The sequence below is a fragment of the Novosphingobium olei genome (genome assembly GCF_012927405.1).
Taxonomy (GTDB): Bacteria; Pseudomonadota; Alphaproteobacteria; order Sphingomonadales; family Sphingomonadaceae; genus Novosphingobium; species Novosphingobium olei.
In genome coordinates, this window is sequence record NZ_JABBGM010000007.1 from 1 (window position 1) to 55,445 (window position 55,445).

General features: G+C 63.5%; 59 protein-coding genes and 1 pseudogene (1 of these 60 running past the window's edge). 24 read left to right on the forward strand and 36 right to left on the reverse strand.

What is annotated here, in order from left to right; genetic code table 11:
- Positions 1-257 precede the first annotated feature (257 nt).
- Genes HHL27_RS14980 through HHL27_RS14990 form a run of 3 tightly spaced genes read left to right on the forward strand, consistent with a single transcriptional unit; the run spans position 258 to position 1,777 of the window.
- A complete protein-coding gene (locus tag HHL27_RS14980; protein WP_010890945.1) occupies positions 258-503 on the forward strand; it encodes an AbrB/MazE/SpoVT family DNA-binding domain-containing protein in 246 nt (81 codons plus the stop codon).
- A complete protein-coding gene (locus tag HHL27_RS14985) occupies positions 500-889 on the forward strand; it encodes a type II toxin-antitoxin system VapC family toxin (protein ID WP_010890946.1) in 390 nt (129 codons plus the stop codon). Before HHL27_RS14980 ends, HHL27_RS14985 begins: the two co-directional genes overlap by 4 nt.
- 15 nt (positions 890-904) lie before the next feature.
- On the forward strand, positions 905-1,777 hold the full coding sequence (locus HHL27_RS14990) for a hypothetical protein (protein WP_010890947.1): 873 nt from the start codon (positions 905-907) through the stop codon (positions 1,775-1,777).
- Between the two features lie 12 nt (positions 1,778-1,789).
- Here HHL27_RS14990 and HHL27_RS14995 read toward each other — a convergent pair whose 3' ends face one another.
- Together HHL27_RS14995 and HHL27_RS15000 are read right to left on the reverse strand one after the other, a co-directional pair.
- A complete protein-coding gene (locus HHL27_RS14995) occupies positions 1,790-2,065 on the reverse strand; it encodes a hypothetical protein (RefSeq protein ID WP_010890948.1) in 276 nt (91 codons plus the stop codon).
- A 19-nt stretch (positions 2,066-2,084) separates the two neighbouring features.
- A complete protein-coding gene (locus HHL27_RS15000) occupies positions 2,085-3,596 on the reverse strand; it encodes a Fic family protein (RefSeq protein ID WP_143004972.1) in 1,512 nt (503 codons plus the stop codon).
- Positions 3,597-4,555: 959 nt separating this feature from the next.
- On the opposite strand from HHL27_RS15000, the gene HHL27_RS15005 reads away from it, so the two are divergent.
- Positions 4,556-5,599: a DUF2493 domain-containing protein gene (locus tag HHL27_RS15005; RefSeq protein WP_206069646.1), complete on the forward strand. Its 1,044-nt coding sequence runs from the start codon at positions 4,556-4,558 to the stop codon at positions 5,597-5,599.
- A 433-nt stretch (positions 5,600-6,032) separates the two neighbouring features.
- Positions 6,033-6,344, forward strand: coding sequence for a hypothetical protein (locus HHL27_RS15010; protein ID WP_010890953.1), 312 nt, complete (start codon positions 6,033-6,035; stop codon positions 6,342-6,344).
- 128 nt (positions 6,345-6,472) lie between these two features.
- On the opposite strand, the gene HHL27_RS15015 is transcribed toward HHL27_RS15010, so the two are convergent.
- Positions 6,473-6,640, reverse strand: a complete 168-nt coding sequence (locus tag HHL27_RS15015) for a hypothetical protein (RefSeq protein WP_240959861.1) — start codon at positions 6,638-6,640, stop codon at positions 6,473-6,475.
- 514 nt (positions 6,641-7,154) lie between these two features.
- Between HHL27_RS15015 and HHL27_RS15020 the strand changes: the two genes are divergently transcribed.
- The 9 genes from HHL27_RS15020 to HHL27_RS15060 all read left to right on the forward strand — a co-directional run bounded on the left by HHL27_RS15020 (position 7,155) and on the right by HHL27_RS15060 (position 16,930).
- A complete protein-coding gene (locus tag HHL27_RS15020) occupies positions 7,155-7,445 on the forward strand; it encodes a ribbon-helix-helix protein, CopG family (RefSeq protein WP_010890955.1) in 291 nt (96 codons plus the stop codon).
- Complete coding sequence (locus HHL27_RS15025; protein WP_010890956.1) at positions 7,432-9,762, forward strand: type IV secretion system DNA-binding domain-containing protein; 2,331 nt, start codon at positions 7,432-7,434, stop codon at positions 9,760-9,762. The genes HHL27_RS15020 and HHL27_RS15025 overlap by 14 nt, the downstream gene beginning before the upstream one ends.
- Positions 9,763-9,765: 3 nt before the next feature.
- The gene (mobF, locus tag HHL27_RS15030) at positions 9,766-12,807 is read left to right on the forward strand and encodes a MobF family relaxase (protein ID WP_010890957.1); all 3,042 of its coding nucleotides are present in this window, start codon (positions 9,766-9,768) and stop codon (positions 12,805-12,807) included.
- A 38-nt stretch (positions 12,808-12,845) separates the two neighbouring features.
- The gene (locus HHL27_RS15035) at positions 12,846-13,046 is read left to right on the forward strand and encodes a hypothetical protein (RefSeq protein ID WP_234007470.1); all 201 of its coding nucleotides are present in this window, start codon (positions 12,846-12,848) and stop codon (positions 13,044-13,046) included.
- Positions 13,047-13,048: 2 nt separating this feature from the next.
- The gene (locus tag HHL27_RS15040; RefSeq protein ID WP_010890958.1) at positions 13,049-13,252 is read left to right on the forward strand and encodes a hypothetical protein; all 204 of its coding nucleotides are present in this window, start codon (positions 13,049-13,051) and stop codon (positions 13,250-13,252) included.
- A 19-nt stretch (positions 13,253-13,271) separates the two neighbouring features.
- Positions 13,272-13,628 carry a hypothetical protein gene (locus tag HHL27_RS15045; protein ID WP_010890959.1) on the forward strand — a complete coding sequence of 119 codons (357 nt, stop codon included), beginning with the start codon at positions 13,272-13,274 and terminating at the stop codon, positions 13,626-13,628.
- 108 nt (positions 13,629-13,736) lie between these two features.
- Complete coding sequence (locus tag HHL27_RS15050; protein ID WP_010890960.1) at positions 13,737-16,178, forward strand: DEAD/DEAH box helicase; 2,442 nt, start codon at positions 13,737-13,739, stop codon at positions 16,176-16,178.
- 105 nt (positions 16,179-16,283) lie between these two features.
- Positions 16,284-16,499: a DUF5818 domain-containing protein gene (locus tag HHL27_RS15055; protein WP_010890961.1), complete on the forward strand. Its 216-nt coding sequence runs from the start codon at positions 16,284-16,286 to the stop codon at positions 16,497-16,499.
- Positions 16,500-16,744: 245 nt separating this feature from the next.
- Positions 16,745-16,930: a hypothetical protein gene (locus tag HHL27_RS15060; protein WP_041551553.1), complete on the forward strand. Its 186-nt coding sequence runs from the start codon at positions 16,745-16,747 to the stop codon at positions 16,928-16,930.
- A gap of 2 nt (positions 16,931-16,932) precedes the next feature.
- Here HHL27_RS15060 and HHL27_RS15065 read toward each other — a convergent pair whose 3' ends face one another.
- Positions 16,933-17,733, reverse strand: a complete 801-nt coding sequence (locus HHL27_RS15065) for a GntR family transcriptional regulator (RefSeq protein ID WP_010890963.1) — start codon at positions 17,731-17,733, stop codon at positions 16,933-16,935.
- A 157-nt stretch (positions 17,734-17,890) separates the two neighbouring features.
- On the opposite strand from HHL27_RS15065, the gene HHL27_RS15070 reads away from it, so the two are divergent.
- Both HHL27_RS15070 and HHL27_RS15075 read left to right on the forward strand, forming a co-directional pair.
- The gene (locus HHL27_RS15070; protein WP_011906606.1) at positions 17,891-18,553 is read left to right on the forward strand and encodes an FCD domain-containing protein; all 663 of its coding nucleotides are present in this window, start codon (positions 17,891-17,893) and stop codon (positions 18,551-18,553) included.
- 128 nt (positions 18,554-18,681) lie between these two features.
- Positions 18,682-18,879 (forward strand): hypothetical protein, encoded by a 198-nt coding sequence (locus HHL27_RS15075; protein ID WP_122129310.1) that lies wholly within the window; start codon positions 18,682-18,684, stop codon positions 18,877-18,879.
- Between the two features lie 4 nt (positions 18,880-18,883).
- Here the strand turns inward: HHL27_RS15075 and HHL27_RS15080 are convergent, their stop codons facing one another.
- A complete protein-coding gene (locus HHL27_RS15080; protein ID WP_049759555.1) occupies positions 18,884-19,177 on the reverse strand; it encodes a hypothetical protein in 294 nt (97 codons plus the stop codon).
- A gap of 142 nt (positions 19,178-19,319) precedes the next feature.
- Between HHL27_RS15080 and HHL27_RS15085 the strand changes: the two genes are divergently transcribed.
- A protein-coding gene (locus HHL27_RS15085) for an IS630 family transposase (protein ID WP_086000218.1) occupies positions 19,320-20,266 on the forward strand; the annotation gives its coding sequence in 2 pieces (ribosomal slippage) (positions 19,320-19,656 and positions 19,656-20,266; 948 coding nt in all).
- Here HHL27_RS15085 and HHL27_RS15090 read toward each other — a convergent pair.
- The 20 genes from HHL27_RS15090 to HHL27_RS15185 all read right to left on the reverse strand — a co-directional run bounded on the left by HHL27_RS15090 (position 20,238) and on the right by HHL27_RS15185 (position 40,101).
- Positions 20,238-22,976 (reverse strand): conjugal transfer protein TraG N-terminal domain-containing protein, encoded by a 2,739-nt coding sequence (locus HHL27_RS15090; protein WP_010890969.1) that lies wholly within the window; start codon positions 22,974-22,976, stop codon positions 20,238-20,240. The genes HHL27_RS15085 and HHL27_RS15090 overlap by 29 nt on opposite strands.
- 12 nt (positions 22,977-22,988) lie before the next feature.
- On the reverse strand, positions 22,989-24,443 hold the full coding sequence (locus tag HHL27_RS15095; RefSeq protein ID WP_010890970.1) for a conjugal transfer protein TraH: 1,455 nt from the start codon (positions 24,441-24,443) through the stop codon (positions 22,989-22,991).
- Entirely contained in the window at positions 24,443-25,255 is an 813-nt protein-coding gene (locus tag HHL27_RS15100; RefSeq protein WP_010890971.1) for a thioredoxin family protein, read from the reverse strand. Before HHL27_RS15100 ends, HHL27_RS15095 begins: the two co-directional genes overlap by 1 nt.
- A complete protein-coding gene (locus HHL27_RS15105; protein WP_010890972.1) occupies positions 25,252-25,662 on the reverse strand; it encodes a hypothetical protein in 411 nt (136 codons plus the stop codon). Before HHL27_RS15105 ends, HHL27_RS15100 begins: the two co-directional genes overlap by 4 nt.
- Complete coding sequence (gene traN / locus HHL27_RS15110; RefSeq protein ID WP_010890973.1) at positions 25,643-27,757, reverse strand: conjugal transfer protein TraN; 2,115 nt, start codon at positions 27,755-27,757, stop codon at positions 25,643-25,645. Before traN ends, HHL27_RS15105 begins: the two co-directional genes overlap by 20 nt.
- Before the next feature lies 1 nt (position 27,758).
- On the reverse strand, positions 27,759-28,523 hold the full coding sequence (trbC, locus tag HHL27_RS15115; protein WP_010890974.1) for a type-F conjugative transfer system pilin assembly protein TrbC: 765 nt from the start codon (positions 28,521-28,523) through the stop codon (positions 27,759-27,761).
- Between the two features lie 8 nt (positions 28,524-28,531).
- On the reverse strand, positions 28,532-29,554 hold the full coding sequence (gene traU / locus HHL27_RS15120; protein WP_010890975.1) for a conjugal transfer pilus assembly protein TraU: 1,023 nt from the start codon (positions 29,552-29,554) through the stop codon (positions 28,532-28,534).
- A complete protein-coding gene (locus HHL27_RS15125; RefSeq protein WP_010890976.1) occupies positions 29,551-29,817 on the reverse strand; it encodes a hypothetical protein in 267 nt (88 codons plus the stop codon). The genes traU and HHL27_RS15125 overlap by 4 nt, the downstream gene beginning before the upstream one ends.
- Positions 29,814-30,509 (reverse strand): type-F conjugative transfer system protein TraW, encoded by a 696-nt coding sequence (gene traW, locus HHL27_RS15130; protein ID WP_010890977.1) that lies wholly within the window; start codon positions 30,507-30,509, stop codon positions 29,814-29,816. The genes HHL27_RS15125 and traW overlap by 4 nt, the downstream gene beginning before the upstream one ends.
- Entirely contained in the window at positions 30,506-31,048 is a 543-nt protein-coding gene (locus tag HHL27_RS15135) for a S26 family signal peptidase (RefSeq protein ID WP_011906604.1), read from the reverse strand. The genes traW and HHL27_RS15135 overlap by 4 nt, the downstream gene beginning before the upstream one ends.
- Complete coding sequence (locus tag HHL27_RS15140; protein ID WP_011906603.1) at positions 31,032-31,613, reverse strand: type-F conjugative transfer system protein TrbI; 582 nt, start codon at positions 31,611-31,613, stop codon at positions 31,032-31,034. The genes HHL27_RS15135 and HHL27_RS15140 overlap by 17 nt, the downstream gene beginning before the upstream one ends.
- Positions 31,603-31,965, reverse strand: coding sequence for a hypothetical protein (locus HHL27_RS15145; RefSeq protein WP_010890979.1), 363 nt, complete (start codon positions 31,963-31,965; stop codon positions 31,603-31,605). The genes HHL27_RS15140 and HHL27_RS15145 overlap by 11 nt, the downstream gene beginning before the upstream one ends.
- Positions 31,962-34,568 (reverse strand): type IV secretion system protein TraC, encoded by a 2,607-nt coding sequence (gene traC, locus HHL27_RS15150; RefSeq protein WP_011906602.1) that lies wholly within the window; start codon positions 34,566-34,568, stop codon positions 31,962-31,964. The genes HHL27_RS15145 and traC overlap by 4 nt, the downstream gene beginning before the upstream one ends.
- Positions 34,569-34,574: 6 nt before the next feature.
- The gene (locus tag HHL27_RS15155) at positions 34,575-35,726 is read right to left on the reverse strand and encodes a hypothetical protein (RefSeq protein WP_011906601.1); all 1,152 of its coding nucleotides are present in this window, start codon (positions 35,724-35,726) and stop codon (positions 34,575-34,577) included.
- Entirely contained in the window at positions 35,723-36,619 is an 897-nt protein-coding gene (locus HHL27_RS15160) for a DsbC family protein (RefSeq protein WP_010890982.1), read from the reverse strand. Before HHL27_RS15160 ends, HHL27_RS15155 begins: the two co-directional genes overlap by 4 nt.
- Positions 36,620-36,629: 10 nt before the next feature.
- Complete coding sequence (locus HHL27_RS15165; protein WP_010890983.1) at positions 36,630-38,006, reverse strand: TraB/VirB10 family protein; 1,377 nt, start codon at positions 38,004-38,006, stop codon at positions 36,630-36,632.
- On the reverse strand, positions 38,006-38,800 hold the full coding sequence (locus tag HHL27_RS15170; RefSeq protein WP_010890984.1) for a type-F conjugative transfer system secretin TraK: 795 nt from the start codon (positions 38,798-38,800) through the stop codon (positions 38,006-38,008). The genes HHL27_RS15165 and HHL27_RS15170 overlap by 1 nt, the downstream gene beginning before the upstream one ends.
- Positions 38,800-39,423: a type IV conjugative transfer system protein TraE gene (locus tag HHL27_RS15175; protein ID WP_010890985.1), complete on the reverse strand. Its 624-nt coding sequence runs from the start codon at positions 39,421-39,423 to the stop codon at positions 38,800-38,802. Before HHL27_RS15175 ends, HHL27_RS15170 begins: the two co-directional genes overlap by 1 nt.
- Positions 39,424-39,436: 13 nt before the next feature.
- Positions 39,437-39,721: a type IV conjugative transfer system protein TraL gene (gene traL, locus HHL27_RS15180; RefSeq protein ID WP_010890986.1), complete on the reverse strand. Its 285-nt coding sequence runs from the start codon at positions 39,719-39,721 to the stop codon at positions 39,437-39,439.
- Between the two features lie 65 nt (positions 39,722-39,786).
- The gene (locus tag HHL27_RS15185) at positions 39,787-40,101 is read right to left on the reverse strand and encodes a hypothetical protein (protein ID WP_010890987.1); all 315 of its coding nucleotides are present in this window, start codon (positions 40,099-40,101) and stop codon (positions 39,787-39,789) included.
- Between the two features lie 164 nt (positions 40,102-40,265).
- On the opposite strand from HHL27_RS15185, the gene HHL27_RS15190 reads away from it, so the two are divergent.
- The 3 genes from HHL27_RS15190 to HHL27_RS15200 all read left to right on the forward strand — a co-directional run bounded on the left by HHL27_RS15190 (position 40,266) and on the right by HHL27_RS15200 (position 41,696).
- Positions 40,266-40,799, forward strand: coding sequence for a hypothetical protein (locus HHL27_RS15190; RefSeq protein WP_010890989.1), 534 nt, complete (start codon positions 40,266-40,268; stop codon positions 40,797-40,799).
- Between the two features lie 104 nt (positions 40,800-40,903).
- Positions 40,904-41,410, forward strand: coding sequence for a hypothetical protein (locus HHL27_RS15195; RefSeq protein ID WP_232730282.1), 507 nt, complete (start codon positions 40,904-40,906; stop codon positions 41,408-41,410).
- Positions 41,411-41,420: 10 nt separating this feature from the next.
- Positions 41,421-41,696 carry a hypothetical protein gene (locus HHL27_RS15200; RefSeq protein ID WP_010890990.1) on the forward strand — a complete coding sequence of 92 codons (276 nt, stop codon included), beginning with the start codon at positions 41,421-41,423 and terminating at the stop codon, positions 41,694-41,696.
- Here the strand turns inward: HHL27_RS15200 and HHL27_RS15205 are convergent.
- The 8 genes from HHL27_RS15205 to HHL27_RS15240 all read right to left on the reverse strand — a co-directional run bounded on the left by HHL27_RS15205 (position 41,663) and on the right by HHL27_RS15240 (position 48,231).
- Positions 41,663-42,460, reverse strand: coding sequence for a lytic transglycosylase domain-containing protein (locus HHL27_RS15205; protein ID WP_010890991.1), 798 nt, complete (start codon positions 42,458-42,460; stop codon positions 41,663-41,665). The two genes, HHL27_RS15200 and HHL27_RS15205, sit on opposite strands and share 34 nt — an antisense overlap.
- A 180-nt stretch (positions 42,461-42,640) precedes the next feature.
- The gene (locus tag HHL27_RS15210) at positions 42,641-43,309 is read right to left on the reverse strand and encodes an RraA family protein (protein ID WP_010890992.1); all 669 of its coding nucleotides are present in this window, start codon (positions 43,307-43,309) and stop codon (positions 42,641-42,643) included.
- Positions 43,302-44,000 carry an RraA family protein gene (locus HHL27_RS15215; protein ID WP_010890993.1) on the reverse strand — a complete coding sequence of 233 codons (699 nt, stop codon included), beginning with the start codon at positions 43,998-44,000 and terminating at the stop codon, positions 43,302-43,304. The genes HHL27_RS15210 and HHL27_RS15215 overlap by 8 nt, the downstream gene beginning before the upstream one ends.
- Complete coding sequence (locus HHL27_RS15220; protein WP_169494267.1) at positions 43,993-44,385, reverse strand: Rid family hydrolase; 393 nt, start codon at positions 44,383-44,385, stop codon at positions 43,993-43,995. The genes HHL27_RS15215 and HHL27_RS15220 overlap by 8 nt, the downstream gene beginning before the upstream one ends.
- 77 nt (positions 44,386-44,462) lie before the next feature.
- On the reverse strand, positions 44,463-45,473 hold the full coding sequence (locus HHL27_RS15225; RefSeq protein WP_010890995.1) for an amidohydrolase family protein: 1,011 nt from the start codon (positions 45,471-45,473) through the stop codon (positions 44,463-44,465).
- Positions 45,474-45,532: 59 nt separating this feature from the next.
- Complete coding sequence (locus tag HHL27_RS15230; protein WP_010890996.1) at positions 45,533-46,030, reverse strand: aromatic-ring-hydroxylating dioxygenase subunit beta; 498 nt, start codon at positions 46,028-46,030, stop codon at positions 45,533-45,535.
- A complete protein-coding gene (locus tag HHL27_RS15235) occupies positions 46,027-47,202 on the reverse strand; it encodes an aromatic ring-hydroxylating oxygenase subunit alpha (protein WP_010890997.1) in 1,176 nt (391 codons plus the stop codon). Before HHL27_RS15235 ends, HHL27_RS15230 begins: the two co-directional genes overlap by 4 nt.
- Positions 47,203-47,244: 42 nt before the next feature.
- On the reverse strand, positions 47,245-48,231 hold the full coding sequence (locus HHL27_RS15240) for a dihydrodipicolinate synthase family protein (RefSeq protein WP_169494268.1): 987 nt from the start codon (positions 48,229-48,231) through the stop codon (positions 47,245-47,247).
- A gap of 150 nt (positions 48,232-48,381) precedes the next feature.
- On the opposite strand from HHL27_RS15240, the gene HHL27_RS15245 reads away from it, so the two are divergent.
- Entirely contained in the window at positions 48,382-49,170 is a 789-nt protein-coding gene (locus HHL27_RS15245; RefSeq protein WP_169494269.1) for a 1,6-dihydroxycyclohexa-2,4-diene-1-carboxylate dehydrogenase, read from the forward strand.
- Positions 49,171-49,188: 18 nt separating this feature from the next.
- On the opposite strand, the gene HHL27_RS22945 is transcribed toward HHL27_RS15245, so the two are convergent.
- The 3 genes and pseudogenes from HHL27_RS22945 to HHL27_RS15255 form a co-directional block, all read right to left on the reverse strand.
- Positions 49,189-49,494, reverse strand: coding sequence for an oxidoreductase C-terminal domain-containing protein (locus HHL27_RS22945; protein WP_420874071.1), 306 nt, complete (start codon positions 49,492-49,494; stop codon positions 49,189-49,191).
- 30 nt (positions 49,495-49,524) lie between these two features.
- Positions 49,525-50,415, reverse strand: a pseudogene (locus HHL27_RS15250) (NAD(P)/FAD-dependent oxidoreductase); the annotation flags it as partial.
- Positions 50,416-50,517: 102 nt separating this feature from the next.
- Positions 50,518-52,167, reverse strand: coding sequence for a sigma-54-dependent Fis family transcriptional regulator (locus HHL27_RS15255; protein WP_169494271.1), 1,650 nt, complete (start codon positions 52,165-52,167; stop codon positions 50,518-50,520).
- Between the two features lie 212 nt (positions 52,168-52,379).
- Between HHL27_RS15255 and HHL27_RS15260 the strand changes: the two genes are divergently transcribed.
- The 3 genes in view from HHL27_RS15260 to HHL27_RS15270 are tightly spaced (at most 25 nt apart) and all read left to right on the forward strand, a layout consistent with a single transcriptional unit that may run on beyond the window.
- On the forward strand, positions 52,380-53,732 hold the full coding sequence (locus HHL27_RS15260; RefSeq protein WP_010891002.1) for an aromatic ring-hydroxylating oxygenase subunit alpha: 1,353 nt from the start codon (positions 52,380-52,382) through the stop codon (positions 53,730-53,732).
- Positions 53,725-54,252, forward strand: coding sequence for an aromatic-ring-hydroxylating dioxygenase subunit beta (locus tag HHL27_RS15265; RefSeq protein ID WP_010891003.1), 528 nt, complete (start codon positions 53,725-53,727; stop codon positions 54,250-54,252). The genes HHL27_RS15260 and HHL27_RS15265 overlap by 8 nt, the downstream gene beginning before the upstream one ends.
- 25 nt (positions 54,253-54,277) lie before the next feature.
- Positions 54,278-55,445 carry the 5' portion of an aromatic ring-hydroxylating dioxygenase subunit alpha gene (locus tag HHL27_RS15270; RefSeq protein WP_010891004.1) on the forward strand. The gene runs 200 nt beyond the window's last position, so only the first 1,168 of its 1,368 coding nucleotides appear in the window; it begins with the start codon at positions 54,278-54,280; the stop codon falls past the right edge of the window.

The window sequence follows — 55,445 nt, forward strand, 5'->3', positions numbered from 1 at the left end:
CGTCGTAGCGAACGGAGTGGACACGGTCGCTGATACTGTTGAAAGACCCCCGTGACTGCAAGCCTTTCGCCATCACACTGGACACAGTTTACATGGACAGTTATGGTATCGGTATTAACATAAGATATATTATCAATCCGGACGATCGTGCCATAATGCGGTGCATGTGACACGTTTTCTGTTTTATGGCATAAGATGCAATTCATGTCCGAACATTGCCTCGTGTAGGGGCATGCCAAGCGACCTGGAGCACTGCCATGACGGTTCAAGTGACGATCACGCCAAACGGCCGGATGAGCCTGCCTGCCGATATCCGCAAGCGGCTCGGCCTCGCTGGTGGCGGCGCCTTGCTGGTCGAGGAAACCGAGGACGGCGTCATCTTGCGAACGGTCGCGCAGTCCATCGCTCACGCGCAGGCGCTCGCGAAAAAGTACACGGGCGGCAAGTCCGAGGCCTCGGTCGATGCCTTCCTTGCCCGCCGCCGTGAGGAATCCGGCGAATGAGCGAAGTGGTGCTCGATGCCTCAGCGCTCCTTGCCTTGCTCCGGGACGAGCCCGGAGCCGACAAGGTTGCCGACGCCATCGCGGATGCTCGCATGTCCAGCGTCAACTTTGCCGAAGTCGTCAGCCACTTCATTCACGCCGGCATGCCAGCGGGCGAAGTCGATGCGATGCTGAAACCCTTGCCGATGGCCATCGTCGATGCGGACCACGGCCTTGCCACGATCGCCGGACGCTTGCGCGCCGCGACGGCCGAAGCCGGCCTGTCGCTCGGCGACCGGTTCTGCCTTGCACTGGCCCGCCGCGATGGCCTCCCAGCCCTGACTGCGGACAAGCAGTGGCGGACCGTTGCCGCCGCCGCCGGGGTTAGCGTCGCAGTCATTCGCTGAGGGAAGGCAATTGAGATGACGTCCAAGCAATCCGGCTCCGACCTCGAGCGCTTCCCGGATTGCGATGGACTGCGCAAGCTTTCCAGCAGCGGCGGCGGCGGCAGTTCCGACGATATCAACGAAGCGCAGCAGTTTGCCTATGACGCTTGGGACGAGCCTGACCGGACGCGTCGCAATTTGCTGGCCCGCAAGGCCCTCGCCCGGTCGCCGCTTTGTGCTGATGCCTGGCTGCAACTCTCCGAGCTTCGCAATCTCTCGGACTCGCAGCGCCGCGAATATCTTTTGCGTGCGGTTTGCGCCGGTGAACTCGCGGTCGGCGAACGACGATTTGCCGAGGTCAAGGGCGATTTCTGGCTGGTTCTCGATACCCGCCCTTATATGCGCGCGCGTTTCGCGCTGGCTCAGGATCTCTGGTATTCTTGTGACAAGGGTGAGCGGATCGCCGCAATCGCCCACTTGCACGAGATGCTCGACCTAAATCCGAACGACAATCAAGGTCTGCGCTACGTCCTTCTGATATGGCTAATCCGGTCGGATGCCTATCAGGCAGCGGAAGACTTGCTCGACAAGCACCGTGATGAAATCTCGGCCTTCATGGAATTCACCCGCGTGCTGCTTGCCTACCGGATGCAAGGCGACTGCGAGCACACGCGCGACATGGCGGCGAAGGCCTACCTCGCCAATCGCCACATCCCGCACTATCTCGCCAACTCAGGGCTTTGGCACGAGGGATCCGGCACCTATTCGCCCGGCCGCGAGAGCGAAGCTGCATGGTATGCTCAGGAACTCGGGATCGACTGGTTCTGCACCCATGGTGCCATAGAGTGGCTTGCTCACTGCACGGACAGGGAACCCGTCCGCAATCGCGATGGCGAAACGCTCCATTGAACGGTTAGCGCCTTAGCGCGGTCCGCTTGCGTCCTCATTCGCCTGGTCCAGCAGGTCCATGAACGTGCGTGCCGCATCGCGGTCGCGATCGTCCTTGAAGGCAACATCGAGGTCGGGTGCCGAGCCCAGCATGTAGAGCAGGGACCACATCGCGAATCTGCGGCCCTTGTCGGGCTCGAGCCCGAACTCGACCTGCATCCGTTCGACGCCGCTGGCCATTGCTGCGGGTGAAACCGCTCCGAGATCATCGGTCCCAAAGAAGCGCCGCATCTGGTCGTCGAATTCCATGTTCAACCTTCCTGCCTGATCATGTGCGGCCAAGTCCGATGGCTACGGGCCGAAGCTTTGCGTCCTCACCCTGATCGAAGGCGTTGCTGGCCATCAGCATGGCCCGCGCCGATTCCAGGGTGCTCCAGTCAACGGCGTGCGTGAATGCTTGCGCGACATCGAGCATGCGGATCAGCGGCGCTGTCTGGCGATTGTGCGAGAATGCCTTGAGGGCGCTCAGGTAGTCGGTGCGATAGGCCGTCGGGATGATGATGCGCTCTTCGCCATGCGCCAGCAGCTCGGCGTTCATCATGATCCGCGCGATCCGGCCATTGCCGTCAGCGAAGGGATGAACTTCGCTGACCAGCGTCATCATGAAAATGGCCCGTTGGAAGGGTTCGCCTAGGGCCTGCAAGAAGCCGAAGCCTCGATCGAGCGTACCTTCGACCAGATCGGGCGCGACGAACACTGTCGCGCCCGCTTGATTGCCGCGTTGCTTGAAGGCTCCCGGCAGCTTGTCAGGGCGCGCTTCCATAACGGCGGCATGTCGGTCCATGAGCAATTCGCGCAAGGACGCATAATCGCTTGGCAGAACCTTCATGCGGACCAGGTCCGAAACCACTCGGAAGGTGCCAAGTACGTCATGCGCGTCCGCGGGCCGTTCGGTCGGTATGACACCCTCGAAGACAATATCGGCGGCTTCTTCGACGCTGAACTCGGTGCCCTCGATGAAGTTCGAAAAATAGGCTTCGTAAAACGCCAGGGTCGAGGTCGCCTCTGCGCTACGCGCGGGTACGGGCCGGCGCTCCGGTACGGTCTCGCGCAATGCCGAGAACAGCTCTTCGAACATTTCGACGCGCGCCGGGTCGAACGGATGCCCCGCCAGACGAGCCTTGCCGATTTCGCTCTGCATCACCGCTTCGCGAGTCCCGAGTAGCGAGCCGATCAGGCCGTCGAGCTCGGCGGCCTCGGCCTCGTAGTCGAGTGCCGATGCAAGCGCCCGCGCATCGTCACGCAGCCGATTGATGGCCCCCTCACCCTGGCTGCGCAGCATCCGGTCGAGCCGCTCTTCCAGTTCGGCGCGGGATACAGTTCTCGATATCCGGCCACCGCGCCCGCGCGTCGGCCGCATGTTTTCGAGATAGGCCCTGGCCGTCGAAGCTAGCCGGACCCCACTGAACGGGCGATCACTGTCGAGAGCTGCAGGGCCCGACCTCGGTCGCAAGACAAGGCCTGGCAACTCGGTTTCGCGTCGCTTCGACGAGATCAGGAATACCGAACCATCCTCGGCCGGCTTTCCTTCCAGCGCTGTGCGATCGGCAATGATCGCATCAGGATAATATGCGGCGACGAGGTTGTACCAGTTGCGCCGCACCAGTCGTTCAGGTTCCTCGCCGAGATTGCGAGTGTAGAGGCGCGAGCCAAGTTTGCGCAATTCCCCGCGCTCCACCGCCTGATAGACAGCTTTGGAGATCGCTGCGTCCGAAACGAAAACTTCAGGGAGCGCCGCGAGCGAATTTCTGGACATTGTTTGCTCCTTGCGGAGCCTCATACCTGAAGATTCGAGATTTAAGAAGCGCTTTATGCGACAAAATGATACTTAAGACGCAATATGAGCGAATTTTCGCGAATTACGCACTGGCCCCGGGATATGGCCCATCTGCACACTGCGCCACCCGCGCACGGAGCGCCGCGAAATATCGCTGATCAGCAGGACATCCCGGCGCAGATTGTGCCCCTTCCCGCAAGATTGCACGAAGGCGCTGCCTGTCCCGGTTTCGCCGGGCCAGTTCATCATGGGGGGCAAGGCTCGCCTTGGACATGCCTCGTATCCTAACATTCCAAACAGATTTGGCGAGCCTGTGCATCTTATCCTCAAAGCAATTCCCCTTCCCCCAGCGCGCTAACGAATGAGCGGCCCCGTCAAGATTGCCGCACTCGGTCCCGCGCGCCCTTGCGGGCTGCGCTCCTGCGGGTGCGAAGTTCCTCGCGTTGGGCCGCCGGCACTCTTGCACTCCGCCTTCGTCGCCGCCCCGCGCCCGTGCGATGCACCGGGCCACGGGCCGACTGACTGTCTCCGGCAAGGGGTCCGCTTTGTGTTGGGCCGCGCCAGAATTGGCGCAGCCAGAGCGCCCCGCCGCGCGCCCATGACCGTCCTCGTTCAGGATGGTCAGGCGGGGCGTAGAGGAGTGGCGTTTTGCGGTTAACCCCGAACGCCCAGAGGGGTGCGGGGGCAAAACCGTAATCTCTCTCTCATCTCGGTGGCTGAGCGAAATCAGCATCGCCATAGCATGACGCCTGGGAGATTGGCGGCCGTCAAGGATCGCGGGTGCCCCCCGATTTTGGCCTGCGGCGGCTAACCGCCTTGCGAGCAAAAATCGGCTCCCCCCGCGCCCGCTGTTCGCGGCGGCAGCGCGTTCGCGCCGCCGTCCCTGACTGCCTGACTCCGGCGTCCCTCCGATGGGCATCTTTCATCAGTGTGATGAGAGAAAATTCCTTTTGGAGGTTATCATGACGGACCGTTTCTCGAACTTCGCCGACCTTGCCGAACACTATGCGCGTGAAATCGCCACACCCGACTACGCCCGGGCATTCATGGAGCAGACCGAGTTTGCCAAGCTCTCGATCGAGCACGAACCGAGCAGCAGCGAAATGCCCGATCCCGAGACCGCGCAATCAGCCATCGAGATGATGCTGGCAACGGTCTTCGACCTGTTCCGCGACACCCGGATGGAGGATTTCGCCAGCGAGGTCGCCTGGGGGATCGCCAACAGCTTCCACGTCGTCGCCAAACGCCTCGATGACCGCGAGGATGCGATGGCCAACCGGCTGCAGGAGAAGCTGCGCGAATACGATCCAAGCGAGGTCTATGCGACCGACCTTGAAGACCTGACCATGCAGGCCCGCAGCCTCGCCGAATGCCGCGACGCGATGGAATGCATGCGCGACCATGCCGCCCGCATCTACCTCGTCGAGACCGGCCGGCCCTTCTCGCCGGTGCGCGGCTCGCGGGTCTCGTCCAAGACCAACGCCTCGATGATCGAGGCGCGCGACTATCTCGCGGCGCAGAAGGCACAGCGGCGCGAGCAGTTCGCCCCCTCAGAACCAGTCGTGGTGTTCTCGGGCGGGCAGCAGTTCACCGACATTGCCCTCGTTGAAGACTACCTCGATGCGATCCACGCACGGGTGCCGTCGATGGCGCTGGCAACCACCGCCCAGAACAAGGGCGCGGACGTGATCGCAGCCGCCTGGGCATCGCGCCACAATGTGCCGGTGATCCTGTGCAAGCCCGATACCTCGCGGGGACCTTCGGCGCCCTATCAGCGCAATGCGCGCATGCTGGCCTTCAAGCCGGTCGAGGCGGTGGTGTGTAGCGGCGGCGGCATTCAGGCGAACCTTGCCGACCGGCTGCGTGAGGCCCGCATCCCCCTGCATATCGTGCGCGACGCATCGGCCCAGCACGAGCCTCCGGCGCAGCGCGCCAAGGACCCGGCGCAGGCTGAACGCCTAGCGATGAAGCGGGTTGCCAATGGCGACGATCTCCCGCCGTTCTGAGCGGGGGCGCCACCTTCCCAATCAACCAGAAGGGTGTCCGGTCTCACCGCCGGATGCCCTTCTTTTTTGTCGATCGGGACGCACGAAATAATGGCCCGGCTCGCTCGCTTCTTGCCCCCGCCTGTAACGGCCTTGCGGCCTGCTGGCAGGGGCGCGAAGCCTTCGCATCGGCCGGGCAGGCAACACCCGTGTTTGGGGCGACCGGGGCGCTGACCAACAGGGTTAAACACTCTCGCAGACTTGCCAAGCATGATGGCCGCCATTGGCCCGCGTCAAGAAGGGCAGTTCCCCCAATTTTTACGCCTGAAGAAGGCGAAAAAATCGGCACCCCCACCCCCGCTGCGCGGCGGGCCGCGGGCGACCCGTTCCTGACCCGGACCAAGCTCGGCCATCCCCGAGGAGACCTCTTCAATTCCTTTGACAGGAGGCTCACATGAACGCTCTTACCAAGACCCTCGACATCCCGGCTTTCGACCCCATCAGCTATGACGCCGCAGTACGCGCCGCCAGCATCAGGGCCCAGCACAGCTTCTTCGACCAGCACGTCATCGAGGACGAGTTCGGCTGCTTCCTCGCCATCGACGAAGGCGATTACAACGCCCTGCCCCAGGACCTGATCGACCGGATCGTCCATTCCGTCCCCGGCATGATGGCTGACGACTTCGACGAGGCGAACATCGCCCGCGCCGCAAGCTTCATGAGCGTGGTGATGGATCCCGAATGGGACGCGGATTGCCCGTTCTGAAATGACCAAAGTTCGCAGCGCCGGAGGGCTCCGCTGAGGGGCTCTCCGGCCCCCCTTTTTTGCGTGTCCAGATAAAGCGCAGCCGGGGCATCGAACCCCGGCTGCGCTGGCCTTTTGCAAGGCCGGTTTCAGCTTGCCCGAAGGCGTTTCTCGGCTTCGTCCAGACCGAGCTTTGCGAGAGCGGCGAAGAAGCCTTCGACCCTCTCGAACGGCGCCTTGCCGAGAACCGATTTCTGCATCAGTTCAACGCTTGCCGCCCGCTCGCTGTCACGCAGTTTCGCCTCGCGCGTTTCCAACGCTTGACGCTCCTTCGCGATCGCTGCTCGTTCCGCTTCGAGACTTCCTTTCCTGGCCATGATTGTACCTCTTGGGTTGGTGCTGAAACCTCCCGCGCGCGAGGATCGTCATCCTGGCCAGCTTGGCAAGCCCCCTGCCCTGTATCGCCCCGGTCGGATCTGCAGACTGCGTGCAATCCTGCGGCCCAGGCTACCGTTGGCAGGCCGTGAAAGGCCCACCCGGATTCGGGCAAAATCACCAAAACCCGCGAGCCATCAACGCTACAGGATCAAGGGGAAGAGGTGCAGACCGTACACGGCAGGACCGTCTGGAAAATGACGGAAATGCGTGGGTTTGGGCCAAGAGCAAATGTCCGACGGGGTCTGACATCCTCCAAACCCCGCAGAATACCGTCATTCCTGCGTCAGACCCTGTCTGACATGGCCCGCTGACACCCTCGGCATTGCCAATGAGACCCGCATAGCCTAAAACGGCGCTGCGCAATTCCCACCAGGCCCTGATGAGGGTCTGGTTATGGCAGATGAAGTCCGGCTCACGGTTCGGATACCGCGCGACCTCGCAAATGGCGTCGAGAAGGTTCAGGCTGCGCGCGGCCTGACGCCCTCGATCATTCTGCGCGACGCGCTCACCCTGTACCTCGAAGCCTTCGCCGGCAGCACCGAAACCGAGCGGCGTCGGCAGTTCTCATCCGAGTATCTGTTCCTCGGCATCGATCTCCTGATCCAGCGCCAGTTTCCCGATGCGCATGAAGCCCTGATGGCGGAAGCCGACCGCCGCGTGGAGGCGCTCTATGCGTCGTCCTGACACCTGGTCCGATCAGGCCCGCCCCGGCCAGCTCAAGCACCATTCGGCGCGCGGGAACATGCCGCGCAACGCGGGCAATTTCACTCGCGGCTCGCAGCTCATCACGCACGAATTCCTGATGTGGTTTTCCTCGGCGAAGATGCCGCTGCTGGTGTGGTTCTTCACGTTCCTGATCGCGCTCTCGATCGTCCTCGCGCTGCTGCTTCACGAGCATGAAGTGCAGATGATCCTGATGCGGATCTATGCGGAGGGATGGAGCTTCATGGAGTTCAGCCCGCGCAAGATCCTCAACCTAACCTTGCCCTCCGGCCGCGTGATCCCTGCCCCCGTTTCGATGATCGCCAGCCACCCTGATGTCGTCATCGCCTGGAACAAGCTGATGCGCGCAATTTGGGGTTCGCTGTTCATCTCGCTGTTCGTCGCGGTGCCGCTTTCGGTCTGGTTCATCGACCTCTCGCGCAAGCGCGGCAAGGCGATCCTCGAAGAACGCCACCAGCGCGGCGCGATGCTGGTCGACGCCAAGGAGCTTGCCGCCGTGATCAACCAGCACAACAGCGCCGCGCTTGCCCAGGAGATTGCCGAACGGATGCCCGGCAAGACCATGGACGACGTCATGAAAATGAGCTTTGCCGAGCGCAAGGCCGCCGGCATCCACCACGTCTACAACATCGCCGGCGTATCGTTTCCGTGGCGGAGCGAACAGGCTCACACGATCATGATCGGGTCGACCGGGACCGGCAAGACCACGCAGATGCGGGACATGATCGCGCAGATGCGCGTGCGCCAGGATCGGGCGGTCGTGTTCGATCTTACCGGGGCCTACGTCGAGGCGTTCTATAACCCCGAGACCGACACGATCCTCAACCCGATGGACGAGCGCTGCCCGAGCTGGTCGCTGTTCGACGAGGGCAAGAACTACGCCGACTTCACCGCGATCGCATCAGCCATCTTGCCGACCGACGGCGGCGGCTCGGACCCCTTCTGGATGCTGGGAGCAAGGACATTGTTTGTGCAGACCTGCGTCCAGCTCATGAAGCTCGGCCAGGCGACCAACGCCGCACTCGCCTACCGGCTGATGATGGCCGACCTTGAAGAGGTCCACGAACTGCTTCGCAATACCATTGCCGAGCCGCTGACCGCGCCAGTCGCGGCGCGCATGGCCGAGTCTGTCCGTGCAGTTCTCAACACCAATGCCCAGGCCTTGTTGTTTATTCCCGAAGGCAAGGAACCCTTCTCGATTTGCGACTGGATTCGCCACCAGGACAAGCCGGGCTCGATCCTGTTCATTACCTCTTCGCATAACGAACTGGTGCTCAACCGGGCGCTCTTGTCGCTGTGGATGAACCTTGCGGTGCATACCCTGATGCGGCTGCCGCGCACCCGGTCATTGCGCACCTGGTTCTTCTTCGACGAAGTCCATGCGCTGCACCGCCTGCCAGCGATCGAAGACGGCTTGCAGACTGCGCGCGGCTTTGGCGGCGCCTTCGTGCTCGGCATCCATTCCTTCGCCAAGCTAGCCGAGACCTATGGCAAGGAAGGCGCGCAGAACCTTGCCTCGCTGGCCCGCACCAAGCTGATCCTGGCAGCGGCCGATCGCGACACCGCCGAGCACTGCTCGGACTACATTGGTCACCGCGAAGTGCGGATGATGGATGAGGCCTACAGCTACGGCTATTCCAACATCCGCGACGCCGCGACCATTACCCCGCGCTCGGAAGTGCAGCCGCTGGTGATCCCCGATGACATCATGCGCCTGCCTTCGCTGCGCGGGTTCCTGGTCTTTCCGGAAGGGTTCGATGCGGCGCGGATCAGGCTCACCTACAAGGACTACCCCAAGGTCGCAGAGGGCTACATTCTGCGCGAGAACGTCGAGCCTATCGAGTTCATCTCCATGCCCAAGGGTGACGATGAAGTCGCCGAGACCGGCGGCCGGGACCGCAGCGGCGAACCGGAACTGGAGCCGCGCGGCGAAGACCTTGGGCGCGACCCCGCAGTGCCGTTGTCACCGGCGCTCGAGCCCGACGCCAATGCGCCGGAAATCATGCCCGATGGACCAAATCCTGATCCCAGTGTCGGCAAGCAGATGGCATTTCGTCTGGAGCAAGCGCCTCAGAACGAACGCACCAATAGCCGCGAGCAGGACCCGAGTCAGAAGGCTGAAAAGAGTTCCGCGTCCAAGCCTGCCGCGCAGCGCACCGTCGGGTCCCGCGAACTCAATGACCCCGCCATCCCCGACAAGGAATCTGAGCGCGGCGCGAAGACCGCCAAGGGGATCGAGGACCAATCGCATTCCCGTGACGACGGACCGGAGCTCTAGGCCATGCACTCGATCGCCTCCGTCCGGTCGTCGAGCGGCGCTGCCGACTACTTCGCCAACGACAACTACTACTCGGCCGATGAGCACGCGGAAGCGGGGGTCTGGGGCGGCGAAGGTGCGCGCGCGCTGGGGCTTGAGGGGCAGGTCGAGCGCGATGCGTTCGAGGGCGTGCTCAATGGGCGGCTGCCCGACGGCGAGATGGTCGGGCAGGTCGAAGGTCGGCGCCTGGGTCTCGATCTCACCTTCTCGATGCCCAAGTCTGCCTCGATCCTGGCGCTGGTCAGCGGCGACCGGCGGATCATCGATGCGCACCTGGCGGCGGTCAAATCGACCATGTCGCAGCTTGTCGAAAAGCAGTTCGCCGAGAGCCGCAACTATGAGCGCAGCCGCAGCGGCGAACCCCAGAAGACCGGTAACCTCGTCTATGCCCTGTTCGCCCACGATACGAGCCGCGCGCTCGATCCGCAGGGGCATATCCACGCCGTCGTCGCCAATCTGACTCGCGATCCCAAGGGCACCTGGAAGGCGCTGTGGAACGGCGAGATCTGGAAGAACAACACCACGATCGGCCAGTTCTACCACGCCGCCTTCCGCGCCCAGTTGCAGAAGCTCGGCTACGAAACCGAGGCTGCCGGCAAACACGGGTCGTTCGAGATCAAGGGCGTGCCCGCCGAGGTGATCAAGGCCTTCTCGACCCGCACCACCGAGATCGAGGCGAAGATCGCCGAGGTCGGGGCAACCCGCCTCGAAACCAAGAAGCAGATCACGCTTTATACCCGCGATCCCAAGCTGGCGGTCGAGGATCGCGGCGCACTGGTCGAGGGCTGGCAGCAGCGCGCGGCCGAGCTCGGGTTCGACGGCAAGGCTCTTGTTGCCGCAGCCAAGGCGCGCGCCGAAGTCGAGGCGCGGCCGAGCTTCCGCGAGACGGCCACGGCCGCGATCGGCGAAGTTTCGACCCGGATCAACGCCGCGCTGCGCACCCCAAGTCCGCTTGCCGTGAGCGGGGCCGCAGCATTGTTCCTGTCGGCCGCCACCATCAAGGCTCAGCACGCCACCGCTTCGGCGATCCGTCATCTCTCCGAGCGCGAGGCAGCGTTCTCGCCGCAGGCAATCCTGGCGAGCGCGCTGGGGTTCCATATCAAGGGCCTCGAGGGCGGCGCAGTGGTCCAGCGAATTGGCGAGCTCATTCGCGACGGGCACCTGATCCCCGGCAAGTCGGACCGGCTCGACGGGCACTCCGATCTCGTGACCACGCCGGCCGCACTGGCCATGGAGCAACGCATCCTTGACACCATCGAGCGGGGTCATGGCGAGGGCCGCGCCTTCATGCCGCCCGAGGCGGCGATGACCCGGCTGCAGGAGGCCGCGCGTGAACTTGGGCGCGAGCGTGCCGGGGTGGACACCTGGCAACTCAACGAAGGCCAACTCGCGGCGGGCGTGGCGATCCTCTCAGGCGGCGATCGCTTCCTCAACGTCCAGGGCGTCGCCGGTGCGGGCAAATCCACCCTGCTAGGCGCACTCGACAAGGTGCTGGACGCGGAAGGCGTGAAGCTTGTCGGGCTCGCTTTCCAGAACAAGATGGTCGCTGATCTGCGCGGTGGCGGCGGTCAGGGCATGTCGGCCGACCAGATGCGCGAGGCGGGGATCGAAGCCTATACCATCGCCCGGTTCCTCAATACCTACAGCTCGGCGGCCGCTGCAGGCAGCGGCGAGCGCTACGAGGCAGCGAAGGCTGCGCTCGCCAATACCGTCATCATCACCGACGAAAGCTCGATGGTTTCCTCGCGCGACATGCTGCGCCTGGTGACGCTCGCCGAGCAGCTCGACCTCGCCAAGGCGCCGTTCATGGGCGACCGCCAGCAATTGTCGGCGATCGAGCAGGGCAAGATGTTCGCGGTCTCGCAGGCCTCTGGTCAGGCGACCGTGCGGATGGATGAGAACATACGCCAGAAGAACTCGCCGCTTCTCCTCGCAGTTGCGGGGCTCTCGAACGAGGGCCATGCCGGCCTCGCACTTGACCTGCTTGCCGCGCACGGCCGCGTAATCGAAGCAGGGCCCGACCATGTCGCCCGCGCCGCCGAGCTGTGGCTCTCGCTCGAACCCGACAAGCGCGAAGCGACCGCGATCTTCACCGCCGGGCGTGACGATCGCGCCGAGATCAACGCTCGGGTCCAGGCGGGGTTGCTCAAGGAAGGGACATTGAGCGGCGCGGGCGTGCCGCTGGCGACCCTCCAGAGCGTCAACGCCACCCGCGAGGAGCTGCGGTTCGCCTCGACCTACCGGGTGGGTCAGGTGCTTGAGGCGCGGATGGAGGTGCGCGAGATCGGCCTCAAGGCCGGCGAATACCGGGTGAGCGAGGTGCGCAAGGACGGCAAGGTCGTGCTCGAGCGCGATGGCAAGCGCAAGGTCATCGATCCTGACCGGATCAATCCCGATCACCGCTTCGACCGGCTCGGGCTTCATGAAGAGAAGCAGATCCGCCTCCACGACGGCGAAACCGTGTTTTGGCGTGACAAGGACGGGTCCCGAGACATTGCCAAGTCGACCTACGCCACCGTGCTCGAGGCGCGAGCAGAAGGCATCCGGGTCGAACTTGCGGACAAGCGGCAGCTTGTCCTGGTCCCCGGCGATCCGATGCTGCGCCGTCTCGACCTTGGCTATGCGCTCAACGCTCACATGGCGCAGGGCATGACCAAGCCACAGGCGATCGAGGTCATCTCTTCGACCCAGCGCAACCTTGCCACCCAGCGCACGCAGAACGTCCTCAATACCCGCGCCACTGACGACATGACCGTCGTCACCAACAACCTCGAAGGCCTGAAACAGCAACTCGACCGCACGCCCGGCAACAAGACCTCAGCGCTCGAAGTCACCGGTAAGGTCGAGGTTGAGCCGCGCCATGTGAACCCGATCGATACCCGGCAGGTGCCCGAACTCCGCATGAGCCCCGAGCTCAAGGCCAAGCTCGACGCAGTGCTCGGCAAGGTGGCGGAGGCGCCGGTGAAGCAGATGCGCCCGGAAAAGACGCTGGGGCTCGACCTGTGAGGGCTCGGTTTGCCTTTTCTCCCGACGCCGCGGGCCGCGTGTTCGATCGCGCGCAGGCAACTCTGGTCTGGCTGGCGGTGCTGGTTTTCTTGTCTTCCGAGCCGGCGGTGCGCGGCCTGGCGATCGCCGCGATGCTCGCCGTCGCGCTCGCGGCAACGGTGGTCGCGCTCCTCGCTGAGGCCGCCCCGTCCCTTCCTCAATCGCCAACCCCTCCCCCGGCTGCCCATCCTGGAGACTGACCATGGCCTACGAGCATGACGAAATCGGCGACTTTGCCAGCGAGCGCGACGCGCAGGACTGGGCCGAGCGCAACAACATCGATCCATCAGATCTCCACTTCCGCGCCCGCGGCAAGCGGGGTGTCACCCTGAGCGTGCGCCGGTCGGCGCTCGGGGATTCATCGCAAGCCGACCTCTCGTTCGGTCGGCGGACCGGCTTTTTCTGAAAACCCAAGGAGAATGATGATGAAGTGTACTCTCTATCTCGTCCTGCCGTTGCTTGCGGTAACGGCCACCCCTGCCCTCGCGGCGAATCCGAGCTCGCAGGAGCCGGCGGCGACCGCAGCGACCCCCGCCGCCGCGCAGCGGGCAACCGACAGGGAGGCCATGACCGAGCAGGTCCGGCAGAAGCTCGCGCGCCTGCGCGAAGCGCTCGAAGCGCGCAAAGGGGATGCCAAGGCCGGCGTGCCGCGCGCCCAGCATGAAGTGCAAGGCCTCTGTTCGGATTGCCCGGACGAGGACACGCACGCCCATCATCATTCCGTCAGCGAAGGGAGCGAAGTCGACTGCATCGAGTGTGTCGACCGCGCAGTCTACGCCTGATCGGGAAGGCGCGGTCCGGGTCACCTCCCACCGGGCCGCGCCGACCCGCTCATTCATTGTCGACCGGTTGGGCGCTGCCTTCGCCACGCACAAACCAGGAGAGATCCAATGCTCGCTACTGCCGATGCCCCGCCTACCTCCGTCGCCCGCAATAGGCGGCGCAAGGCGTTATGGCAGCCACGCGCTGACCAGACGCGCCTTGCAGCACGGGTCGCCGAGATCCTCAGAACCTCGAGCCATGCCTATCTTGAGGCCCCCACCGGATCGGGCAAGACCCTTACTATGGCGCTTATCGGCGAGCTCCGCGCAGAGGAGACCAAGGTCTACCTTGCGCATAGCGTTGATATCGTTGACCAGACTTCCCGTCAGTTTGATGCCTTCGCTGCCGCTGGCGTGATCTCCAACCGCGCGTCATGGCGTTGCACAACGTGGCAATCCTATCGCGAAGCAGTCCGGCGAGGCCGGCTCCAGGAACTCGTGGGCACGGCTTCGCCCGATCTGGTTTTTGTCGATGAATGCCACATCGGAGGCGGCGATGGGCCGGACAGCAATGTCTCCTTTCAGGCAATCCGCGCGACAGCAAGGAAAGTCGTCTGGGTTTCGGCAACTCCCTGGGACGTCAACGAGGCGGTACTTGGAGTTCGGGAGGGTTGCTCTGCGGTCCTGCGAATGCAGGAGGCGTTCAATCTCGAACTGCTCAATGCGACGGACATTGTCCGGATCGACTGCGGTCTCAGATTGCGAGCCGCGGTCGCACAGTTGGAAAAGAGCTCGGGGGCCGCCTTTTCGTCGCTTGCGAGGCAAAGCTTCGTAGTTGAGCAGGATTGTGCCGAGCTCGCCTATGATGACCTTTCTGGTCAGGTCGAAAAGTTGCTCGACCGCTCGTTGCGTCCATCTGACGTTTCGACCATTGTGCGCCATCGCATCCGCCTTCTCGCCGACGTCTATCTGCAGCGACATATGTCCGAACGCGCGATGTTCTGGCTGCCCAATCAGACCTATGCTCGTGAATGTGCGCAATACATCGCCGACCGGCTCCCGAGCGGGGAACGCGCCGAAGCCATCATCCATGATCCCGGCAATAGCGTCGCCGAAATGGAATACGGTATTGCGGCGCGAGAGGCGTTTGCCAGGGAGGACGGCTCGGTCAGGGTTGCTTGCGTCGTATTCCGGCTCCGCGAAGGGTTCGATTCACCGGGGCTGCGTCTGGGTTTCGATTGTTCGTGGTCGCCGCGCAATTTGCGCGCAACGGTTCAGAAGATCGGTCGGCTAACGCGCAAGGCCCCAGGCAAGCCGCGCAGTCAGTATTACTATGCGGTCGACGTTAAGACAGTCGCCGGGGCCCGAGCGAGCCAGTTATCCGAGGCCTTTCTCGGGGGGGTACAGGCCGCGCTTCGTGCGGACATACCCAGTGCGCAGTTCACAGCTGAGGCAATTATCGAGGCAGGTGCGATTGCCAACGCGATGAGCGGCAGCGTCGGCGGCGGGCCGCGCAGCTTCTGGTCGCAGGGCTCCTGGACGGGCGAAGCAATCACCCGCGCACATGTGCCGCTTTTCGAGTTCGACCAGGTTGCCGGATATGCCGAAGTCAGCCGAGCAACGCTCGATGCCGCTTTCCTCAAGCCGGACGAACAACTGGACGAGTCTGTTGTAGCCGAACTCGCGGAGCGTTTCCTGGAAGGGCTTGAGCAGGGCCAGCGCGCAGAAGACTATCCGCCTGCCGTGGTCAACGCTCTGCGGCGCTGCTGCACCAAACTGGATTCTCTCCATGATTTGATGTTTCATCGCCGTCTCAACCGGGCCACGCCTGCTCTTGCGACCAGGTGGGGCTGTGTTCTGTCGGATGTTGTACTCGACCGGATGGACCGGGACGATGCCATTGTCGCAGCGATCGAGGCAGGCAAACCGCGTCCGTCGCAAAGGACCTTTGAAGGGCAGCAGTTTTCTCGCGCTTTGATTGCAACTGGCCCCTACTTTCGGCCTGATCTCGCGGCACGCTTGGCCGTCTTGGGACAATATGAGCCGCAGCAGGACAGGCGCATGCGGCTGAAGCATGAAACCGACTTGAACATCGAGCGGATAGTCGGACTAATCGAACGCGGCGAAGAGCCACCTGCGCAAGGCACGGCCGACCGAAATCGGCTGAGTGGCTGGCTCTCGCCTTTTGGTTCAAAGACCCGTCCCGATGTGCGGGAGCGGATCGAGCGGGTCCGTCCCGACCTGATTCCGAAGGGGATTTCCTATGTCGAACGGGACGCCTCGCGCCGACAACGGCAGCTAGAGATGATTGCATGGGTGACACAACACAAGGCCCTTCCCCCTGCAAGCAGCGGCCTCGGCAAAATTTTGAAGGCCTGGGTCCAGAGGAATCCCTCATTCCTTGCCGCATTTCTGAAGGAACTAAAAAATGCTGCGCGCCCGGGAAAGATCGACGTCAAACTCAAGCCTCGGACAAACCGAAAGCGCAAGGCTAGGAAGCCCTTGGCCAGGAGCGGGACACGCTCGGCAATATCGCCTGTCGCCCAGCATTCGGCCGCGATGCCGCGATGACGCACATGCAACGCTGGAATTTGTCCGGCCGTTTGCTATGGACACCGACGTGTCCGCACAAGTGCTCCGGCACGCAATCTACCCAATTCGAACCCGATCCAGCACATGAACCTCCCTGCCCGCCGCACGGCCAACACCATAACCGGAACGATCGAGGCGGGACCGCGCGGACCGATCCTGCGCGATGCCGACGGCCTTGCCTGGCGGCTGCATTTTGGCGAGGAATCGGTGCCAGAAGGACTGGAGGGACAGGTCAGCGTGCGCGGCAAGATCGTACAGCCCGACCGGATCGACGTCGAGTTCTGCGCCGCGATTGATTGAATTCTCGGCTCGGCGCGCACGTGCAAACTGTACTCTACAGGTATCCATCGTCATGACGGGCCGGGAGCGGAATTAGCAGCCGATGTGATCTCGAGTAGTCGAAGCGCTGCGTGATAAGGGTGCCTACCTAAATTGCACCATTTCAGAGACATTATTCGGCAAATTTAACTTGGCGCAATATTGACAGATTCCCAAGTTTCAACAATCGTTTGCTTGGATTTTGGCTCGGGGGCGGCTTGATGCGAATGCAGCGACTGCTGATCGATCGAAGCACGCTTGACCTGATCACCTCAGATGCCCGGGACTTCCTCAATGTGCTGAACGCCGCCGGGCTATTGAAGGCATCGGCCCTGATGCAGGGCGTCCTCGAACAGCTCGCGTCGGACAGAAATCGCCTGCCCGAAGACAGTGACAAGACAGGTACAAACTAGGGCTATCTGAGGTTGGCGGCCGGAACTCCGAACGGGATCGTCCGGCCATCGGCGCCCGGCTCACGTGTGCCCTGACCAAAGAGCCTGCCCTCGAACTCGAAGGTCGGCGCGAACCGGACAATCGTCGCCGCCTCGCCCGCTTCGCGCCCGGCCAGGTCTTCAATCGCCGCCAACACCGCCTCGCGCGACGAGTAGATGTCCTCGCGCATCAGCAGCCGCGCCATCGAGCCCGATCGCTCGGCGATGGCGGACGCGATCTTCTGGTGCATGCGGAACGACTGTTCGGCATCTTCGGCGCGCTGTGACCAGACGATCCGGCGGTGAAGCGCATTGGGAAGCACCATGCGCGCCATCTCCGGCATTTGCGGGATGCGCGACATGCGCATGATCTCGACGTGGAACCTGAGGTTCTCGATGACCACGCGCTCGAGTGAATCCGGACCCTCGGGCGTCGCTTCCCGGGCTTCGGCGGCGAGCGCGGCAAGCAGAGAGATCTCGGCATCGCTGGCCCGCTCAGCCGCGCGAAACGCAGCGAGGCCTTCGAAATTGGCGCGCATCTCGAACAGGTCCTCGACCTCTTCGCGGCCCCAGGTGCGCACGGTAAATTCGCTCCGGCCCTGGCGGGTCAGGTAGCCTTCGTGAGCTAGAGCACTCAGCACTTCGGCGACCCCGGCCGGGCGGCAATCGTAGACTTCGCCAACCTCGGCCTTGCTGATCGACTGCCCCGGAAGGTAGCGCGCAGACAGCACCCCGAACCTCAATTCGAGGAACATGAGTTCAGAAAGGGACTGTGCTCTGGTCAATCGACCTCCCTCATGGGTGAGTTCTGGCTCACCGCATTGTTTCGTACTTCCTAGCACAACATCGTTTTGATTTCCGAATCCGGGAGCTTCGCATTATCCCCATTTGGTCGTCGTTCGGGTTTTTGGGGCAGCAGTGGCCAAAGCAAAATTGCCAGTCATGACAACGATTGCCTGCCCGGCGCAGATGATCTTTGCCGTGCTGCGCGAGCCCCGCAAGCGGCGGCGCTATGACAGCGCGGTCGATATTCCCGGCCTTCAGGGTCGCGATCCCGCCGAGGCAGAGCGCCTGGCACTTGAACTCACCGATCTTGGCCTCATTGCGCGTGACCATGGCCGCTACACCATCATCGACTGGAGCGTTGACCGGATCTCCGAGCACCTGGCTCTGGCCGGTGCGATCCAGGCCTTGGCGGCAGCCGAGGTAGCCGCTTGTCACGGAAAGACGGATTTCAGCCATCTCGAGGCGCTGAATTCGGCGCTCAAGGCCTATGACGACATGGATGCGGCAAACCTGCTCCAAGGGGCCTACATCGATTATCAGTGGCACCTCGAACTCGTCCGTCTGAGCGGTAATCGGGCGGCGCTTGCGGCTTATGGCAAGGCGGTTCCGCCGGCGGTGTGGATTGCAGGCGCCAACTACTTCCAGCTCGACGAAGCGCGCAGTTCCTTGGTCGAGCACGACCGTCTGGTCGCCTACATGAAGGCGGGCGATACCCTGCGCGCGCGTGATGCGGTCTCGTTCCATGTCGAGGAAGCCGCCACGCAGATCCGTCGCGCCGGCACGGCAAGGATTGAGAGCTATCCGAGCAAAGGGACCTGACCTCCAGCGCCGCAGCGCTGCGAGGAAAGGGGGTTCTAGGCTTGTGCGGAGGGCTCGACCTGTTGCTGGCACATGATTGAAAATCCAGTCTGTTTGGGGTAATCATGGCCAGGGCGAGGAGACCCTCGATGGACCATGATCGCTACGGACTGGATGGAATGCCAATCTCTTGTCGCGGGGCCGACTGCGACCCTGTGACAGGCATTGCTTTTCCCAAGACTCCAACGTCTGAGAATGGCGGCATTCCGCATCTCAGAGTTATCTTGGCTTTGATGATGATCGCGTTTGTCGGCTTCTTCGCATGGCAGACCCATATGCTTGGCTAAGCGATCAAGTCCGCCTCCGAGCGACATGCAGGTGGTCGCGCTCGGGCTTGTCCGGGAAGCGTTCGAACTGAACAGCATATCCGTCGCCAAGCCGTGACCGGACCTGTGATGCCAAGCGTTCGCCCTGCTCGTCGGAGATGTTGTTGCCTCTAAAATCCAGGGCGCGGTCGTCATAATGTGCCGACCCGGCCATGTGCTGGGTGCTGTCATTTCCCGAGGTCACCACCGGGGTTGGCAGACCGAGCGAGCGGGCTTCCTCAGCCACCGCCCCCATCGCGGCAACCAGGTCCCCATCCATATGCCCAAGCCTTGCCCCCGGCTTGACCTTGATGCCAAGGTCGCGCGCTAGAGCGGTTTTCGACCGCTTTGAGTCGGCATGGGATTCCCGTCGGCTGAGATTTCTGATTCAGAATCCATGCTGGTGAAGGAGGCCGGCATGGATGGGTCACGGTCTTTCGATGGATTTGCGGGTCCGGCTTCTGGCTGCGGTTGACGGTGGGCTGAGTTGCCGAGCGGCGGCAGCGCGGTTTGGCGTCGCCCCTTCGACGGCGATCCGGTGGCATGCGCAGCGGCGTGCCACCGGTGACTTTGCTCCCAGGCCTCAAGGTGGCGACATGCGCTCGCGCCGGGTGGAGGAGCGATCTGCCGACATTCTGGCACTTTGGGAGGCGCGCAAGGACATCTCGCTGGAGGAGTTGCGCATCGCCTTGGCTGAGGTTGGCCTGACCGTCTCGGTTGCCGGGCTGCATCGCTTCTTCGTGCGCCGGGGCATGACGCGCAAAAAAAGACTGGCCATGCTGTCGAGCAGGACCGTCCCGACGTCCTGAAGCAGCGTCACCACTGGTTCGACGGCCAGATCGATCTGGAACCCGAGCGCCTGGTCTTTATCGACGAGACGTGGACCGCCACCAACATGACCCGCAGCCATGGCCGTTGCGCCAAGGGTGAGCGGCTGCGGATGGGCTACCCACATGGTCATCGCAAGACCACCACGCTGGTTGCAGGCCTGCGGATGACCGGCATGGTCGCGCCGATGGTGCTGGACGGGCCGATCAACGGTGACTGGTTCGAAGCCTACGTGGCGCAGGTTCTCGTGCCCGAACTGCGGCCCGGTGACGTCGTCATCATGGACAACCTGTCGAGCCACAAGCGCCCCGCAGTCCGCGACCGGATCGAGGCGGCAGGAGCAACACTGCGCTTCCTCCCGCCCTACAGCCCCGACTTCAACCCGATCGAGAAGGCCTTCTCCCGGCTCAAGGCCATGCTCCGAAAAGCAGGCGAACGAACCGTCAGCGGCCTGTGGGACCTCATCGGCAAGCTCGTCGACATCTTCCGGCCCGCCGAATGCGCCAACTACTTCAGTTCATGCGGATATGATCCAGACTGATCGAAAATCGCTCTAGCGCGGCGCCATCGACCGGACCATTGGGCACCGCAAGCAGTGTGCCGCCTTCGAGCGGCGAAGGCACCAGCCCCTCTGCGCGGGGGGATGGAAGCGAAGGGGTTTGCGGCATGCCGAGATCGGTATTGGTCCCCAGCGATCCATTGCCTGCGATCCCGGCGATGTCGCTGAGCTCGTCGATCCGGTGAGCGCGCAAGTCGCCCATCAGGTCGTCCATGATATATGTGATGGCCTGGTCGCGCCGCGTCACATCCCGATAGTCGAGCCGCGGATTGGAAAGATCGGGCAAGTGCCACTCGGGGTGTTCGCGCTGCAGGGCCTCATAGCGGTCCTGGATCAGGTTCGACATATCGCTCGAAATCTGGAAGCCGTGGCTTTCGGCGTAGCTCGCTTCGGACATCATTCGGCTGCCTATCTCGCGATAGCGAGCAGCAGCGGCGCGCCGTTCCTCGGCCTCAGCGACACGCCAATCACTTCCATCGGTGGTGGTGTGCGAGCGGCTATGGTCAGTGTAGTCCGAGCTCTGGCTGTAGGTGCCCGAAGACTGGATATCGCCGCTCGACCCGCTGACCACCATGCGATCGCTCGTCTCGTCGGATTTGTCGGTGCCGCGCGTGGTCTGGTTCGTTGCTGAACGCTCGGTGCCGGCACGAGCATCGTCGCCCACCTCTTTCCGACCGAAAATGGAGCCCTGCAGCGTTGCTGAGGCGCCACTTCCCGCAATGTCTTTGCCAGGCGTTCCCAGCGTTCCAGATCCAGTAAGGCTCGCGGACGAGCCAAAAGTGCGGCTCGCAAAATCACCGGACGAACGTGAATTGCCCTCGCGCAGGATAAGATCATTGTTCGTGACATCACGGGTCGAGCTGCCCTTGGCCTGTTCGACGACGACGTTGCCGCCGACATTGTGAGTGTCCGATGCGCGCGATCCGCTTTCGCGCCGGGCTCCTGTCACGTCGCTGGTCGCGGTGACCGCGCTGCCGAACTGGCCCTTCGAGCTGGTCCAGCTGCTCGAGGTGCCGTTCTCGATCTTGTCGGCCTCGTTGAGATACCATTGGCCCTGGGATCTGAGGTCCGTCGCATAGCCCCGCGTCATGGTGGGCTTGAAGGGCAACTGGGACATCGCCGCATTGGTGTCGATCACCGAATGGCCCGAGCCATATTCGTTGAACATGCGCCCGTCCGCTTCGCGGAAGCCCGAGTGGCCCGCGCCTGCCAGGAGGTTGGGGGCCTGATTCCACTGCGACATCTGCCGATTGTCCGCGTTGAGATTGCCATAGCTGACATCGCCATAGGCATAGTTGCCGGTGGTCCGCTCGATCGCCGCGGCATCCGAGCCAGCCTGGACCGGGGCGAGCATCGAGCCAAGGTTGTTGGCGACCGACATGGTGCCGCGCATGACCATCAGCGCGAGCATCGGCACGGAGAGCATCAGGAACCCCGCCATCGTGGCGATGTCCTGATTAACCGCATCGATTCCCGCCCAGTTGGCGAGGTTCACGCTGCCTGCTGAAACCGCTGCGGTCTGGGAGGCCAGGCGGTCCATGATGAACGAGTGGATGAGAACGTAGATCGGTCCCCAGGCCGAGAGGTAGAAGAAGCCCGAGAAGTAGCCCTTCAGGGTCGCGATGCCGGTGCGCGGGAACAACAGCAGCGGGAAGACGATCGGGAACAGAGCGTAAAAGACCACGGTCAGGACCACGCCAAGCACCGGAATCCAGATGAGCCCCTGCTCGGCTGCCGTCGTCATCGCGTTGCGGGTCTGGGTGTCCGCGCGCTGGAGCGCGAAGGAATCGGCATCGGCATTGCCGAAGTCGAGCTGGGCGGCCTCGAAAGCGTCGACCATGCTCTTCTGCTTGAAGAACTGGTTACGCGTCATCGCGGTGCCGGTGAGCAATTGCGAGACCGCCGGCACGTCGGCGGCGAGCTTTGCCCCTGCCGCGGCCTCGGTGAGCTTGGGGTACATCGTATGCGCAAATGGCAGCGCATAGGCGTTGATCTGGTTGTCCCACTGGTTGTTGATCAGCGTCCAGGCCTGCGCACAGGTCTTGCCCTCGATATCGACCGTGCCGGTGCCGGTATCGGTCAGGTACTTCATGCCGCGGTTGGTTGCGGCATTGACCCCGAGTTCGGCCCAGAGGTCGGGCGCTTCGCTCAGCAGCTTGAGGCTCTTGGTGCCAAGCAGGATGTCGTAATAGGCGCACTGCTTGAGGTAGCCGTCGAGGTTGGCCTTGAACACGGGATCACGGATCTCGAACCCGCGCGCCTTGTCCCACATCCGCGCGCCGTAAACGAAGCCGCCGGTCGAGTAATTGAGCGCAGCAGGCATGACGAAGACTGTCTCGGCCGTGCGGGTCAGGTAGTCGCTGATCTGGCTGGTGAACGAGGCCATGGCTGCGAGCCCGATCGGCACGTTGGCGACCGTGGCGGGCGCAAGCCCGGGATTGACACGGTCGGTGACCTTCACCGTCACCGTCGGGACCATCAACACGGTGTAGATCAGCGTCGACTGGATGAACCAGCGAAACCACGCGCGCCAGTCGAGGTCCATCGCGGTAATGAGGAGCGCGTAGATCAGCCCCATCACCATGACGACGCGGATCAGCGACTTGAACCCGCCCGAGCCGGTCCAGGCGGCGATCGCGTTGAAGGTGTTGACGAGGTAGTCGCCGCCCCCGACCGTGAAGACCTCGAGCATCTCCGCCGCCCCTTACTGGACCTGGCTGCCGAGCGTGCGCGAAAAGCGCAGCGCGGCCGACATCTGGGGCGAGAGCTGGGTACGCAGGGTCTTTTCGAGCATCTGCGTGCGCTGGATCAGCGCAAAGGTCTGGTCGAAGCGCTGCGAGGTGCGCGCCGCGATCCCGAGGAAATTGCGCCGGGTCTCGTAAAGCCCCTCGCGCCATTCGCGTAAGCTATCCGCATCAGCCCCGTTGAAGTCCGAACGCGCGTTCACTGCCATGTCGATGAACCGCATGGTCATGGTGGTGACGAGATCGACCGCGACTATTTCGGAAAGGTCGTTGATCTCCTGCGCGGAGATGCCGAACTCGGCCGCTGCGCTCACGGTGATGATCTTGTAGACCGGCACGCTCGCCATGCCGAGGAGCTGGATCTCGGCCGGGGTCAACGAGGCGCCGGGATCGCGCACTTTCAAGGCCATGCTCTCGATCAGCGTGCGCACCCGCGCCTTGATCGCTGCATTAGGCCCGATCACCATGTCGATCTCGCTCGGCGCCATGCACTTGGCGCTATCGCCGCCGCAGCTCCAGTATTTGTGCGGGGTGGAAGAGGTGCCGTCGAGCATGGCGCTGATCAGCGCCGGGTCGGCCGGGCCGATGAACTGGACCCTCGGCTTGCCGCCATTACCGGCCGGATCGTAGATCACGGTCCCGACGAGGGTCATCAGGAACTCGCGGAACTGGGTGTCGAACCCACCGTATTTCTTGCCCAATGCCGCCCAGGTGTAATTGTTGGGCATCCCGGCCTGTTCCTTCATGTCCGGGTCGGAATTGGCGCTTTTCAAGGCTTCGCGCTGGCCGCCGTTGTTGCACTGCTGGCGCGCGCGGGCCCAGTCGGAGACCGCGCCCTGACTGTTGGCGATCGCCTCGCAGATGACCGAACTCGCCGTATCGCTCTTCGGCCAGAGGCCGCCGACCAGCGCCTGCGCGGTCTCGCAGGACGAGATGTTCATCTGGTTCATCTGCTGAACCTTCTGCGCCAGCTCATCCATGACCTTGCCGATCTCGGGCGAGATCGTGTCGATCGCGAGTTTGAAGGCAAAGCCGAGCGCGTTGTTCGCGGTCGCTTTCAGCATGGCGACAAGTTCGGCGGTGTTGATGAACGAGAACGACCCGGCAAAGAGGTCGATGCCGCCGCACCCGGCGCGCGCGTGGGGCAACTGGAGGTTGAAGGGCTGGATGTTCTTTTGCGGGAAGCGCGACCAGACCGAGCCCATCGAATAATAGCCCGCCGACTGGCCCTGGTAGGCGCTGGGACCGGTGACATTGGCCTGGACGCCCATGTCGGACATGAAGCTCTGCATCTCGCCTTCGACCCCGGCCGAGGCGGGTGTGGGCGAAGCGAGCAGAACCGCGGCACCGAGGACTGTGCCAAGTGCGCGGCGCGAGGCTCCATGGAGGCGGCGGGCGAAGCGACGGGCGCGCATCAGTAGTCGCTCCCCACCTTGACCTGCGTCAGCTGGAAGACGCGGTCCATGATCTCGTCCTGGCTGAGGATTCCGTAGCCGATCGGCATCGGCTGCTTGGTGACTGAATCGAACAGCACCAGCGCGGGCACCTGGCGGTCGGTGCCAAGCCCGAGCTTCTCGTATTGCCCGCTGTCGACCATGTAGCCGGGGAAGGTCGAGGAAGGTCCGCCATCGGTGGAGACCGCGAGCACCGCGAGGCCGTACTTGTCCGAGACGGCTTTGAGGATCGGCGAGAAGATGTCGCAGGCGCCGCAGCTCGAGGCGAAGAAGTAGAACACCCCGTAGCGCTGCGAGAGATTGGCCATGACCCGGTCGCGGTCGGTCTTGCGCTCGTCGATCCAGGCGCGCTTGCCGAGCGTCGAGACCGGGCGCTGCAGCGTGTAGTCGAGCCCGGGATCCTGCCACAGCGCGCGCTGCCAGACGTCGGCGAACATCGAGGAGCGGTCGAGCTGTTCGCGCTGGAAGCGGACATAGGCGGTGACGTTCTCCGGGCTCGGCTCGAGGATCGCGCGCGCCTTCAGTTCTTCAAGCTGGGTCCCGATTGCGGCCAGTCGCTCGCGCGCTGGTGGCTGCGCAGCAGCAGCTTTGCGCGGCTCCTCCTTGGGCTTCTCGCAGTAGAACCAGGTGCCGAGCTTCCTCTCCTTGCAGTAGAGCGCGTCCTCGGACTGCCGCACCTCGACACCGTCGCCCTCGGAGGCGCGCAGCGGTGCGGTCCCGGTAAGCGCGACGCTGGAGGCGGCAAGCAGGGCAATGCATTGGCGGTGGTTCATGATCCGCTCCTCTCGAATTCCTTGATCAGTGACATGAAGACGCCGAGGTCGAGCAGCCGGCGGCCGCCATCGAGCAGGCGTACAAGCGCGCAGTAGAAGCCGGACAGCGCCTCGCTCCCGGCATCGGCGATCGTGTAGGTTCCGGCCTCAAGTCGCGCCCATCCCCGCCGGACGATGGCATCGAGCTGCGCGCTGAGGCTGCGCGCGCGAACCGGGTGGTCGAACCAGGCCGAGATTTCGGCAGCGATCCCGCGCGCGGTCAGCGGCCCCTTGCGAGCGAGCGCCATGCCGACGCAGAACTCCAGCACGGTCAGATCGGGGGCTGCGGCGTAGGCCCCGAACGCGACCACGCGCGCGCCGCTTTCGGGCACAGGATTCGTGGCGGGCTCAGGGCTTGTGCGCGGCATAATAGGCCTCGATCTTTGCCTGGATTTCGATGAGCGTGGCGGCTTCGTCGGGGAGCTTCGCCGCATCGACGAACTCCGCGTAGATTTCGGAAAAATCCATCACCGAGAGGTCGAGCTGCTGGAACTCGAAAATGGTGAAGCCGTCGCAGACGGGCTTCTTCGGCGTTCCCCATGTCTTGCCGATCTGGGGCCGGCCCTGCTCCTGGAGGATCCGACTGATCTTCGAGAGGAAGCAGCAATAGACATCGCGCTTGGAAAGACAGATGCCAAGGAAGCTCGACGAGCAGTAAGTGCCAATCTTGTGGCAGAGCCCTGCATCGTCCTTCTGATCGAGCAGCACCTCGGCCGGGCTGCACAGCAGCGGAACGAGGAGCGGGACGCCCTTCCCCGAGCAGCAGTTGGCGAGACCGAAGACCTTGTGCGCACAACTCTCGGCGGTGCCCTTGAACAGCGTCAGCGTGCTTTCGTCGAACTCGGAATTGGCCTGTCCGAGCGCGTTCAGCGCCACGACCGCGTCCTTGAACTCGTCGGAGGCCTCGCGAACGATCGGCTCGCAGTCGCCATTGACGCAGTAGACGTCGTCCCCGCAGATGTACTGCGCAGGCTGGCTCGTCGATCCCGGGATCGGGCACTTGTAGACACGCTCGGCGACCTTGCACGAACCATCTCCGCTGGGCGGATCGTCGAGACAGGTCTCGTGGTCGAACATGCAGCCGGGGGTTGCATCGAGCTTGCCGCAGTCGTTGCCGCCGCCCACCACGGTCTGGCACTGGTAGGTCTTCGCCGTCTCCCAGCAGGCCCGCGTGACCGGCACGCCATCGATCAGGCGGGTTTCATTGGGGGCAGTGCAGGTCTCGGCAGCGAGGGTGCAGGTGCCAAGATCGACCGAGCAGGCATTGTCGGTCCAGACTTGGGTGAACCACTTCGATACCGAGCTTTCGGGCACGATGCCGGCGACATTGGTGCTGCACGAATAGACCGCTTCTAGCGAAGCGGGCTCAAGGCAAGTGAGGTAGCCCCCTCCCCCGAACGGATCGCCGATGAAATCCCAGGTCTTGCAGAGCTGGCGGTCGGTGAGGCCTGCCGCGGAGGCGGTGGTTTGGGTACAGCTCGGCTCCGCCGATATCGCCCCGCACTGCTGAAGCCCGCTCACATATTGGACGGGAAAACCCGTCACGGGATCAAAGGTCAGCGCATCGGTGATCCCTTCGTTGTTGCAGCGATAGACGTTGCTCACGACCTGGAAGGCGTCCGCCGGCGGCGGTTTGGCCACCGTGCCCATGAGGTAGACGTTGGGATCACTGACGCCTGCGTCGCAGTCGTAGTAGTCGACCGTGAGGTTATAGTCGGGAACAGGGAAGGTCCCGGTCTTGCGGCACAGGGCGTTGCCCTCAAGCGAGGCGCAGCCCGGAAAGCCAGGGGCCGTGACGCAGAGGTACTGGTAGAGCGTCTCGTTCCATGGCGCGACGGTGAGACTGCGGGTGCAGGTCTTGGGCTGTTCGACCACGCTCGAGCCGACATTGCAGGTCCATTCGGCAGTGTTGGTGGTCCCCGGACTCGGCGGCAGCGGGACGCAATTGCCGGTCGACCCGTCCGCGCTCATGCCAGACAAGTAGGCATTGGGATCGTCGGTCACGGTGTTGGCGCGGGACAGGTCGGCGCGGGTGACATCGACGGTCGGCCGCGTGGTCGAATTGGCGGTGCGGTAGGCATTGCTATTCACGCCGGCCGCCGCCCCATCGGCGTACATGTTGCCGGGATTGTCGTAATACTGGGTGAGTCCGGGATATTCCGCCTGATACCCCGGTATCTGCCCGGCCGCACCCGGGGCATCGGTGATCCCCTGGTAGGCGCCGCGCACGCTCGATCCGGTCGCCCGAGCCTCGGCCTTGGCCTCGTCCACGGTCATGGTGGCAGGCGCGGAAGGAGGCGGCGGGGCGGGAGCGGGCACGCCGGGATCAATCGCGGGCGGGAGCGGCGGTTGCGGCTCGACCAGATCGTCGGGCGGGGGGATGTAGACCTGTCCTTGTGCGCCGGCCGCGGCGAGCAGCACCATCCCGGCAAGCGCAAATCCAGCAAGGCGCGGCGCGCGCATCTCAATGACCCTTGTTGAGCTGGGCGAGCGCGATGCGCGCGACGCCGGCGCCGGGCCCGCGGCCACCTGCAAAACTCTCGAGCGCGAACTCGACTGTGACATTGCCGGTGAGCCGGTCGTGGTCGGGAGTGGCGCTGGTGCAGTCGAGCCCGTCGCAGAGCTCGTACTCGCGGCCCGCGGCGACGAAGGTCGGCGCAGCCTCGACCTTGAAGGCGCGGAACAGGCGCGGGTCGATCGCGAGATGGGCTTCTTGGCCCTCGTCGGTCACAACGCGCTTGAGGCCCTCGGCAAAGGCTTTTGTGCTGCCTCCGGGAAAGCCGCGGAACACCACCACGCCGCCGGCCTTGGTCGTGTCGGCGATCAGCCGGGTGAGCGAGGCCCCAGGCATCGACAAGCTGGCAAAGACCATGAACATCGGCCCCTCGCCCATCGGCGCGCGGGTATTGGCCGCGGCGCCGGCGAGCAGTTCGTCGAAGTCGACCGCGCCATCCGGGCCCTTGGGAAGGCTCGCGGGATCGATCGAAGCGACGGAAGCGAGGCCTTGTTCGCGCAAGGTCTCGGCCTCGGCGCGGTGCGCCTCGCCCTTGCCGGCAACCGCATCGACCAAGGTCTGGGCATCGGCTGTCGCCTCGGTTGCCCGGTCCTTGATGGCCTTGAGGTCGATGCCGTCTAGCGTTTGCGCGAGCGCTGCCGAGACAGCCGTAAGCGCGAGGAAGCCAGCGATTCCTGCGAGGTGGGGTTTAAGCAAGGTGCGCGCGAAGGTCATGGGCGTCCTCACAGCATGCAGCAGTTGCGCTTGCGCCAGACGAGGTAGCCAAAGTCCTCACCCTTGACGGGGTAGCCCTTGCCGGTCTGGGGAATGATGGTGGTCGCGCCGATCGGCGCGCAGGCGTAGCGGCCCTTCACTGTCGAGATCGGGTTGGTCATCTGCAGCCGGTATTGCTGCTTCCTCATCACCGGCATCAGGTACTTGTGGCACAGCGCCTTCGAACCCATCGTCCCCCAGGCGAGCGCCTCGCGGTGCATCTTGTAGAGCATGCGTTCGGCGACGAGCCGCGAGGCCTGGATCGGGGTGACATGCGCGGCGACGTGGCCGTTCAGCGGGTACATCCCGCCGTTGCAGCCCGCGCACCAGAACATCTGGTCGATCGGCAGCTTGGCGGTCGCCGCGACACAGTCGGCCGCACACGCCGCGGTCGCGATCGGGTTCGAGAACAGCGCGACTTCCGGATTGATGATCGAGGTGAGCGCGGAATCCTGCCAGAGCGGGTCAATCTCGGTGACATAGGCAACATCGAAGGTGGTCTGCTCGAAGCAAAGGAAGTCGGTCAGGATCTCCATCCAGTAGAGCAGCGGGTAGACGTAGTAGTGCGACTGCCACTGCGAGCTGTTCTGCGCCTTGCCGCCGATCTGGCTGCGGCCCTGGACATGGCCATTGCCGATGGCGAAGCCGGGGTTGAGGCGGATTCCGCCAAGGTTGGGAAAGCACCAGGCCTTGTTGGTGACGTCGACAAGCCGCACCGGCTCCCAAAAGCCCACCGAGATACCAATGCGCGGGATCGGCGAACCGCAGGCGCACAAGGGAAACGAGGGATTCTTGGGGTCGGGGCGCGAGCCCTTCCAGATCGAGAGCCCGCCGATCGACAGTGGGAACAGGCACGACCAGCACACGTCGGTGATCGGGTTGATGAACTTGCCGTGGCAGGTGGCGGTATCGGCGCGCGCGGGCGCCGATACCGCAAAGGCGAGCGCCAGCGCCGCGAGCAAGGCGGCGAATTTCCGGCCGAGCCGCGTCATGGCCGAGCTCCTTGGGCGAAGGCCTCATCCGCCCGCAGTTTGGCGCGGAAGTAGGCGACGCCGTGGACCGGCGCGGCGAGGGCGAGGGTCAGCGCAGGACCTGCACCCCAGAGCCCGAACAGCGCTTTGAGGAGCGGGAGCAGCAAGACGGCGAGCGCCAGCGCCCAGCACAGGGCCATCCACCAGCGCCGCATGTGACGAAGGCGCGCCGTTTCGGGAGCGGCCATCGGTGTCTTGAGGAAGTCGATGAGCGAGTGGGTCATGACACCTTGCCTCCGCCAGAGAGAACGGGTGCGCGTGCGGGCGCGGCTGCCGCGGGCGGTAGCGGCACTTCGCTGATCTTGAGATTTGCGCCCGCTGCCGAGACCACGGCGGGGGTGTGGCGGATGCCGAACTTGGCGGTGAGCGTGCCGCCCTGGTCGAAGTAGAAGCGCCGCTGCCAAGGCTTCATCGCATCGAACGGCGAGCCCGAGACAAAGATGATCTTGGCCCGCGCATCGCTCCAGGTTTTCACCGCCCAGGCCAGCTCGGCCGCATTGTCACCATCGACGAAGACCAGCGCCTGGCTCAATTGCACCATGTCGAGCGGATTGACCCGGGTGCCGCGCGCGGCGATCAGGTTGCCCTTGGCATCGACGATGTCGTCTTCCGTGACGATCGAGGGATCGAACAGCCATTCGCGCTTGACGCTTGCGGGGGTCATGCCATCGACCGGCTTGGGACGGCGCACGCTGGCGACCGCTTGTTCCTGCATCTGGCGCTGCATGCGCTCGATCCCGCCATTGGCCTCGAGCGTCCTCAGCCGCGTCTCGATCGTGGTGAGAAGATCGGTCTCGATGATCGGAAAGGTCTGACCCATCTGCCCATAGTCGGCAGCACGCAGGCCCGAGATGCCCGGCCAACCGACCAGCAGGGCAAGGCCGCTTGCGGCGATCAGGGCGGCGAAGGGCCTCACAGCAACGAGTCCCCGGTGCCGATGATCGTCCCGGAACAGACGAACCCGATATCGGCATAGCGGCTGTCGAGCCCGTCCTTGTGCGCGGTGCCGAGATAGTAGCAGTGTTCGGGGATCCGCCCGGTCGGACCAGGCTCGAGCTTTTCACCGCGCGAGCTCGCCGGCTTGAGGCGCGCAACCTCGGCGCCATTGATCCGCACGACGGCGCCCTCGCGGCTGACCACGTCGCCCGGCATGCCATAGACCCGCTTGGCAAAGGGCGGGGCCACCTTGCCGAAATGCGCGGTGATGAGCGGGGTCTGCGGCGCCTTGAAGACCACGAAGTCGCCGCGCTCAGGCACGCGGTGCTTGTCAATCCAGAACGCCCAGTTGGGGAGCGACTGGGTGGTGTTGATCAGGATCGCATGTTCATCGCGCCAGCTCGCGAGCAAGGAACTCGCCGCGAGGCACGCCGCAAGCGCGCCAATCGCCAGCCAGCGCTTGGCATGACTGCCGCTCGCCGCCGGGGGCTCAGGGTGTGTTTCATTTTGCGGGGGCATTGCCCTGACCCCCGAGAACTCCAGCCTGCGGCGCCGGTCCCGGCCCCGAACCCGACATAGCGGCACGCATCGCGCCCATGACATCGGTGCTGCTCGCCGCCGCCTGCTGCGGCATCCGCACGCGGGCATAGACCTCGCGGCGCACGTCGGCAGTGATGTCGGGGACATTGCCGGCGACGACCGCTTCGCCGACCAGCACGATCTGGCCTGCCGCGCCGCGCCGTTCGAGATTACGCTGGATCTCGCTCATGAACGCGCGGGTCTCGGTGGTGACCTGCTCGGGCGGGGTCGCCGAGCGCGCCTGCGCCTGGACATATTCGCCGACGATCCCAGAAAGCTGGACCTTGGCGATCGCCGGTGTCTTAGGCCCGCCGAGCACGCTCTTGGTCACCCATGCGCCCCACAGGCCCGCCGCAACAAGGGCGGCCACGAGCGCGACCGGGGCCGCACCGAGGCGCGCACGCTGCGGCGGGCTCGCGGGCGCCGCTGCCACATCGGCCTCGAACAGCGGACCGGGCGCTGCGTTCTCGCCGCCTGTTGCGGCGACACGGGGCTTACCTGCCATGATCTCTCTCCTTGCAAGTGGGGTTTGCCGCCGGGCTCAGATCGCCAAGCGAATGGCGGCGGAAGAAGGCGAGCGCGGCGAACAGCACGGCGCTCGCCAGCCAGAAGAACAGGCGGAATCTGTCCTGCCGTGCGGCATCGGCCGCGACGTAGCGCGAGGCGAAATTGTCGAGCTGGAGCACGGTCCCGGAAAAGCTGAAGTTCCCGAGCGCGGCGAAGAACAGCAGCCAGAGGGCAGCAACACAGCCGAGCGTGACTGCGAGCCAGCCTGTCAAGCGCAGCGCGACGTAGCAGCCGTCCGCCAGGCGGGATGGAGCGCGCGATGGCGCGGTTGGGGCCAAGGTGGGCGTCATTCGGCCGCCTCCGCAAGCTCGCCCTCGGCAAAGTCGGGCGCGCCGGGCTCGGGCGGCACGAAATCGGGGAAGGCCACCCGCTCGATCGCATCGGGGAGCGCCAGGCCGCCGCGCACCTTGTCCTCGATCTCGGAAAAGACCCGGGGGCTCGAGGAATAGAGCGTCGCCGAATAGGGATCGAGCACAAGGCGCCCTACAGCAAGCGTCTCGGGGCCTTTGATCAGGACGTCGGAATACTCGGTCCCGTTGCGCTTCAGCGAGCGGAGCAGGCTTTCCGTGTAATGGTCCATCTCGAAGCGCTGGTGCTTGGCGAGATCGTTGATCGTCTCTTCCTTCTGCTGGAGGACGATCGACCAGTCCGAGTTTTCGAGTGCGGCGAGCGAACCTTCCGACTTGTAGAAGTCGTTGAGCGACTGGGTCGCTGTGATCAGCGAGCCGCCATATTTGCGGCAGGTGCGGGCATAGGTCTCGATCGCCTGGCCCATCTGCCCGCCGCCAAGGAGTTGCCAGGCTTCGTCGATCATCGTCAGCTTGGGCACCGAGCGGTCGAGATCGCGCATCACCCGAAGTGTCAGGAACATGAGCGCGGTCAGCGCGACCGAGCGCAGTTCGGGCTTCGAGGAGAGGTCGGAGAGCTCGAACACGGTGAGCCCGGCCGAGAGGTCGATCGAGCAGGCGCCTTCGAAAAAGCGGCCATAGGTGCCGCCTTTTAGGAACGGCGACATCGCATCGGCAAGATCGCCGGCATAGGGCGAAGGCAGCGCGCGCAGCGCCGCGGCAACATCGTCAATCGTCCCATGGCGCTGTTTCTCGCGCCAGACCGTGCTCACCGCGGAATCGATCAGCCCGCGCTCGGTGTCGGACAAGCGGTCCTGCTGGCGCGCCATCTGGCCGACGATCGATTTGAGCATCGCGAGGCATTCGACCTCATAGTCCTCGCCGTCCTCGTCGCTCGCTAGCGCCTCGCCGTCGATCATGTCGAAGGGATTGAGCGAGAAGCCAGAGGATAGCTTGAACTCGACGAAAGCGCCGCCGAAGGCTTTGACCATGTGCTCGAACGAGCGGCCGTCATCGATCACGATGACCTTGGCCCCCGCGCCGGACATCGCGGCACAGACGTCCTGCAGGAATACCGACTTGCCCGAGCCCGACTTGCCGAAAACGGCGACGTTGTGATTGCCCGCCGCGTTCTGGAACGGCGACCAGAAGAACGGCTGCCCGCGCCGGCCGATGAGCAGAACGTGCGGGATGTGCCCGCCGGTGTGCTCGCCCTGGAGCGGCGCGATCGAGGCCGCGGTGGTGGTGAGCATGGTCTTGAAGCGCTTCATGCGCTTCAGGTCAGCCGAGAGCCCATTGGGGAGCGACAGCGGCATCGCTGCGAGCAGCCCCATCACCTGGAGGTAGCGCTCGTCGATGAGGTCCCACCCGCAGGCCTTGTAGACCGACTTCACCATGCGCTCGTTGATGTCGCCCTTGCCCAAGGGCGAGAGCGCGCCGACGCCGTAGTAGACCTGCGCGAGCTTGCGGCCCTGGCGGATCTCGGCCTGAACGTATTGCCATTCGTCGCGCTGCTCGGAGAGCTGGGGCAGGAAGCGCGCCGAGCGGCTGTCGGCAAGGCTGGTGGTGCGCATGACCTTGAGGCCCGCGCGCGAGGCGACCGCTTCCTCGTCCTGGTAGACGAGCCCGAGCACGGTCATGACGTTGCAGCCGAAGCGCAGCTTGTCGTTGATGACGTCGCCGATGATTTTCTGGACGTCCCACGGCGCCCATTGTTTGGGGAGGTTGCGCACCGAGAAGAAGCGCCAGTCGAACTTGTCGGGCACGACCTCGCCGATCACCGGCGCGCCGTCCTGGCGCTCGCCAGTGGGGCGGAAGCGCTCGGTCTGGAGCACGATCCGGTCAGGGGTGACCTGGGTTTCGAGATCGCGCCGCACGCACTGGACGTTGATCGGATCGAGCTCGGAATAGTGTTCGGGCTTGTCGGCGTTATCGACCGCCGGGCAGAGAAAATCGTCGAGGAAGGCGATCAGTTCGACCGGTCCCATGTCGCGGGCCGGGATCGAGAGCGACTGCAGCGTCCCGTGAAGACTGTCGCGCACCGAGGCGAGCGTGTCGGCCCCGATCGGGCCACTGAGCCGGGCACCGACCGAGAGGATCACCCGGGTGTTGCGCAGGTAAAACGGTGCGTCGCGCGAGATCGACATCCAGGCGGCGCGGCGCAGCCAGCGCGCCCGGTGCATCGCCGCGCGGCCATAGACCCCCTTGGCGACCACGCGCGGCATCACCCAATCAGCGATGCGTTCGCCAACCGAGGGACTCTGCCAGTGGATCAGCTGGATCTCGCAGCCCGAGGGCACGGCGTCCGACAGAAACTGGGTCAGCAGCTCGCCGCTGCGCTCGTCTGCGCCCATCATCGGGGCCAGCTCGAGAATGAACCCGAGCGAGTCCGTGTTGATGAACAGGCCGTGCTTCTTGTCGTAGCTTCGATAGGGCAGCCAGTTCGACAGCATCGGCGCGCCGAGCACCGGGCGCTCCGCCTCCGGATGCGCGCTTTCGCCGAACAGCATATCGAGGAACCGGTCCCAGAACCCGTGCGAGGCCATCGTCGCTTACTCCTCGACCTTGGCCGGAAAGGCGGCGGGGCCATTGGCGGGCTTGGTCGCCGCCGGAGCGGCGCTGACCGCCGAGGCGGAAGCCGGAGCTGGGGTCGGCACCGCACTACTGGGCGCCGCACGTACCGCTGCTGCCGGGACGTGCGCTTTCGCAGTGGGCGCGAGACGCGCCTGCACCTGAGCCTGAATCGCCTCGATCGCATTGCCCGACTGGAGCGCGGCACCCTTGGCGCGCGCCGCCGCAACGGCCTCGGGGCGCGGCGGCCCGGAAGGCGCGGCATCTATTGCTTTGGGAGTGGGTGACCCAGCGTCCTGGGCGATCGGGGCGACGGGTACCGGTGCCGGCACGAATGCCGCGCTCGCGAGGCTAACTGCCCTGCCCTCGACCTGCTCGCCGATATTGGGCTCGCCCGAGGACAGCTCCATCCAGGCGCCGTTGTCGACCACTGCGTGGATGATCCGCGGTTCGTGGAGATTGCCACCACCATCGACGAAAGAGGGGAACACCACCTTGAGCACGCGGCGCTCGCGGTGGACCATGCCGCCGCCGGCCGAGGTGATGCGGCCCGAACCCGACGGCGTGTACGACGCAGTAACCGGCTTGGCGGCGGCGGGCTGGCGGATGTACGGCCCTGCCGGGGTCATCGGCCGGGCATTCTGGATCACCGACAGCGCCTGGTCGTCGATCACCGTCGAAGGCGCGCAGGTCCCGCCTGGTGCGCTGCAGGCAAAGCTGCCCTTGATGTTGCCGCCGAACAGCGAGGTGCAGGCGGCGAGCTGGGTAGCCGCGAGTCCGATGGCCGCGATGCTTGCAGCCCGGGTGACGGGGTTTGGCGATCGCCGCGCCGCAAGATCCCCAAGCCGGATCGCGAGCCGCCAGATGGCGAGGCCCGATTGGCGCGACAGCGGAGCCTCACCAAGCGCGACATGGCCCGCCGAGCGCGCCCACGCGCGCTTGCCCAGCAATGCCTGTTCGCGAGGCGTGAGCAGCACGCCTCGCGGAACCGCAGTGGCAAGGACGAGATCCTGCCACAGCTGGATTGCTTCGGCGCGGCTGAGCTCCACCCGCGGCAGCGAGACTCGCCCACAAGAGCGCCGCGCGACTGCGCGCGTGAGGCTCGCAAGATGCTTGGAGCTGAGCGCGGTCACGACTTGGCGCCCTTCAGCCACTGCTCGAGCACTTCGCGCGGGCGGAAGCCTTCGATCACCGCGCCGTCCGAGCGGACGATGACCGGGGTTCCGGCAAGGCCCTGCTGGCGCGCGAAGGCCTCGTTGGCATCGAGCGGCGAGGTGTCGCAGGCGCGCGTGTCTGTTATCGGCGCCCCGGCATAGGCGGCTTTGACCGCCTTGCGGCGATCGCGCGCGCAGAACACCTGGTTGGCAAGATCGCGGCTGCCGAGCACCGAGATCGGCCGCTCGATCACCCGCACGTTCATGTTTTCGAGGACGCCCGAGAGCGCCCGGCAGTAGCCGCAGCGAAAATCGCTGAACACGGTCACGGTCGGCCCCGAGTTTGCTCCCCAGACAATGCCGCCCGCCTCGGGCAGTGCGGCGAGCGACATCATCCGGGGGGCACCGCTCGCCGCCGGCGTGCTGACGCCGCGGCGTGGGGTCTCGACTTCCTGGGCTTCCTGCTTGCTCCCCGCAGCGCCGCCGACGAGGAGATCGGGGTTGACCTCGAGCAGCCGGACCGCAGTCAGGTCCTGGCGGGTCTGCATGTCGTAGACCCGCCCGATCAGGAGATATCGCGCGGTCTTGTCGACGTAGAACAGCTGCGAGCCTGCGGTCACTTCGCAGACCCCATCGACCACCTGGCAATTGACGCGGGAGACCTGGGTGCGCGGCAGGCGCTGCTTCAGGAGCGCGGTCACCGCCTGGTCCGCCTCGCTTGGGGCATGTTGGGCAGTTGCGGCATCACCGGTGCCGGCGTTCGCCCAGACCAGCGAGCCGCCACTACCGAGCGCGATCGCGGCGAGCGGCATCAGGACCTGGCCAAGGCGGGGCCGCGCCAGATGGAATGACTTCAAGGACTTCAGCTTCATTGCACCCTCCTCACCCGTTGATGAACACGCCTTCGAGAAACACGATTTCGACATCGATCCCGGTCGGCATCTCGATCACGGGCTGGTACTGTTCGGCCCGCTCGATCAGGTACTTGCTGACCATGTCGCCCGAGGTGGCGATGCCTTCGCCGAGCCCGCCCTCGAGGATGTCGCCGGTGCCGAGCTTCTGGCGCTGCCCATTGACGTTGACGTTTGTTCCGGTGAGCGTCGAATTGGTGTTGGCGGCAAAGCCGCGGCCAAAGCCGCCGGCGAGACCGGCAAGGAAGGCCTGGCCGATCAGCGAACCTTCCCGGCTGACCACCCTCCCCCTGACCCCGGTCTTGCCGCCGAAGGCGATGAAGCCCTTGACGTCCGAGACCGCGTAACGGCCATTGGGCTGCGGGCAGGTCATGCGCTGCAGCTTGACGTAGACCTTCTCGCTCGAGAGGTCGCCGCGCGCCGCGCCGTTGACCAGGCATCCGGCGATATTGGTCGTGAGCAGCCGCCCGTTGTCGTAGACCGAGCGCGCAGGGCCGGTGATGCGCAGCACGACCGGCAGGGGATCGGTCTGACTCTGGACGCCGGCGGCCGCATCGACCCCGACTATGACCTTGGCGACCGCGATCGAGTTCGGCGGCAGGTAATTGGCGCTGTCGGTGAAGACAGTGTTGCCCTTGGGGACCGGGCTTCCGGTTCCGCTTGCGCCCTCGTTGAACGAGACCAGGCTGACCTCGCTCCCGCGCCCTGCCGGGAGTCCCGCCGCGGCCATTGCGGCTTGCCCGGCAGGCGTGCTGGGCGCGGTCTGGTAGCTCGGTGGGCTGGTCCGCCCGTAAAGCGCGTTGGGTCCGACCGGTGTCGCGCCGGCACCCATGACCGGCGACTGGCGCGCGGCTGCGAGCGCTGCCTTCAACTGCTCATTCTCGTTCTGGTAGGCGGAAAGCACCCGCTCGGTGTCGGGAGATATCCCGCCGCCTGACGTGCTCTGCGCTGCCTGACCCTGGGCCAGCTGCGCTTCCAACTGGTCGGCCCGCTGCGCACGGGCAGCGAGCGCGCGCATGTTGGTGTCCATCGACATCATCTGCGCCTCGGACTGGGCACGCCACTCCTTCTCGGCCATGTTCTTGTTGACCATCTCGTCGACCGAGACGTCGGCGACCTGCCGCTTGACGCTGGCGTCGCTGCTCTTGTGATCGCCGGCGAAGATCCACGAGGAGCCGATGACAAGCGCGGCAAGACCGCCAGCGCCGAGCAGCAGCATCTGCTTCTTCCTGACCGCCTCATTGGCCACGATTGCATCGCCGAGCGGCGAGGCGTCACCACTTCCAGGGTGGGTTGCGGGACCGTCGAGCGCCTTGGGGCCTTTGCGGAACGGGTTCTTCCAGTCCATCACTGGCCTCCATTCGATTGGATGAGGTAGACAGCGGCCGCCTGGCCGGGCGCGAGCTCGCTCACCGGGGTCATGAAGGCGACGCTGCCGCGCGCGGCGAGCAGGTTCTCATCGAGAGTGAGCGGCTTTGCGCCGGTGTTGCGGACCTTGAGGATCAGTCCCTTGAGGTCAGCGCCGCGGTATTCGCCGACCTGCTGGACCTCGAGCTTGCCGACCGCGACCGGCTCGAGCACGCTTTGCCTGATCTCGAAGCCTTCGATGGTCTCGCTGCGATACATGGCTTGCGCGAGGCGCACGGCGGCATCCTCGGGCGAAGAGCGCACTTCCCAATCGCGCGCGGCCTCGGTCTTGATCGCCGTGTTGGTGACGAAGACCTGCTCGGCGTCGTTGCCGCGGACCTGGCAGAGGAACTTGTAGACGTAGCCCTTTCGGGTCGTGCCGAAGAACGAGAGGTTGGGCTTGGTGAAGCCATCGGGCACCGAAATGTAGATGTCCCCGCGCACGGGCTCGTTGACGATCTTGAAGTCCTCGGCCGGGTTGCCGGTGCTGATCTTCGAGACCGAGGCGAACTGGTCTCCCGCAAGGCTGATCCGGGTGAGGTCCTTCGCCGAGGCGACACAGGCGACCGTACCATTGTCAGCAGCGGGAATGCTCTGGTCGGCCATGGCGGGTGCGGCAAGGCACAGCGCACCGAAGCAGATGAGCGCGGCGCCAACCGGGCGGCCATTGATTGCATAGGGCCGTCCGGCGAGCACGCTGCCCACCCCGATCGCGCCCCAACCCAGTTCGGCCATCACGCCTCTCCCCCGTCGCTATTGTCTGATTGCGCGCTGCCCGCGCCCTTGGCGTCGATGACCTTGCCCGACGGATCCTTGGTCACGCGCCCGAACCCGGCGAGCTTGAGGCTGACGCCCGAGTAGCTCCACACGTAGCGGAAGGTCCGGGCTTCGGAGGTCACCTCCTTGGAGCCGACCACCGTGTGCAGCACGCCGTTGACCTCGCTGGTCAGTGCCTCGGGATCGACAGAGAGGTTCTCGATCGTGAAGAACTGCGAGACATTCGAGCCGTTCTGCTCGTTGAAGATCTTCATCAGTTCGGCCTTCATCCGGCCGTGGGTTCTGGGATCGGTGATCGCCAGGATCGAATCCATCCAGTACTGCAGGTTGGACGGCGAGCGGTTGAGTGTCAGCAGCGCGGCATCGCGCGTGACGAGCTCAAGGTAATCCTTGTCGATGTGGCTCGAGGACAGCGTCAGCGGCTTCGCCAGCACCGGCTGCAGCACCACTTCGCGGTCGCGGTGCGCGGCGGTGAACGTCAACACCACGCTCAGGGCAAACAGCCCGGTCGCGGTGATCGCGAGGAGGTTGCGCTGCTTTAAGAGCCGCTGCGCCTGGCCGTGAGAAATCGAGAGGTCCATGTCGGTGCCGTCCTCAGCCCGCCATCAGGCGAAGATGGGAGGGCGGCGTCGCTCTCAGCCCCATAAAGGCACCCGGCAGGTACCAGTAGGCCGAATGAATGATCCACGAGACGGCTCGTCCCGCCTTCAACTTGCGCAATCCCCACCAGGCCAGCACGCTTGAACATAGACCGATGAAAATATGTTGAGACAGGATGCCCCAGGCGAAGGGAACGATCATCGCGAGAAACTCATCGAGTGTCCAAAACCCGATCAGCTCCGGATCATCGAGATGCGCGGGAACCGTGTAGCGATTCATGAACGACACCACCCTCTTGTCCGCCCACGCAAAGCCCTGCGGCCATGCGCGGACGACTGGTTGGATCAGATCGTCGCGGTGACCGCGGCGGTGACGATGGGCACGCCCGTGCCGGCTCCGACGCCGACCCCCACGGGAATGGCGACCTGGCCGAGGCTGAACCGGCCCGAGGCGAGACCGACGATGCCGCCGGCGAGGCTCAGCACGGTGATGATCTTGCCGCCCGAACCTTCAAGGAAGCCGGTGAAGCTGGTGAGCGCGGTGTTGAACGTGGTGTCGGCGCCCGCCATCGCCACTTCGCTGCCGAAGAGGCCAGCGACCGCGACCACTGCGGCCCCCTGGAGGAGGCTTGCCCCCTTCCCTTTCATCGTGAGTTTCATGTTGCCATGTCCTTTCCAAACGCCGTGATTGTCACGGCCTTCAGAATGAACAGAGGGGCGCTGCCTGGAGCAATTAAAGGTCCGTTACGGCCCGGAAACGAATCGGATGATTTCCTCAAGGCGGACTTGGAGGCACCTTATGTTTCCGAATTTGGGAATGGGAATTGCCGGATCGGGAACTGAAGTTTCCGTTTTCCGCAATCCGGTTTGCTGCATCGGGAATTGTGATTGCCGAACAAGGAATTGGCCTTCCCGAATCACTTCCACCGGCCCGGATTCGCCAAATTTACAATTTGGAGCCATTGTGCCTGCCGACACATGCACCGGAATATCCACCCATGGCCGCAGGAACGCGCAACGTCCGCATCTTCGTAAGCGAGCAGTGCTTCGACCTGCTGGTCGATGCGATGGCGGCCTATTCCAAGGAATCCCGCCGGTTTCAGACGATGCGGATGACTGTCCAAGCCGCCTGCTTGCGCCTCAAATCCCACGGGATATCGAAGCAGGAACTCGAAGATTTCCTCGCGGATTACGCGATCGGCGGGGACATCCGGATCTTTCTCGAGGTCGGCCCGGAGTGGTCCGGAGATTACGATGCGGTCCGCGCCAAGGTGAAGGAAATCAGCGAAAAGCCGGGATTGGACAAGATCCTCGTGCCGTTCGCGGTATACCTCGCGGTAAAATACAATCTGCTCTAGGTATTTTCCACGCGGCAAGTTGCGCGCTTCTTAAGACTCTTGACAGGTTATGCCATCCCATAGACCTTTTGCCTTGGGAGGGATGGATAATGCCTCACAGGAACTTGACGCCCGAGACGGTCTTCAAGCCGAGCAGTCCACCGGGCAGTGAACCCGTCTTCGCTTTTGCCAGTCCTGGACCGCGCGAGGGCGAGCAGGAACAGTACAAGCAACTCATAAACGACGAGCTGGTACGACAAGGCATTCTGCCGGCTCACCTTGCTGACCGGATGCAGATTTCGCGGCCGAAGCTGCACAAGATCCTCAAGCAAACCAACCCGCTCTCCGACGACTTGCGAGATCGCATCTTCAGCGAGCTTGGGATGGATCATGTTCGCGCGAAATTCTGCGTGGCACTGCTTCACGATCCGCGGGCCTACATCGAGCAATCGGTCTTTCTGGCGACCGAGAGCCTCAAGAGCTTCTATCTCGAGGTCCTGACCTGTCGGCGCGGCTCGATCGAGGTCGATCTGCGCCCGGCCGTGATCCACGAAGCGGCGCGGCGAGCCTACGATCTGCTGCTCTCGCATCAGGAGCGGGTCATGCAGAACAACCAGACGCTACAGGCTTGATCGGCCCTCCATGCGGCCCGACACCATCGCCGCGTGGACCCAGCTCTATGCGGCCGTCGGCCTCTTGGCCGGGATTTGCTCAGGCTGCGCTCTGCTGAAAACGATCTTCGATATCCGCGCGGGCACGATCGCGCCGCCGTCCGGTTCGGGGCTGCGGTGGTGGCTGTGGTTCCCGAAGGTATGGCTGCATTTTCAGCTCAGCTACCTCTGCGGATTTCCGTGCATTCTGGCCATTGCGATCCTCTATGCGCACTATATCGGGTTTGCGGAATTCGTCCCGTCGTAGGTGACCAATGAAACCTCGCGGTAGCCTGATGCCCAGACGGCTGTGCTGGCTGCTGTCGCTCGCGCAAGAGAGCTGGAATCTGGACGATTGAGCTGGGTAAGGCGGAGCCAGTTGGTTGTGATGGTTCGCACGTAATTGCGGGTTTCGGGGATCGCTGGGATATAGCCCAGCGTGAGGGAGCGGCGCTCTGGTCCGGCATTGTAGGCGGCCAGGGCGAGATCGACGCGTTCAAAACGATCAAGTTGCTGGCGAAGATATCGCGCGCCCGCGCGCATGTTCGCCAAGGCGTCCCAAGGGTTCCATAGCTCCAGATGCCTGGCGGTTCCGGGCATAACCTGCATCATTCCCATTGCGCCGGCCCTGCTGATTGCCCAAGCCTTGTATCCTGACTCTTGGGCAACAACTGCATCCAGCAAGCTGGCGGGCAGGCCATTCTCGCAGGCGATTTGCGACATCGCTTCAAAGTACGTTGCTCGGCGTTTCTCCACCTCGGCCGGCAACCACCATGTCTGGAGGTAACCATTCCCAGGACAAGACAGCGGGTTCTGGCTTGCGCTGGCTCCTTTGCCAATTTTATCAATTATATAGACAGGTTGGCTGATACCTTGCAAATGAGCGCGTAGCGCAACCTCGACAGGACCATCTCCGCCACTGGCCGCAATGGCAGAAGGAGCGAAGCGAGACAAATCCACTTCCCTTGCCTTCGCAGGGGCAACGAAGACCATCGCAGCGACTGCGACTATTTTTGCGTAAGTCAAAATCACGACACGCCTTTCCGGGTGGCGTGCAGTCTAGTTGGGAATGCGCACGTGGATTCAACCTAATCGCTGCATTCTTGTCAATTGATGATCTGGAAGCGCCCCCGTTGCCTATAACCTGGTGTCATTCGCGCTAATGGGTGCCTTATCGCATTCCATAGGCCAGATGCCGTTTTCGAGAACGGTTCATGCGCAGGTCCTACCCATACCGGTTTGCAAACTATGATAGCCAAATGCCTTACGTGCCTCTTCCAGGCGCTTTCCGCTATCCACGGCAGCCAATATTGCTTTCTCGGCGACCTCTATTTGCTCTGCGATTGCAAGAACCTCCTCTAGATGGGGGGCAGGGATGGCAACCACGCCATCTGAATCTCCTACCAGCCAGTCACCGGGTTCGACACGCACTCCTGCCAGCTGGATTGGATCGTTGTTGGCAACCGCGGTGGCGCGATCCTTGGCGGTGCGCATTGTCACGCAGCGCGAGAAAACGGGATAGTTAAGCGCGACGCAGCGGTCGCTGTCGCGGCATGCGCCGTCGATCACGGTCGCCGCAATACCTTTGGTATGAGCCACATAGGTCAGAATGTCGCCCCAGACGGTCTGGTTCAAGATGCCGCCATTGTCGATGGCGACCACCGCGCCAGGTGGCACTTCGTCGATATAGTCGCCGACGCTCCCACCGGTAAGGCCGACCGGCAACATCCGGATCGTAAAAGCCCGTCCGGAAAATTTCATGCCGCGAGCAACCGGAGCAAGGCCGATCAACTGGCCTGCAATTTCCAGCCTGTCCAGCGCGTCGGAGAGCGCCGTGACCCCGACGGTGTTCAGACGTTCCACAACCTTCGCTTCATCCATGATTGCTCTCCGCACCGTTCAGCAAGTCTTCGTAATTAGCCCCAAGGACTTGATCGAGTGGCGAACCCGCTTCGATCGCCAGCGCCATCGCCGCTTCGCGTGCGCTGATCCTCTCAGCTTCCCGCAGGACGTCATTCAGACGGTTCGGATCGACGAAAACCACTCCGCTGCCATCCGCGACAACCCAGTCACCCGGTTTGACGACCACGGTCCCGATCGTGACCGGGCAATCCCAGGCGTGCTCCGCAATCCGGCCTCGTGCAGTTACCGGAACCGCATTGCGCCCGAAAATGGGCAGCCCCAGTTCCCTGCTCTCGTCGACGTCGCGGCAGGCACCATCGATTATCACCCCGGCCAGGCCGTACTTGATCGCGCCTCTGCTGAGCAGTCCGCCCCATCCGGAAACATCGGCCCGGCCACGGTGTTCTATCACGATGACTTCGCCATTGCGGGCCGACATCACGGCGGCCGCGCACAGGTGGCGTTTGGGCAATCCGGCAAGCGGCGGCCCGAGCTTGACGGTTACGGCCTCTCCGGCAATCCGACGACCAGGGATGGTGAGCGGAGCCAGACCGATTACGGCGCCCGTTAGCCCAAGAGTATCGAGTGCATCGGATATCGTGCAAGTGTCGAACGAACCGAGGCGATCCGCAATCGACTGATCGTCGGTTGGTGCATCGTCTTCACTCATAGCTGGAAACAAACGCCAGTGCATCGCACTGGATCACGATATCTCCAGGCAATGAATTGTACATCAGTGTGTGTCTGGCTGGCCTTGATTGCTCGTCCGTGAATTCCATCAGCCAGTACTTGTTGATCAGGGGCTTGAGATCGGCCGAGGCAACATAGAAGGTCATCTTCGCGACATCGTCGAAGCTGCCGCCCGCCTTTTCCAGAATGCGGCCCAATTGCCAGAATGTAAGCCGTACCTGGTCCTCCGCGGTCTCCGCGACGATCCCTGTTTCGGGATCCAGCCCATAAACGCCTCCGGTGGCGACGAGGCTGCCGACCCGACTTGCGGCCGGGATCGGATTACCGGAATGGTGGAAGCCATCTACTTGAATGCTGTGTCGCACTGTTCGCCACTCCTTCGTGAACCAGGTTGGGCCATCGCGATGGCCGATCGGACCGGTCCGCGCCGGTTCGCCCGGGATTAAACATCGAGACGTGTGAACAGCTTCCGGGCATTGTGTTCAAAAATGCATGCCCGCGCTTCGTCGTCGAGTGAAGTGAGACCTTCGATCACCGGCTTGAGATCGTCGTAGTGCCGCCTGGTGAGAGGGTCGATTCCGTCGCCCGAGCCAGGCCTTTCGGTGCCGAAACAGCAACGGTCATATCCCACTGTTTTCACCAACAGATCGAGCGAATCGGGATTGTGCAAGACGGTGTCGAACCAGAATTTTCGTAGAATTTCGTCAAACGACGGGGCATCCGCAGCAATCCGTCCCTGCGCCCGTGCCATCTCGCGATGCGAACGCCAGCGTCCGATCTGGTAGGGGATCGGGCCGCCACCATGGCTGATCATGAGTTTCAGATCGGGGAAGCGATCAAACACGTTAGCCCGGTAGACCGAGGTAATCGCAAGCCCCTCCTCGGCGATGAAGTGCTCATCGTAGGATTCCCGACCGTTGCAACATTGCCCGGAATGGATGTGGGCCGGGAGATCCAGTTCGCACAGACGCCGGTAGAGCGGATACCAATAGGGATCGCCCAGCGGGGGCGATCCGTTCATGCCTTCGCTCGGATCAGGGTTGAGCAAAATCCCGACGAAGCCCAAGTCATCAACAACCCGCTCGATTTCGTCAAACAGGGATTCGACGGGTCGGCCCGCCTGTTGGGGCAGGGCTCCCACCCCCCGAAAACGATTGGGAAACATTTTCACGGTGCGGGCGATCATGTCGTTGGTGTCGCAAGTCCAATCGACGATATCTTCCCACCGGGCGGTGCCGTTCAGAGTGAGGAAAGGCCGAGGCGACAGCAGCTGGACGTCGGTACCCACGGCATCCATGATCTTGACGTTCTGTTCGGCGCTTTCCTGCAAATCGCCGTCGCTTACTTTCGCTCTATAGTTCTTTCCGTACTGCCCCCCGGAAACAATCAGATTGCTTCTGTGTGCGTATAACGATGACGGAGCTACCAGGTGTGCGTGCGCGTCGATTATCATGTCTTCTTACCTTTTTTGGCTCCAGCGCACGGTCGAATCCGAAGCCCGACATGCGAAGCTCAGATCGGGTAGACCAGATAACGCGGCAGAACCGAAGTATCGAGTTCGGCGCGGCGGGACAGCAACTTGGCGCCACCATCGTCTGACAGTCGCATTGTATCGAGATAGCGGCCGGCGGCTAGGACTTGGGTGACGCCGACATCCATCGGCGTCATGAACACCGAGAAATTCGAAACCACTTCCACCGTTCGGGCATCGACCTGGCGATGGCTGACGCGCTGGACGAAATGACGGGTGCGGTAGTCCTGAAAGGTGCCGGCCCAGATCTCGTTCACATAGGTGACGCGATCTTCGAGCCGTGCCCGGCAATCGTCGAACATGAATCCGAGCTCGAGGTTGTGCTCGGTATTTTCAGCCGCGCGGCAATAATAGGATGCTTGGTCTTCCTCGGCATAGTTTTCGAGCCAGCCCGGCATGTCCTTGCTGTCAAGCGCGTTGGCATCGGCCAGCAGCAATCGGTCGATCGCTGTTTCCAACTCGGGAATGGTGGCCGTCATGCTTCTGCCCTCTCGAAACCCATCGCCGAGCGGTAATATTCCCAGCGGGGCAGATTGCCGCTTTCATCGTTCTGCAGAAACTCCGATTCCAGCTTGCCCGGATCGCGCACGCCTTTCTGGAAGATAGCGTGGCCTGGCGTGTGACTGCCGATGTGGATCCGGTGGAAGATCGAGGCGTCTTCCATGCTGATCAGCCCGCAAGGCCCCAGCAGGTTAGAACTTTGCCGCAAGCGGTGGCGAACCATGTCCGCATCGTCGTCCTGGTGGGCGAAATAGGCATAGTGAACTTCTGTAGTCTCTGCATCGACCGGGGTGGCGAAGCGCAGATTGATGACATCGAGGTGCTTAGTCGAGACGAAGGTGGGGAACAGCTGGACGATCCGCGACCCCACCGAAGGGTCCTGCCCCTTGAACGCGATCAGTTCCTTGTCCTTGAGAACACTGGGGCCACTGGCCACCGAGAGCGCCGATTCGAAGCACACGTGCCCACGCTTAGTGCAGGTGTATTGCCGCCCTTTGCCGCCCTGCCAGTTGAGCATCTTGAACGCCGCGTGCAGCAACGGGGCATGATAGCCGTCGTTGTCGTTGTAGCCCTTCCAGTTGCTGTCGTAGCGAACCTTCTGATAGCCGAGCAGCTTCAGCCGTCCGTCGCCGGCCATCAGTTCGCGCAGGGTTTCACCGGCTTCACCGAGGAACTCGTCAAGTGGCTCAGTCTCGGCCGAAAACGTGACGAAGATCAGGCCATAGAAGAGCTCGAAACGCGGCTGCCCCAAGGGGTAATCGGCCTTGTCGAAGCCGGGCAGGAATTCGCGCGGGTTGGGGCAGCCGACCAGGTCGCCCTTGGCGTTGAACAGCCAGCGGTGATAGGGGCACTCAAACTCGGTTTTGTTGCCCATTACCGCGGTTTCGAGCTGATTGCTGCGGTGCGAGCAGGCGTTGTAAAACACCCGCACCACGCCTGCCTCGTCGCGTGAGATCAAAAGCGGGATTCCGGCCATCCGCATCGTCTTGAAATCACCGGGATTGGGCAATTCGCTCTCATGCGCGATCGGGTGCCATTCCGGGCCGTGAAAAATCCGCTTGATCTCGTCAGCGTAGAGATCCGCCCGCGTAAAGGCCGCCTTGGGAACTTCATTATAGTTCTTGGGCCAGGTCAGTGTTGTTTCAGCCATCCTCGTTTTCCCACGGGTTTGATTGCGGCAATTCAGCTCATTTCAACGCTCTGCCTCGAGCGCCTTGCCCAGTTCGGCCCACATCCGGCCCGAAGTGCGCGCGCCTTCGAGATAGGTTTCGGGGCACAGGTGATAGGGCGGACGGCACGGCCCGGCATTCATCCAGCCGCCGGCGGTCATCCGCGCCTTTTCCAGCGGGATGTTGTAGGTGGAAAATTCCTTGAAGCTGCCATTGGGGAATAGTGGCGCTGCGGTCGGCGCGAGACGGCCCATGAAGGCCTTGGCCTTGCTCCAGTCACCGCTGGCGCGGGCCTGGACGACTAGGTCGCGCAAGGTGGTGCTGACCAGCGGGTGGCAGACAGCGCCGCTGGTCCAGAAGGCATCGATCGAATCGTCCATCCGCGCCGCGCCGTAGTAGTCGAAGTCGATCGGCAGCAGCTTGATCCGCCCCTTGATCGCCGCGAGATCGGGCAGCAGGGTGCCGACGCCGATGTACTTGGCGGTGACAACCTGCGGAATTTCGGCGACCTGGCCCCAGAACGTGCGCGGGAAATCGAACTTGAACGCTTCCGGGTTGGCGTAGATCGCGATGTTGATATCGGGCACCGCTTCGGCAACATCCTTGTAGAACTGGACCGCGGTATCGACACTGGGGGCGCACCACATCGGTACGCCGAGCATGGTCCCGGTCGCACCGATGTCCACCGCTTGGCGGGTCAGCGCAATGGTGTCGCGGGTGTTGATGCAGGTCGTGCCGACAAACACCGGAACCCGGCCTGCGGCGGCATCGACGATGGTCTTCATGAAGACCAGCTTTTCGTCGAGCGTCATGGTCGCTGCCTCACCCAGTGTACCCATGCTGAGAATCCCATCGACCCCGGCCTCGATCAGGCCGTTGACCATCCGGGCTGCCTCATCGACATTGACAGTGTCGGTGGCGCGCCAATCGGAGGCGCCTTCCTTGGATGGGGTCGGGACAATCGCCCAGGCACCCTTCACATCAGCAGCAGTCAGCAATGCACGCGCCACGACCCATCTCCCAATCAGAATTCAACTGTTAGCCATTGTGTAATGCATTGCCCGTGGTCTTGGCAAGTGCGGAATACGGAATTAAGGTGTGCGGCGGGAGCAGGATCAAATGTATCGCAGGAATGCGGACTTGGCTGGGAGAAGTTCAGAATGACTGTTGCAAGCGACAGATTCGCAGGCAAGATCGCGGTTGTCACGGGCGCAGCCCAGGGGATTGGTCTTGCGGCCGCGCAGCGCTTGGGTCGCGAAGGGGCGACGGTGGTGGTTGCCGACCGGGCCGAGCAAGCGACTCGGGAAGCGGTTTCGCGACTAAGGGCCGAAGCTGTCGACGCACACCCTGCCATCCACGACCTTGAGCAACAGGCCGGAGCCGTTGACCTTTATCAGGCGGTCAGCGAAAACTTCGGACGGATCGACATCGCCGTCCACAATGTCGGCGGCACGATCTGGGCCAAGCCCTATTGGGAGTACACTCCGGACGAAATCGTCGCCGAAATCAACCGTTCGTTGTGGCCGACGCTGTGGTGCTGCCATGCCGTGCTGCCGTACATGCGCGCGGCTGGCAGAGGTTCGATCGTCAACATCGGATCGGTAGCGACCCGCGGGGTAAACCGGGTGCCCTATGCGGCGGCCAAGGGCGGTGTGGCGGCGCTGACCGCGGCACTTTCGCTGGAGCTGGGGGACTGCGGCATCCGGGTCAACTGCGTGGCCCCGGGCGGGGTCAACGTGACCCGGGTTACCCCGCGCAACACCGCCCCGCCTTCGGACGCAGACCGCAAGGGCTTTGGCGAAGTGATGGAACAGACCCTGCGCGACACCCCATTGGGCCGCTTCGGCGAGCCTGAGGAACTTGCCGCCGCGATCTGTTTCTTCGCGGCCGACGAGGCCTCCTACATCACCGGCCAGACGCTCTATGTTGCTGGTGGCGGGATCGGCTGATTCCCGCCACTGCTTGGCTTAGCTGGCCTGCTTGAGGATGTCGCGCAGCGACACATCGGCATCGGCCAGCTGCGCGGCCTGGGCCTTGGCCCGGCGCTCGACCAGCCGCTTGCCGATGCCCATGTCCGGTGCGCGGTTGACTGTCAGCACACCCTCGATCGTCTCGCCCGACTGGAAGAAGGCGGCAAACTGATTGCTGGCCGGGTCGCCGCGTAGGGTTACCTCGGCCTGCACCGGGATATGGCCGCAGAACTGGATGTTGAGATCGAACTGGTCGCTCCAATACCATATCGGCTTGCAGTAATCGACTTCTTGCCCAAGCATGGCGAGCGCTGCGGCCTGGGCCTGGTCGGCCGCGTTCTGGTAGGTTTCCTGACGGATATGGCCGCCAAAGAAGCTGTCCTGTTCGGCCACGTCGCCGGCCGCAAAGACATTCGCGTTGCCGGTGCGGCACTGGCGATCGACGATGATGCCGTTGTTGGTGACAATGCCTGCGTCACGGGCCAGGCTGATTTCCGGCACGATCCCGACGCCCACCACCACGGCATCGCAATCGATCAGCGAGCCGTCATCGAGTTCGACCTGCGTCACCCGCCCGCCAGTCACCTTCATCGCGTTGACGCCGCGCCCGAAGCGGGTATCGACCCCGCGCCGGCGATGCTCCTCGCCCAGCCATTGCCCGAATTGCGGGCCAAGCGCGCGGATCATCGGCGCCGCAAGCGGCTCGATCGCCGTCACCCGGCAGCCCAGCTTGACAGCGCTCGCCGCCACTTCCGCCCCGATCACGCCCATGCCGACAATCACGATCCGCGCCCCGTCCTTGAGGTCCGCCGCCATCCGGGTGGCATCGTCGCGGGTGCGCAGATAGTGCACGTTGGCGGCATCGGCGCCTTCCATGTTGAGCTTGCGCGCAGAACCGCCAGTCGCCAGCAGGATGCGATCGGCCATGATCAGCTCGCCCCCGGCCAGGCGCACGCCGCTTGCTGCCAGATCGAGCGCTTCGGCGCGCACGCCCAGTCGCATGTCGATGCGGTTGGCCGCATACCAAGCCTCGTCATGGAGGAAGAAGTTGTCCGGAACGTTTGCCGGATCCCATAGCACTTCCTTGGACAGGGGAGGGCGCTCATAAGGCCGCCAGGGTTCCTCGCCGATCAGCGTGATGCGGCCATCGAAGCCAGCCTGGCGCAAGGCCTCCACCGCGCGGCCGCCTGCAAGATTTGCTCCGATCACGGCTACCGACTTCATGCGATTCTCCCAACTTTGCAGGCCTTCCGAGCGGGCCGGGGCCAAGTATACTTGTAGCTAACTGAACTTTGCACAATATGCAATGCGTTGACACTTGAGCTGCTACAGCGCTGGTACCTGCGGCTCCATCTTCTCGAGACGCAGGGCCAACTGGCGGCGGGTCATGCCAAGCGTGCGCGCGGCGCGCGCCACATTGCCGCCGCTGGCCTTCAGCGCCTCGCGGATTACCAATTGCTCCATCTCCAGCAGGCTTCCGCCGCCATCAACGATCAGATCCAGCACCTGACGCATGAGGCCATTACGATCGCCGGCCATGTCGACAGTGCCGATCCGGCCGTCGCTGGTCACCCCCATCGCCGGATTGAGCTCCAGGTTGTCGGTTTCCAGGAACAGGTGCCGCAAGTCGATCGCCCGCCCGTCGTCGGCGAGCAGCACCGAACGTTCCACCATGCGCTCAAGTTCGCGCACGTTGCCGGGGAAATCGTAAACCAGCAACGCGTTGATCGCCCGCGCGGTAAAGCCGGGTACGGTGCGGCCATAACGCTGGGCGTAGCGCATGCGGAAATGTTCGAGCAGCACGGGAATGTCCTCGCGGCGCTGGCGCAGCGGCGGCACACGGACCGGCAAGGTCGATATCCGGTAGAACAGGTCGGCGCGAAACGTGCCCGCGCGCACCGCTCCGGTGAGTTCGATGTTCGACGCCGCGATCAGCCGGATATCGACACGTGTTGTCCGGGTATCTCCAACCCGCTCGAACTCGCCTTCCTGGATCGCGCGCAGAATCTTGGACTGCGCCAGCGGCGAAAGGGTGGCGATCTCGTCGAGGAATAGCGTTCCGCCATTGGCCAGTTCGAACCGGCCGGGCCGGGCCGCAACCGCGCCAGTATAGGCCCCCTTGGCCACGCCGAACAGCTCCGATTCGATCAACCCCTCGGGGATCGCCGCGCAGTTGAGCGCGATGAACGGCTCCGCCTCGCGCATGCTCAGCCGATGAGCGAGCTTGGCCAGCACTTCCTTGCCGACCCCGGTCTCGCCCATTAACAGCAGCGTCGCATTGCTCGACGCGGTGCGTTCGATCATGGTCTTGGCTGAGAGGAACCCTGCCGAGATCCCAATCACCGTTTGGCCCCCATCATGCCGCGTTTCGGGCAGGACCAGCGGCGTCGCGGCCAATTCGAGGTTGTCCAACTGATCCCATTCGGGTTTTGGTTTGGCGTGAAGTACGCAGGCGGCATCGCCTCGCCCCGCACATTCCACTTCGCGCATGATGATCGGTTGTCCCGCGAAGGTTGTGGCAAAGCCGCTGGCAAAGCCAGTCTGCATCCAGCACACCGGGTCAGTGCTGTACCCGGTCGCGCTGAGATGGATCGCCGCCTCGATCGAATCGTGGACCCTGAACCGGCCTTCGAAATGCCCTCGCGAGGAATCATTTTCCAGGATTTCGATCTGGGTCCAGCCAAACCCGGTCAAGGCGTGCGCCTGCGGTCCGACCGCGAATGCTTCAAGATAATCACCATCCGGGCGTAATTTTTTCGCGCCGATCGCGCACCGTGCGCCTTCGGCAAAACCGACACCCCAGAAGAACCGGCTGGCCGCTTCGTGCCCCAATTCGGCAACTAGGCGGCTGCGCCAGCTGGCCAGAGCCGCTTGGCTGAGCAGTACGCAGCGTTCACCATCGTGCCAGATCCGGCCCATTTCCGGTGAGAACTGCAGCTTGCTGGCAATGTCGGCGTAGCCTGGAAGTGTCTTCATCCGGTCAGGCTATCAGATTCGTAACTTTCGGGCCAGACTCAAGCCTCGACATTTACATTTACGTCGATCTGCAAGCTGCCTCGCAGTGGGATTGACCAACCCGGACTGCTGTAAACCGGTAAGAAACCGATATTGGCACGACTCGTGCTTAGAACTTTCGCGACACGAAAAATCGATGCCGACTTTAGCCATACTGTGCGGGAGAGGATCAAATGAACGACAGCATTGCCGATCTGGTTGATTCCCGCACCGGGCGCCAATCGCGCTCGATCTACGCGAGCGAAGACATTTATCGGCAGGAACTTGAGCGGATCTTCGGGCGCTGCTGGCTGTTTCTGGTCCACACCAGCCAGATTCCGAAGCCGGGCGACTATTTCCGCACCTTCATGGGCGAAGACGATGTGATCGTGATCCGCCAGAAGGACGGGTCGATCAAGGCGTTCCTCAACAGCTGTACCCATCGCGGCAACCGGATCTGCCGCGCCGATCGCGGCAATGCGCGCGCTTTCACCTGCAACTATCACGGCTGGTCTTTTTCCCCGGACGGCGCGCTCTCCGGGGTGCCGCTGGAAAACGAGGCCTATTTCGGCGAACTCGACCGCACCAAGTTCGGCCTGATCCCGGTGACGAAAGTGGCCGAGTATAAGGGCCTGGTGTTCGGCTGCTGGGATGCCAATTCGCCCAGCCTCGATGACTATCTGGGCGATGCCAAGTTTTTCCTCGATGTCTGGCTGGATGCCATGCCAGGCGGATCGGCACTGCTCGGCGAGACGCAGAAGATGGTGCTGGGCACCAACTGGAAGCTGCCAGTCGAGAACGTCTGCGGCGATGGCTATCACCTGGGCTGGGCCCATGCCGGCGCTATGGCGGCGGTCCAGTCGATGGACCTCACCGGGCTCAGCGTCGGCAATTCCGGGGTCGATCTCGATGGCGGGCTGTCGGTCGCCGGCATGAACGGGCACATGGTCCTGAGCGCGCTCGACGGCGTTTCCGGCTATGCCTTCTATCCCGATCCCAAGCCGATCCTCGAATACCTGGAGGCCAACCGCCAGACGGTGATCGACCGTCTGGGCGAAGTGCGCGGCAGGCAGGTGTGGGGTGCGCAGGTCAACATCACCATTTTCCCCAACCTGCAGCTGCTGCCCGGGCTCAACTGGTTCCGGGTCTATCATCCCAAGGGTCCCGGCCAGATCGAGCAGTGGACCTGGGCCATGGCCGAAAACGACATGCCCGAGGCGGTGAAAGCGCAGATCCTCGAAAACCAGTGCCTGACCTTCGGCCTGGCAGGCCTGTTCGACAACGACGATGGCGACAATCTGACCGCCTGCACCGAACAGTCGCGCGGCTGGCGCACGGCGCAGATGGATGTCTACACCAACATGGCGCTGGGCCGCTCGGGCAAGCGCGAGGGCTTCCCCGGCGATATCGCCGCCGGCTTGGTAAGCGAACACAACCAGCGCTATTTCTACCGCCGCTGGCAAGAGCACATGATGGCGGAAACTTGGGCCGAAGTGCCCACGTACAACATCAACTCGTTGACCGAACAGGAAGCCGAGCATGCTTGACCGGCCGCTTGCCCCTCCACCGGTGGAGGTGATCGTTGCTGTCACCCAGGCACTCCACCGCGAAGCCCGGCTGCTCGACAACGAAGATTTCGAAGGCTGGCTGGCCATGCTCGGCAAAGACGTCAGCTATCGCCTTGAACTGAAGAGCCGAAGGTTCCGCGCTGACCGTTCGCCGCCTTTACCACTTGGCCCAGGGGTAATCTTCAACGAGGATCTGGGTCGGCTCAAAATGCGGGTGGATCGCCTGAAATCCGGCTTCGTCTGGGCCGAGGATCCTCCCAACTACATCCGCCGCGCTGTCTCCAACGTGGAGGTTCTGGCCACCCAGGCCGATAACGAGGTGCGGGTCCATTCTGTGCTGGTGATGCACCGGAACCGGATCGACGGCACTACCCGCCTGCTCACCGCCGGACGCACCGACCTCTGGCGCAGCGAAGGCGGCGCGTGGCTGCTCACCGCGCGCGAGATCGTGCTGGACCATTCCGTGCTGCCGGACAGCAACCTCAACGCCTTTTTCTGAACAATCCTGACGGGAGAGAACAATCATGCGCTTCGAACGTATCGGTCGCGAACCGGATTATTCACGCTACATGGACCTCAAGGAAGGCTGGCTTGACCGCCGGATCTTTTCGGATGCCGACATCTACGAGGAGGAGCTGTACCGCATTTTCGCGCGGTCGTGGCTGTTCGTTGCCCACGAAAGCCAGATCCCCAGTTCCGGAGACTTCCTGACGACCCACATGGGCGAAGATGCGGTGATCGTCGCCCGCCAGCCCGACGGATCGATCCGGGTCATGCTCAATTCCTGCCCGCACCGCGGCAATAAGGTGTGCTTCGCCGATGCCGGGAACACCCGTCGGTTCGTCTGCAATTACCACGGCTGGGCGTTTGACACCGCCGGCGACCTCAAGGGCATGCACGAGGAATATTGCTACGACGCGGGCGATATCGACTTCAAGAACCATGGCCTCAAGAACGTCGCCAAGGTCGGCAACTACAAGGGCCTGGTGTTCGCCACCTTCAACAGCGATGCGCCGAGCCTGGAAGCCTGGCTAGGCGATTTCCGGTGGTATCTCGACATGATCCTCGACAACGAGGAAGGCGGCACCGAATTCATTGGCGGCTGCATCAAGTCGGTGATCAGCGCGAACTGGAAGTTCGGGGTCGAGAACTTCATCGGCGACGCTTACCACGCCGGCTGGACGCATGATTCGGGCACTCGGTCGATGAACAACGGCCAGCCGTTCCCGCCGATCGACATGGATAATTCCTATCACGCCAGCGTGAACGGCCACGGCTGGGAATTCGGCACCGAAGGCGTGGGCGACCTCTTCCTGCTCGGGCGCCCCAAGGTGATGGACTATTACAACAAGATCCGCCCGAAGATGGCGGAACGCCTGGGCGAGATGCGCTCGAAGATCTTCGGTTCGGTCGCCTCGGCATCGATCTTCCCCAACGTCTCGTTCCTGCCGGGCATTTCCACCTTCCGCCAGTGGCAACCCAAGGGGCCGATGCAGTTCGAATTGAAGACCTGGGTGATCGTCAACAAGAACATGCCCGACGACATCAAGGAGGAAGTGACCAAGGGCGTGATGCAGACCTTCGGCCCCGGTGGCACCTTCGAGATGGATGACGGGGAAAACTGGGAGAACTGCACCACCGTCAACCGCGGCGTCGTCACCCGGCACGAGCGCCTGCACTATCGCTGCGGGA

Coding starts and splice junctions, on each gene's coding strand:
- HHL27_RS14980 (WP_010890945.1), top strand. CDS start 258: ATGACGGTTCAAGTGACGATCACGCCAAACGGCCGGATGAGCCTGCCT.
- HHL27_RS14985 (WP_010890946.1), top strand. CDS start 500: ATGAGCGAAGTGGTGCTCGATGCCTCAGCGCTCCTTGCCTTGCTCCGG.
- HHL27_RS14990 (WP_010890947.1), top strand. CDS start 905: ATGACGTCCAAGCAATCCGGCTCCGACCTCGAGCGCTTCCCGGATTGC.
- HHL27_RS14995 (WP_010890948.1), bottom strand. CDS start 2,065: ATGGAATTCGACGACCAGATGCGGCGCTTCTTTGGGACCGATGATCTC.
- HHL27_RS15000 (WP_143004972.1), bottom strand. CDS start 3,596: ATGAGGCTCCGCAAGGAGCAAACAATGTCCAGAAATTCGCTCGCGGCG.
- HHL27_RS15005 (WP_206069646.1), top strand. CDS start 4,556: ATGACGGACCGTTTCTCGAACTTCGCCGACCTTGCCGAACACTATGCG.
- HHL27_RS15010 (WP_010890953.1), top strand. CDS start 6,033: ATGAACGCTCTTACCAAGACCCTCGACATCCCGGCTTTCGACCCCATC.
- HHL27_RS15020 (WP_010890955.1), top strand. CDS start 7,155: ATGGCAGATGAAGTCCGGCTCACGGTTCGGATACCGCGCGACCTCGCA.
- HHL27_RS15025 (WP_010890956.1), top strand. CDS start 7,432: ATGCGTCGTCCTGACACCTGGTCCGATCAGGCCCGCCCCGGCCAGCTC.
- mobF (WP_010890957.1), top strand. CDS start 9,766: ATGCACTCGATCGCCTCCGTCCGGTCGTCGAGCGGCGCTGCCGACTAC.
- HHL27_RS15040 (WP_010890958.1), top strand. CDS start 13,049: ATGGCCTACGAGCATGACGAAATCGGCGACTTTGCCAGCGAGCGCGAC.
- HHL27_RS15045 (WP_010890959.1), top strand. CDS start 13,272: ATGAAGTGTACTCTCTATCTCGTCCTGCCGTTGCTTGCGGTAACGGCC.
- HHL27_RS15050 (WP_010890960.1), top strand. CDS start 13,737: ATGCTCGCTACTGCCGATGCCCCGCCTACCTCCGTCGCCCGCAATAGG.
- HHL27_RS15055 (WP_010890961.1), top strand. CDS start 16,284: ATGAACCTCCCTGCCCGCCGCACGGCCAACACCATAACCGGAACGATC.
- HHL27_RS15060 (WP_041551553.1), top strand. CDS start 16,745: ATGCAGCGACTGCTGATCGATCGAAGCACGCTTGACCTGATCACCTCA.
- HHL27_RS15070 (WP_011906606.1), top strand. CDS start 17,891: ATGACAACGATTGCCTGCCCGGCGCAGATGATCTTTGCCGTGCTGCGC.
- HHL27_RS15075 (WP_122129310.1), top strand. CDS start 18,682: ATGGACCATGATCGCTACGGACTGGATGGAATGCCAATCTCTTGTCGC.
- HHL27_RS15080 (WP_049759555.1), bottom strand. CDS start 19,177: ATGGATGGGGACCTGGTTGCCGCGATGGGGGCGGTGGCTGAGGAAGCC.
- HHL27_RS15090 (WP_010890969.1), bottom strand. CDS start 22,976: ATGCTCGAGGTCTTCACGGTCGGGGGCGGCGACTACCTCGTCAACACC.
- HHL27_RS15095 (WP_010890970.1), bottom strand. CDS start 24,443: ATGCGCGCCCGTCGCTTCGCCCGCCGCCTCCATGGAGCCTCGCGCCGC.
- HHL27_RS15100 (WP_010890971.1), bottom strand. CDS start 25,255: ATGAACCACCGCCAATGCATTGCCCTGCTTGCCGCCTCCAGCGTCGCG.
- HHL27_RS15105 (WP_010890972.1), bottom strand. CDS start 25,662: ATGCCGCGCACAAGCCCTGAGCCCGCCACGAATCCTGTGCCCGAAAGC.
- traN (WP_010890973.1), bottom strand. CDS start 27,757: ATGCGCGCGCCGCGCCTTGCTGGATTTGCGCTTGCCGGGATGGTGCTG.
- trbC (WP_010890974.1), bottom strand. CDS start 28,523: ATGACCTTCGCGCGCACCTTGCTTAAACCCCACCTCGCAGGAATCGCT.
- traU (WP_010890975.1), bottom strand. CDS start 29,554: ATGACGCGGCTCGGCCGGAAATTCGCCGCCTTGCTCGCGGCGCTGGCG.
- HHL27_RS15125 (WP_010890976.1), bottom strand. CDS start 29,817: ATGACCCACTCGCTCATCGACTTCCTCAAGACACCGATGGCCGCTCCC.
- HHL27_RS15135 (WP_011906604.1), bottom strand. CDS start 31,048: ATGCCCCCGCAAAATGAAACACACCCTGAGCCCCCGGCGGCGAGCGGC.
- HHL27_RS15140 (WP_011906603.1), bottom strand. CDS start 31,613: ATGGCAGGTAAGCCCCGTGTCGCCGCAACAGGCGGCGAGAACGCAGCG.
- HHL27_RS15145 (WP_010890979.1), bottom strand. CDS start 31,965: ATGACGCCCACCTTGGCCCCAACCGCGCCATCGCGCGCTCCATCCCGC.
- traC (WP_011906602.1), bottom strand. CDS start 34,568: ATGGCCTCGCACGGGTTCTGGGACCGGTTCCTCGATATGCTGTTCGGC.
- HHL27_RS15160 (WP_010890982.1), bottom strand. CDS start 36,619: ATGAAGCTGAAGTCCTTGAAGTCATTCCATCTGGCGCGGCCCCGCCTT.
- HHL27_RS15165 (WP_010890983.1), bottom strand. CDS start 38,006: ATGGACTGGAAGAACCCGTTCCGCAAAGGCCCCAAGGCGCTCGACGGT.
- HHL27_RS15170 (WP_010890984.1), bottom strand. CDS start 38,800: ATGGCCGAACTGGGTTGGGGCGCGATCGGGGTGGGCAGCGTGCTCGCC.
- HHL27_RS15175 (WP_010890985.1), bottom strand. CDS start 39,423: ATGGACCTCTCGATTTCTCACGGCCAGGCGCAGCGGCTCTTAAAGCAG.
- traL (WP_010890986.1), bottom strand. CDS start 39,721: ATGAATCGCTACACGGTTCCCGCGCATCTCGATGATCCGGAGCTGATC.
- HHL27_RS15185 (WP_010890987.1), bottom strand. CDS start 40,101: ATGAAACTCACGATGAAAGGGAAGGGGGCAAGCCTCCTCCAGGGGGCC.
- HHL27_RS15200 (WP_010890990.1), top strand. CDS start 41,421: ATGCGGCCCGACACCATCGCCGCGTGGACCCAGCTCTATGCGGCCGTC.
- HHL27_RS15210 (WP_010890992.1), bottom strand. CDS start 43,309: ATGGATGAAGCGAAGGTTGTGGAACGTCTGAACACCGTCGGGGTCACG.
- HHL27_RS15215 (WP_010890993.1), bottom strand. CDS start 44,000: ATGAGTGAAGACGATGCACCAACCGACGATCAGTCGATTGCGGATCGC.
- HHL27_RS15225 (WP_010890995.1), bottom strand. CDS start 45,473: ATGATAATCGACGCGCACGCACACCTGGTAGCTCCGTCATCGTTATAC.
- HHL27_RS15230 (WP_010890996.1), bottom strand. CDS start 46,030: ATGACGGCCACCATTCCCGAGTTGGAAACAGCGATCGACCGATTGCTG.
- HHL27_RS15235 (WP_010890997.1), bottom strand. CDS start 47,202: ATGGCTGAAACAACACTGACCTGGCCCAAGAACTATAATGAAGTTCCC.
- HHL27_RS15245 (WP_169494269.1), top strand. CDS start 48,382: ATGACTGTTGCAAGCGACAGATTCGCAGGCAAGATCGCGGTTGTCACG.
- HHL27_RS22945 (WP_420874071.1), bottom strand. CDS start 49,494: ATGCTTGGGCAAGAAGTCGATTACTGCAAGCCGATATGGTATTGGAGC.
- HHL27_RS15255 (WP_169494271.1), bottom strand. CDS start 52,167: ATGAAGACACTTCCAGGCTACGCCGACATTGCCAGCAAGCTGCAGTTC.
- HHL27_RS15260 (WP_010891002.1), top strand. CDS start 52,380: ATGAACGACAGCATTGCCGATCTGGTTGATTCCCGCACCGGGCGCCAA.
- HHL27_RS15265 (WP_010891003.1), top strand. CDS start 53,725: ATGCTTGACCGGCCGCTTGCCCCTCCACCGGTGGAGGTGATCGTTGCT.